Origin of the sequence: Weissella sp. MSCH1 (assembly GCF_045799135.1) — a bacterium.
GTDB lineage: Bacteria > Bacillota > Bacilli > Lactobacillales > Lactobacillaceae > Weissella.
This window is the reverse complement of record NZ_JBJMBA010000040.1, coordinates 57,672-115,342: the sequence shown is the minus strand read 5'-3', so window position 1 is coordinate 115,342 and position 57,671 is coordinate 57,672. Positions and strand designations below refer to the sequence as shown.

Genomic DNA, 57,671 nt, shown 5'->3' with positions numbered 1-57,671 from the left:
TCAAGTAGGTGTGATTGAGCATGGTTTGTTCTTAAATGTTGCTGATGAAGTGATTGTTGGTGGGGATGAAATTCAGGTGCTGAAGTCGCCAGCTTTGATGTATTAGATGGTAGAAAGTCCGTTGAGGTATGCTCGACGGACTTTTTTGTGAATATAGCAAAATGATGCAATAAATCAAAGTTATAAAGCTTGTTGTTAATAAGTTGATCCATTTAAAAAAGTGATCAACAATTAAGATCCAATTTGACGAGAAAGAGGATCACGCGCATGCTTAACCAACCAACCAACCAACCAACCAACCAACTAGGTGAGATCCGTCCATTTATCAAATGGGTCGGTGGAAAAAGGCAGCTTCTGCCAGAATTAGCTAAGTACGTTCCAAAGCAATTTGGGACGTATTTTGAGCCGTTTCTGGGAGGAGGTGCCTTTTTGTTGTCTTTGGAACCGCATGAGGCGGTTGTGAATGACTTTAATCCGGAATTGGCAAACGTTTGGCGCATTGTGCGTGATCGACCAGATGAACTATTAGAAAAATTGGTAGAACACCAGGCTAATAATTCAAAAGAATATTACTTAGATTTGCGATTGACTGATCGTGATGGTCGTCTTGAAGAAATGACAGAGGTTGAACGAGCAGCGCGATTCATTTATATGATTAAAGTTGGCTTTAATGGTTTGTGGCGTGTGAATAGCAAGGGGCAAAATAACGTGCCTTATGGGAAATATAAAAATCCAAAGATTGCAGATGAACCAACAATCCGACGCGTTTCCGAGTATTTGAATAACGCGAATGTAGACGTTATGACTGGTGATTTTGCAAAAGCGGTCGAAAAGGCACAGACAGGGGACTTTGTGTACTTTGATCCGCCATATATTCCAGCTAGCGAGACGGCTAGTTTCACAAGTTACTCAAGTGAATTTGGTTATGACGAACAAGTGCGGTTACGTGACTTGTTTAAAGAGTTAAAAGATCGTGGTGTGTTCGTACTGCTATCAAATAATGACGTGCCACTACTTCATGAACTATATGAGGGGATTGGTGTAATCGAAACAGTAGAAGCGCATCGTTTCGTTGCTGCAAAAGCAAGTAGTCGAGCCAAAGTTTCTGAAGTGCTTGTGCGGAGTTGGGAGTAAGATGAATGGCAAAAGCAAGAACTAGAAAGCAAGATATCGCTTGGCGTTATTTATTTGACCGCTTTGATATACCAAAACAAATTGAGCAAAACGGGGCGTATGAAATAACCAGTAGTGACATTAATAAATACGTACGTGAATATTATGCCGATCGGCCTGATAATGCGCCTGACGCCCGAAACTTATTGAAGTTTGATTTTAGTAGTGACTTGCCAGAAGTTTTTAAAGATGCGGTCGATAAGAATATTTTTGGTAAAAGCGCACAGTTTACGTTAATGCCAAAGGGGCGGGATCGGTATGTTATTTCTGACTTTAAGACGTTTGAGAGTTTGAAGTATGAAGTACTCGAACCAGTTCGAATGACCTTTCCAAAGTGGATTTCAGGTATTCGACCAGAAAGTCCGGAAACAATTAATAGTGAGGCTGTTGCACAATCTGTCGCTGAAATGAGTGGCATGCTGAAATATGTGATGGATGATTTAAATGCTGATGTTGTGGCAACGTTAAGTGGTAAGAAGGGAACAGGACTGATTGATTTTCAAATCAGTCATTACCGTAATGGCCAAACTAATTTTGTGATTGACGGATGGCAGTCTGAAATTGATGGTGTTTATGAGTCGCCAAGTCGTGTCTTGATTGTCGAATCGAAAAAGAAACGACCTGAGGATTTTAATATTCGTCAGTTGTATATACCAACGCGTATTTATCATGATCAGATGAAGTTTCCTAAGGAAATTTATTCAGCGTACTTTACATATACTGATGATGTATTTTCATTTCACGTTTATCAGTTTACGGATATTGATGATTTTAATTCGTTAAAGAAAATTCGTGAGTATGAATTTGTATTTGAAGAAGAATCGCAGCCAGTAACGCGTGAAACTTTGAAAGTTTTATTGGCACAGCAACAAGTTTCGGTAGAGCCAAGACGTTTGGATGGTGAATTAGTACCGTTTATTCAAGCTAATGATCCTGAAAAAATCTTTGAAATACCAGTTGTTCTTAGTGGTAAACCGCTTACGAGTGAACAAGGGGATGTATTTGAGATAGGTACGAAGGAGTTTTTCGCGGAAGCATTCAAGTTTGATGTGAGACAATCAGATTATTATGCAAACGCGGCCGAATACTTTAGCTTAGCTCAGAAAGTAGATGGGAGATTTAAAGTCTCTCAATTAGGACGCGTGTTTATTGATGCAGACTATAGTACGAAGATTGGGCTATTTGCTAAAGAGTTGGTGCAACGGCCAATTTTTAGAGCGATGATTGAAATTTGGGTGGCTACGGGACATTTACCTGATAATAAAACAGTCGGTAAATTGATCAAATTGCATCGGCCGGACATTGGCGGAAGCACAATTCCTCGTCGGGCAAGTTCGGTGAATGCGGTGATGAATTGGTTTGTGATGAGAATTGAATAGGATAAAGATTAAGGCTGTTTTAACAACGACATATTTGTTGTTAAAACAGCTTTTTTTAGATGGAAACCAATCGGATTGAAGGGAAAAACTAATTTAGTTAACGGTGTGATCATTTTCTCGTGAGTTTTCTTGAAAATTGTGATCTAATTAAATATAGACGAATTACATATATAGGAGTAACAGAAGTCAAATGGATTTTTTTAAATCAGCAATAAAGAAGGAAACGGATTCGTGGTTGTTTCCGAGCGGTAAAGGTCTGACACTCAATGGAATTAATGCCGCTGGTATTGATACTTTTTCTGATGTGCCAATTAATTCAATTACGCGAGAAGGAATTCAAAATTCTTTAGATGCCAAAGATTCAACAATCGCTGGACCTGTGTTGGTTGAATTTAGCATACAAGAGGTCCCAACGAAAGTGATTCCGGGAGTTGAGGGCCTGCGAAACGATATTTTGCCGGCCATGAAGGAAAAGTGGGAAGGATCAGAAACGGCGCAGGACTTTCTAGCGACATATGGGGATGTATTGAAAAACGACACTGTACCGGTTCTTCAAATGAGTGACTATAACACAAAGGGATTGGCAGAGAAGAATTGGCAATCGCTTATTTTTGTCGCGGGTGATTCCGTTAAAGATGATGAAGCATCAGCTGGAAGTAAGGGAATTGGAAAGTTCGCACCGTTTGCGGCATCTAATTTACGCATGGTTTTTTACCATACCGTTTCAGCACTTGAAGGCGAGCGAAGTATTGGTGTTTCACAACTAGTCTCATTTGATAAGGCGGGTTCACATGGTGAAGTTACACAAGGGCCTGGGTACTACTCTGCTAAGATGAGTGGTTCTCAGTATCAACCAATGTCTGAATCTCTACCGTTTAATTATCGAAGAAATGCTACGGAAAAAGGAACTGATCTTTTTGTTGTAGGGTTTAAGCATGATCCTAATTGGCAAGATCGAATCAAAATGTCAGTGTTGTCGAATTTTTTGGTCTCTATTTGGGCGGGAGAGTTAGAAGTTCACGTGGATAGCGAAATCATTAATAAAGATTCACTTTCTAACTTGTTCGAACATTTCGAAAAATTAGAAGCTCAAAATAGTGGAAAGCAGGACGTATTCAGGGTAAATGATGAATACAAAGATGCATTTCGTGCATTTAAGGTTCTAAATAATTCCAATATGGTTTCGGTGTCATTGCCTGAAGAAATGGTTGAAAAATACGAGTTTATTGAGTCTGGCGATGATGCTCAGTTGTATTTGGCACTGTTAGATGATACCAACCGGAAAGTATTGCAGACTCGAAAGTCTGGCATGAAGATTAATTATAAGAATCATATTAGTGGTTCAATTAACTTTTTTGGCGTTTTTCAAGCTACGGGTCAAAAATTAAATAAGTTTTTGAAGGATATTGAAAATGCGAATCACGATGACTGGTATGTAGACAGAATCGTTGATAAAAAGAAGAAGAGAGAAGCAACACAATTTCTAAAAGAGCTAAGTAAGTTCTACAAGGAATCCGTTACCCAAAATTTTGCGAACGCAGAATCGGAAAGTATGGATGTTTTTGGATTGAACGGTATTTTAACCGTTCATCAAGATTCGAATAATGAGGAAAATGGTACGTCGTTAGATAAGAAAATATCTGAATTAATTATCAAGAAAGCGAAAAACCCACGGAAGGTAGCGCAACCAAAACCTAAGGCGAAGAAAGATAACGAAATTATCGATGTTGTCTTCGGTGATCCTGATGGGGAGGAAGAAGTTGATGCATCACCAACCAGAGATTCCGATAGACGTGAGCCAAAGGATGATACTCTGACTTCTCCAAAAACGGAACGGCCTACGGCGAGAAGAGGTGCCGAGATTACTGAAGCAAATGTACGTTTGATTGAAATGGACGTCGAAAACGGTGAGTATCAAATTGCTATTAAATCACCACGGGCTAGGGCTAAAATGGAAATTGAATTTAGGATTACTGGCGAGAACGGAACAGATGAGATCGTAAATATTAAGTCTTTTGAAATTCCAAATGCTGAAGAATTTTCAAAGAGTAGCGTTATGGTTTCAAATGTGAAGAAGAATGAAGTTATCCGAGGAATTGTCCACATCGATTTAGGAACGCGAGCTCGTTTGGGAGGTAAGACATATGAGATTAAGTAATAATTCATTTCCTTATCCTGTTTTAAGCTCTGCGAACTCTTTTGATATCGATAGTGAATTTAAGTTTGGTGATAGTTTTTCTGTCAATGTAGATCAAGTCCAAATTGGACAGTCGGATTTTGAATTAGGGGTTACGTATTTTTTGAAAAATGATGACTTACAGATGATGGTTAATGATGGTCGAGCTAAGGCAGTTGCCCATGTGGAAAGTACTTTAACGTCTTATCGAAACGCAATTGAGTTTCCTGAAAATTCAGACACAGTAAGTTTTGCCGTAGATGCTAGCATGATCGCAAAAAACATTGAATTAACTGTTCTTGTTGTCTCTAACGTTATGATCGAAGAATACTCGAACTCTGGTTTTAATTCAGAATTATTTGGTGACAATTACGCTGTTAAAAACATTATGCGAGGTGATATTTTAGCTTTTGAACCTACAATTGATATCGAATTGCAAACCGTTGATTCTGGTCCGGTTGGAGTTCAAACCTTTATTAAGGTAGCGAAGTCAAAAAATAAAAGTATGATGGTTAATCTTGATGGTGAAGCAATTAAGATTGAAATTCCTACTGAAACATATCGCGTATATGCACAGATGCAAAACGCGAAAGAAGTGAAAATGGCGAATTTTTCACTACTAGTGCCAGCTTTGATGTTAGCAGTCGATGATATTAAGGATGAAGGATCTACAAACGGAGATTATTTGTGGTCAATAGAGCTACAAAAGTATATTTACGATGGCTTAAAGTATGACGACAGTAAATTAAAAAATACTTCCTCGTTAGTAGTTGCGCAGCAATTGTTGGATAATCCAATTATTGCTGCTTTTGAGGATCTGATCGAGGTAGATGAATAATGAATATACCAGTTGTGTCGAATGAATTTATGGATGATTTTAATACCAACTTTGATGAAGAATTCGTTGCATACTATAAATTACAAAACGTAGGAAAAATTCAAAGCGTTATGAATGAACCCAGCAATGTTGTGCGTACAGGTAAAGAATATGATTATCAACCACTGCATTTACCTGAAAATAATGAATATGAGTATTCCTATGACAATATCGTGATGCTTCATTCACAACTAAAGAACCTTACTCCAGTTGAAGCTACCGACCCAAGATTGTGGATTGCACTTGAAAACACTGATTTTTTGGATTATCACATGAGAATTTTGAAGATTATGGATTATAAAGAAGGCAAGCAAGAATCCTCAATCAAGAGTCGTTCGACTTTTATTGTAAATGGTCAAAAGCGATCTTTGGCAATTAATAATTTGGCTTCTCTTTGGTGGATCGGACATGTCTTTTATGATGAAACTCATGAAAATCCATATCACTTTGTAAAGTTGTTTACAGAGACCGACTTCAGAGGAAACTTTTTAGCACTTTCATCAAGTAATGTAATTGACAGTGAGCATATTCGTTTAGGTATTTTTGATGCCGTATTTGAACTGATTCAAAATGGAGCGATAAAACAAAATCGAAAAGCATTCTCTGAAGCAAATAAAATAATGAATTTTGTTGGAGGTGTCCGATTGTTGGATTTACTTTCGCGTGAAGAAGTTTATGATTATGTTCCAAATCGGTTGCCAGTACAATTAAACGTTGACTAATTAAATAGAGGATAATTTAAAAGAGTTTAGCTGAAAAGATTGGATGTTTCGTCCAATCTTTTTCTATTGCTGCTAAAATGAATACAGGAATATGACACGAGAGGTAATCGATATGACAAAGCGTATACCAGTTGTTGGAGCGGCAATCATTGAAAACGGAAAGTTACTCGCGGCTAAGCGAACGGAAGGACGTTCATTAGGTGGTTATTGGGAATTCCCAGGCGGAAAGATTGATTCGGGTGAAACGCCAGAAGAAGCTTTAAAGCGCGAAGTTTTTGAAGAGTTCGGCGCTGATGCAACTATTTTCGAAAAGATCGATGAACCATTTGAAAAAGAATATGATTTTGGCGTTGTAGTGCTTGAAATTTTATACGCACGTTTAGACTCAGAAATAACCAAAACAATTGAGCATGAGGAGTTACGCTGGGTTTCAGAACAAGAGGCTTTAGAATTAAGTTGGGCCCCTACTGATGTGCCAGCAATTAAAGAATTAGTTGAACGGGGATTTAACTAATGGCAACTAAAGAAGAGCTTAGAGCTGGAGCGGAATTTGGCTTTATTGACGATGGGGTTGAAGCGCAAGAACGTTATCAACCGATGTTGCTAACAAATCAGGGCGGAGACACGGTTCTTGACCATCTGTACGATGAGTTACAGACAACTCAGGGATTTACTTTTGCAGTGGCGTTCGTTACTGAAGGTGGACTAATCGATATTAAAAGTACATTGAATGATCTGGCTAATCGGGGCATTCGTGGTCGATTAATTACGTCTAACTATCTTGATTTCAATCAGCCAAAAGTTTTTAAAGAGTTGCTAAAGTTATCAAATGTAGATGTGCGAATTATTAATGAGAATGGTTTTCACACCAAGGCATATTCCTTTAATCATGGTGACTACACATCAGTCATTATTGGGAGTGCAAACTTAACTCAAACAGCGTTAAAAAAGAATTTTGAATGGAACTTACGTGTAACATCCACCGATCAGGGAGATATTACAAAGCAAATTCAAGAGAGACTTGATGACTTATGGGATCAATCTGTGCCGCTGACTGAGAAATGGATTGCTGATTATTCTGAGCACTATCAGGAACGCAAACCTGAGTTCAGACTTGATCGTTCTTTTGTGGACAATTCAGCAGAAATTACACCAAATAAAATGCAGGAACCAGCTTTGGAAGCTCTTGCTGACTTGCGGCAGCGCGGTGCAAGAAAAGGATTGGTAGTTTCAGCTACCGGAACGGGTAAAACATATTTAGCAGCTTTTGATGTAAAACAGTTTAATCCAGATCGGATGTTGTTTGTGGTGCATCGTGAGCAAATTTTGAAGAAATCGATTGAAAGCTTTAAAAAAATACTAGGCGGGTCGGATTCAGACTATGGACTGTTATCAGGGACTCAAAAAAATTACGATGCAAAGTATTTGTTCGCAACGGTTAATATGGTTTCACGCCCTGACATAATGGAAAAGTTGGGTTCTGATCGCTTTGATTATATTTTAATTGATGAGGCTCATCGTGTAGGACATAATCAAGATTCAGATCGAGAGACAATGTATCAACGGTTCATGAATTACTTTAAGCCAGAATTTATGTTGGGTATGACCGCCACTCCGGAACGTACGGATGGTGTTAATGTCTATGAATATTTTGACTATAACGTTGCTTATGAAATTTCCTTGTTGGATGCTTTAGATTCAGAACTTTTAGCACCATTTCATTATATTGGTGTCACTGATTTCGAAAAAGACGGTGAAATTATTGATGACACCACCGAACTTCGCCGTTTGGTTTCGGATGAACGTGTTAATTATTTACTTGAGAAAACAAATTACTATGGTTATTCTGGTCCGAAGCTTCATGGTCTGATTTTCGTGAGTCGAATTGACGAAGGTGAAGCTCTAGTTAAAGCTTTGGCTACCCGAGGTATTGCTGCACGCTTTATTAGTGGTAAGAATTCTGTTGAAGAACGAGAACGTGCGGTAGCTGATTTGGAAGATGGTACTTTGGCATATATTGTTACGGTAGATGTTTTTAATGAAGGTGTCGACATTCCGAAGGTTAACCAAATTGTTATGATGCGTCCTACTGTATCCAGCATAATTTTTCTCCAACAACTCGGCCGTGGTTTGAGAAAAATTGACGGTAAAGAGTATGTGACGATTATCGATTTTATTGGAAATTACTCTAACAACTACATGATTCCAATGGCGTTTGATAAGTCGCGTTCTTCTAACAAAGAAAGAATTCGAAAGAATATTATTTCGCCGGCTGTAACCGGCGTATCTACTATTAATTTTGAACAAGTTGCTCGCCAACAAATTTTGCGAGCAGTGGGGGATGCAAAGTTAGATTCAGCAGCTAGATTTAAAGACGCGTACAATACACTAAAACAAAAAATTGGTAATAAAATACCGATGCTTGTAGATTTTGTTCGAATGGGATCGGTTGCAATTGAAGATGTTGTTGATAAGTATAAGAACTTACTGGCTTATCAGTTGAAGTTTGAGATACTTGATGCGGTGCCTAATTTTGATTCTCAAAAAGTTAAACTGTTGAGTTATCTTTCAAAGGAAATTGCCGTTTCAAAGCGTATTTTAGAAATTGATATTTTGGGCAGGCTGATTGAATTTGGTCAAATAAGCGACACAGAAATCAAATCACGTTTTGACGATGCTCAATATTTTTATGATGCTGAAACGTTAGATAGTGTTGAGAGAATTTTAAATATGTCCTATTTCATGAAGGGGACGGCCGAAAAATATGGTGACCTACCACTGATAGAGAGGACTGATGGTGTTTGGCAGTTAACGGATGACTTTAAAAAAGTTCTTTCTGATAATACCTTTAAGACGTATGTGTCGGATGCCATTACAGCTGGACGCTTAAACCTATTACAAAATTTTGATCCATCTGTGCGTTTCCAAATTGGGCAGAAGTATCTGCGTACTGATGTTATTAAAATGTTGGATTGGGATAAGGAACAAACTGGTCAGAACGTGGGTGGCTATATGAAGCGTCCAGATGATAAGTTTTTACCAGCATTTATTACGCTTGATAAAACAGATAATTATGTGAACCTAGTGGCTTATGAGGATGGCTTTATAAATCGTGATACGATGGTTTGGTTTTCTAAGAACCAACGGACATTGAAAAGTCCAACTGAAAAATTGATATCAGAATCAAATGAATTCGGATTTATACAAATGTTTGTGAAAAAATCTGGTGTCGTTGCTGCAGATGGTAAAGACTTTTACTATCTGGGATCAGCTAAGGTTTTGAGCGCTGAGCAAGAAACGAAGCGGGATGCTAAAGATAAAGAAACAACATTGATTAAATTTGAAATTCGATTAGAACATCCGGTTAATCAAAGTTTGTATAGAGCGTTAACTGAATAATGTTAATAAACAGGAGCTATATTTAGCTTCTGTTTTTGTTTTGTTCGTTTTAAAATGATTTAAAGCATGATACTATTTATATAAATGATATAAATACGAACAATATTAATTTAGGGGATGTAAAAATGACTGAAAAAGTGTACTTTAGCCATGACGGGGGCGTTGATGATTTGGCTTCGTTGACGATGTTATTGTCATACGAGCAACAAGGATTAATTGAGCTAGTTGGGGTAGGGGTTGTGCCGGCTGATTCATACCTGGAACCAGCGGTGGCTGCGACACGTAAGATTATCAATCGTTTTTCAAAGCACCACGATTTGTTGGTTAGTGCGTCAGATGCGAAGTCGAGCGATCCGTTTCCAAAAGAGTGGCGGATGGACTCGTTTACCGTTGATGCTTTGCCAATCTTGAATGAGTTTGGTGAAGGGGACACGGAGTTATCGTACAACACGGCAGCAGATGACCTGGCTACAATTTTAACGGCAGCCACTGAACCAATTACGTTGGTGTTCACTGGTCCGGTTAGTGACCTAGGCGCGGTGTTAGAACAGGATCCAAGTTTGGCAGACAAGATTGACCGCTTGGTTGTGATGGCAGGAACTTTTGGCGCTGGTAACATTGCTGAACCGGAACAAGATGGCACGGCTGAGTGGAATGTCTTTTGGGATCCACAAGCATTCAAGGTTGTCTTTGATTCAAATATCAAGATTCAAATGGTTGGGTTAGAGAGTACTCATGAAGTGCCATTGACACCAGCTGACCGTTTGCGTTGGGCGAAGCTGCGTTCACATCCGGTAATGGACTTTATTGGTCAAGCCTATGCAACGGTTCCTGTATTAACCCACTTCGAGACAAATTCAACGTACTTCTTGTGGGATGTCTTGACGACAGCCTTTGCGCAAAATCCTGCACTGGTTGAAACGAAGCAAATGACAGTTGATGTTGTACCAACTGGTCAAAGCCCTGGACGGACATTTGAAACACCAGCAGGACGTGACATTGAGTTTGTTTATCACGTTGATCATGATGCGTTTTTCAAATTCTTTGAAGAGACAATTCTAGCGATTGAAAATTATTAATAAAATTATAGGGTGTCCGCAAAATTTTGTGGATGCCTTTTTTAATGTTAGTGGGAATGATAAACTGGTTCCGGAAGTGGGTTATAACTAAATGTGGGGGTGAAGAGATGATATCATTCATTAAAAAGTATCGGGTAGCAATTCAAAATATATTGTATGTGCTAGCTTTTGTGGTCATCGGCATCAGTAGTAATTTAACGATTGGCTTGATTGCATGGTGGATCTATACACTATCGGTCTTGCTATTTACGATGACGTTTAAGGAAATTGCGTGGCAGGTCGCTTGGTTAGAAGCATATTTAACACTAGCGATTATCATATTGGATTTCGTGTTCTTGGCGACCAATACACTTTCATCAATTGGCTTCTTCCAGTTTTTGGTCATCGCATTGACTGCAATGGGATTTGGAATTGATTTGCTACGTGGACGCCATTTAACGGCAGGTGGCCGTTGGATTATAATGAGCCGCTTGTTGATGGTACCGACAATGGCGTTCCTGCTGGTGCCATTTCACCCGGTTGTGACGTTTGTCGTTGCCCTTATGATTTTTGCCTTTATCAGTAGTGGTATTGAAAAGAAGTATCGAAAATTCGACCGGTTCGAAATGGTTCGTGTTAGCGGACATGCCGGCCATTAATAGGTGAATTAAGTCGCCACACAACATTATTTGTCATAAACTCCGTACAATTTCCTTAAAAGTATTTTTGAAAGGAAAATTGCGATGCGAAAGTTTATTTTCGGGCTGTTAGCTCTGGCAATTGTTGTGTTTGGCGGCGTTTTTTATTTACTCGGGCGGGACTATAACAAAACATTGGTGAAAGATAATCCGAATACTGTGCAATCAAGTTCGTCTGTGGCTACTTCTAGTGAGAGTAGTTCTAGTAGTGAATCGGTGAGTTCAAGCTCAAGTAGTGAGGTGGCTGTGCCAAGTAGCTTAAGACTGTCCGGTGTTGAAACAGATCAATTTGCATCATGGATTGGCAATCAGGCAGCAAAAATGAATCGAGTAGGTTCGGAGTTAGGTTTTGAGGTGTCTAGCACATACGGTGACGTCACGTTGTACTATGACACAGTGAACGGACCACTCTATCTGAACGGTGGTAATGGTGGTGCTGGTTTACAGGCACAGGCAGTCTATGGATTTTATAAATGGGATAATGTGAATTTACATCCAGGTGTGGGACCTGATTCAGATAAGTCAGAGGTGACGAATCAAACGGGGTATGCCCCCAAACAGACGATTATGATCAGTCCAAGTGGTTACTCGGGCCATATTGCATCGACGAATGAGTATTCAGCCGACCTATACATCGTTGCGAATGATGGCAATATTTATGAATTTAAAATTCCACAGAGTCAAAACGGCATGATGTGGCGTCCAAATTCTGATCTGCCACAAACTAGTACAACCGGCGTAGTTGGGCAGATTACACAAGACGCCGCAGCGCGAGCAGAATTGTCAGATTTAGTTGGTTATGACGCTGAAAAGGTTAGCCAACATTTTCAATATGATAATTGATTCATTTGTACGCATTTTCGTTTAAGTGTAAAATAATTTTAGATAGAAATTTATTTTTTTGAAACAATACAATTTAGTATTTAAACATCAAGAGGGGAAGACGTCTCGATATACAAACTTGCTCGGCCACAGCGCAGTGGCTGACTGAATCGGTTATTCTTTGGCGGCATCTAACACCTTGTACCTGGTAAGGACAGTCATGGTAGACTAAAATTAACTTGAACAAAAGTAAGTGCAGGGGGAGAGTGACTAATGCCATATATCAGATTACGACCAAGCGACCTTAAGGCGTTGCCATATGTTGCGTTCATCGCGACAATTCTATTTTTAATGGTCATCGATGACCGAACGGCGCGTATTGTATACGGTACTTTCGGTCTTGTAGTTGGCCTTGTAGGCTTGATCGGGGTGGCAGTGATGAATCACTATCATGTGACGAATCATGATGACAAATAATTGATAAGCGGACTAATCATGGTGGTTAGTCCGCTTATTTTTTACCATTGCGAAAGTTGATACAAAGGACTAGACTGGTTTTATATTAGAAAAAGGTGATAAATGTATGAGTGAAATTACACAAGAAGAGTTAGCTTTTTACAAAGAAGCGGTGTCAGTTAGTCCAAAGTCAGCTGCTATTCGCAATGCCGTCACAACCAATGGTATTCTGCAAGCAGCCCGTGATAACGAACGAGCTGGTGCGTTGACGCCAGTATTTAGTGTTGATTTGGAAAGCTCACCGGTGGCTAACCAATTACAGTCAGGACGTTGCTGGATGTTTGCGGCGTTGAACACGATGCGCCACGATATGAAGGCCGTGTATGGTTTGCCAGGTGATTTTGAATTATCACAAAGCTATACATTCTTCTGGGACAAGTTGGAAAAGGCTAATTATTTCTACGAGAATATTTTGGCGACAGCCGACAAGCCAACGGATGACCGCGAAGTGGCTTTCCTACTACAAATGCCACAACAAGACGGTGGTCAATGGGACATGCTAGTGGCATTGATTGAAAAGTATGGGGTTGTGCCACAGTCAGCTTATCCAGAGTCACAAGCGTCATCACATTCGGCTGAATTCAACCGTTTGTACAATGGTAAGTTGCGCAAGGATGCGATTACGTTGCGCAAGTTAGTCGCAGCCAATGCAGCCCAAGCTGAAATCGATGAAAAGTTGGCGCAATTCGGTCGCGAAAACTACCACATGTTGTCACTGACTTTTGGCGAGCCACCGGTAGCGTTTGATTTTTCATATCGTGATAAGGATAATAATTTCCATCGTGAGCAAGCCATCTCACCATTAGACTTTTTCGCAAAGTACGTTGGTTGGGAGTTGAGCGATTACATCTCAATTATCAATGCGCCAACTGCTGATAAGCCGTTTAATCAAACGTACAACGTTAAGATGTTGGGTAACGTGAGTGGTGGTCGCGAAGTGAAGCACTTGAACCTTGATTTGGCGACGTTTAAAGACTTGGCGGTGAAGCAATTGCTTGCCGGTGAGAACGTTTGGTTCGGGGTCGACATGGGACCTAAGTTGGATCGCAAGGCTGGTTTGATGGATACAAAGTTGTTTAACGAAGACGACTTGTTCGATGTTGATTTCAGCATGACTAAGGCTGAACGGTTGGAATATGGGGATTCATTGATGACCCACGCCATGGTGTTGACGGGTGTTGATCTCGTCGACGGCAAGCCAACGAAGTGGAAGGTCGAAAACTCATGGGGCGATAAGAACGGTAACAAGGGTTACTTCACGATGTCTGATGAGTGGTTTGATGAGTTTACCTACCAAATTGTGATTAAGAAGGAATACTTGCCAGAAGAGTTGCGTGATATTTACGAAACGGCTACGCCAATTATGCTGGCACCTTGGGATCCAATGGGTGCCTTGGCATAATCGGACAAGTAACCTTGCATTTTCTGGGCTAAACCGATTATCAATAAACAGCAGACCGCACGACAGCATAAGATTTCTGTCGGAGCGGTCTTTTTGTCTGACGTTGTGTGAACGTTGACGTGGTGTAATAAAGAAGTTCTAAGAACAATCTACGTTTTATGACAAAAACACGTTACTTAGAATCCGCCGCACGCTGAGCGAGGTGGTAGCGATTTGCTCAAACGAAAGGAGGACGGATGGTCCAACAAGTAGAAGCGACGCTCGAACAATACGAGCTGATGATAAGAGGGGTGCTGCAGGCCGGCCATGTCTATCGCCGTTCACCGGATTTTGATGATTATCGCCAGGAATTACGGTTGATGATTGCGGAACGGTTAATGGCGGGAGAGACGTTGACGGCACAGCACAATAATGAGTTATTTCGGTGGCTGTTATGGCGCCTGCGCGATTTGCAACGGCGATCCAAGCGCCATGAGGATCGTGGTGTACCGCTTGGTGAAGCGCCGGAGCAAGTGATGAGTAACGCAGCCTTTGTGGATGCTGAAGCGACCATTTTACTGGCTGATTTAGCGAAGCAATGTCGGCTATCGCAGCCGTTACAACGATTAGCATATGATTTAATGCAATATCCGGATGACACAGTTGCGCGCCGATGTCACCGCTTACGGGTTCATCGCGCCACCTATAATCGTTGGCTACAACAACTACGCCATCAGTTACAAAGCGTTTGGGTAGCCTAGCCACATAAAGCCAATAAGATAAGATGAAGCAGACGCTCGGATGATACTAACCATCTGGGCGTCTGTTTTTACTTGTGAAAAAGAAGAGAACTCAAAAACAGCAAACTGCTTTTTAAAGGACTAAGATATATAGGACGAATTGGAAGAGGGAGTATGATGAAACGGTTATTTTTGAATTTGACTTTAACGAATCCACGGTTAGAGAAGGAGATTCGGGAAACGATTATTGCGCAGTCTAATCGTAGTCAACGCCGTGAACGACAGGATATTTATCCGTTGTTAGAGAAGTCATGGTTATTGGCGCCGATTGCTGTGCCACAAAGTCAATTACGGGTGTTGTATTCAGGTTACCAAGTGGCGATTGGGCAGACAGCGAACTACCCGTTGTCGTTGCTACTTGAAAAGGATGGCCAAACCTATGTGCAACTTTATAGTAGTACGACAAAGTACGAAGCGAGTGCACAAGATTTGCCAACGGTCTGGGTGCGAGCGTCGGTGATTTTTGATGTGTTGGAACAAACGCCGGAAGTGGCCGGCTTATTGTTGAATGATGGTACGGACGAGTTAATGGTGTCGCGTGATGAGTTGCAACGCCAATTTCCACGCCACGAGTTGGTCCGTTTACGTACGCCGTGGTATGAACGACAGCTGGCGACGGACTTTCCCAAGCGATTGCCAGTGCCGGTTGGAAATGAAGCTTGGCAAACCCGCCAGAAAGAGACGAATCAGATTAGTAATACGTTGGAAGAATTGCGTGCCAAGACTGAGAAAAAAGCCCGTCGCGCGGCTAAAGGATCTAGTCTCCATCAATTAACGGTCGGACTGCTAGTTGTGTCGTTAATCGTGCTAATGCGTTTGGGCCGTCATGCCTTATTGCCGATGGGCGTTTTATTGTTTCTGGCGTTGGCGAGTGCGGTATACGGCTATCGCCATCCCCGCGGTCGCACACTGGGCCGCTGGCTAGTCTATGAGAAACGGGGCGGCTTGGCGAAGATGTTGCAGATGGAGGATGAATTGTATCGTTTGTCCGATGACACGATTTATGTGACGGAACAGCAGCATAAATTAAAGGAAAAACAGCCAGTTCTGAAGCATATATCGAATCAAGATAGCAAAGAAACAGGTGAAGAATTAATTGATTCACACCACATAAGAAAAGATAAAATAACTGCTACCTCAGAAGGCGTATCTAGAGATGAAATGATGGCAATTTTTGATGCTTATGTAAATGCACGACTTGATCAGACTGATATAGAACGACCTTTGAAAGATTTATTGACAGCAGCAAAGTCGTTTCGATTTGTTGTTCCAAAAGATTCAAATGGTCAGTTTATGACATATTATGTTGGCGATAACGCTTATTTTCCACTTTACATAGCACCAACACCTGGAATGTTTCCTTATGGCGACAAATCGATTGAAGGACAACAGGTGCTGCAAATGATGCTTGATAAGCAGTTGAAAGGTGTTCAAATGAGAGGCCATATGCGAAGGGGTGTTTTTAAAACAGAAATACTTAACGATATGTGGGGCATATGATGAGAACGAATTACTACGTTAATCTCCCGATAAGTGACAATGGTCTAGGTGAAAAATTAGCATTTCTTGAAGAAAAAGAAAGTATGACAGACAGGTTTGAGTACATTCAATCCTTAACGGAAGAAATAAAGAATGCTTGGTTTTTATGGCCTATCAGTACAGATAACGAACATCGTTTGGGTTTAACGGAATATGGAGATTTTGTTATTTCTGATGATGGAAACTTACAATTAGTCGGGAGTACCGAAGAAAACGGTGCGTTTTACGTTGGAGTTTATCTGGATATGGATGTTGCAGTTACTGATTGGTCGTACAGTATGGTTCGAAAGATAGATGTTTTTAGCGAATTCCAGAATGGTATTGGAAAATTTGGTGGTATTGATATCCATGTAAGTGATGAATTAACAGTACGGATTTTGGAATATGAATTAGCGCCCTTACAACTAACACCGGCGTTAGCCTTATCCGAGGAAGAGCCTATTATGAAATCAGTTGTATCGGATAAATTAGAGATAGAATTATCAAAACTCCAGTATGTAGCTCAATTGTATCAACTAGATAATAGAAAAAAACAATTGATGGATGACGTTTTGATAGAGACCCGAAAAGAGTTGCAACAGCCATTAAGCGGATCCATCGCGATTATTGTGCTTTTGATTGCCTATCTCTTAGAATCTGTTTATCATTCCTCGATTTTTTCACTAATTGTTGTAGTTGCAATCGTTAAAATATATCAAGCATTTCATGTTTCGAAAAAAGAATTGAATGACAACTACAATAAGAAATTATCGAGACTGCCTTATGTTGCGCAAATTAATGAGATGTCAGCAAAACAAGTTAAATTAGGCGAGCAAGGTGCAAGTATTATCAATCAACTACCGGAATATATGCGAGATTTAGCTACAGTTAATATATTGACGAAGTATTTAAAAACAGGAAAAGCTGCCACTGTACCCGAAGCCATCCAACTATATGAACAAAATTAGCCAAACCTGTAAACGTTTTCAAATCCAAGTGTTCAAAACAAAAATCTTCATAATTGCCCGGTAATCTCTGAAGTATCAAAAGAAATTAGCGAGGTAAGTACTATGGTAGATCGTTTGACGGGGAAGGTTGCAATTGTGACTGGTGGAACCACTGGTTTGGGAAAGGCAATTGCCCAACGTTTTATTGAAGAGGGTGCTAAGGTTGTGATTACGGGACGTCGTGCCAATGTTGGTGAGGCGGCAGCCAAGGAACTCGGCGGGGAAGATGTGATTCGTTTCCAACAACACGATTCATCTGACGAGCAAGGTTGGCAGGACTTAATTGCCTACACAGAAGAGGCATTTGGTCCGTTGAATGTGTTGGTTAATAATGCTGGTATCGGCGCAACTAATGACATTGAGCACGATACCTTTGACGCATATCGTAAGTTGATGAGCATTAATGCTGATGGAATGTACCTCGGTACGCAATATGGCTTCCGTGCAATGAAGGAACATGGTGGTGGGTCAATCATTAACATGTCATCAATCCTTGGTTTGGTTGGTGATACGATGACGGCCTCATACAACGCGTCGAAGGGGGCGGTTCGCATGTTCTCAAAGTCAGCTGCAGTCTACGCAGCGCAAAATGATTTGAACATTCGTGTGAACACGGTGCACCCAGGTTACATTGCGACACCAATGACGGATGGTTCTGGTGAAGGTGACTCAGTCGCACCTTACGTGACGCAACGCTTAAAGACACCAATGGGACGGATGGGTGAACCAGATGATATCGCCTGGATCTGTGTCTACTTGGCTTCTGAAGAATCAAAGTTTGCAACCGGTGCCGAATTCGTGATCGATGGTGGCTACACAGCACAATAGATAAGCAAAGCTCTGACAGCGATGTTAGAGCTTTTTTTGTGGTTGTTTTATTTTGTGAAAACCATAACGTTTACAAAGTGGAAGTAAAGTTGTATTATTATTTGTGTAGTAATGAGCAAGAGATATTTTATTTAGGAATTTGTTATTTGAGAGGTAACTAACATGAGTGATGTAGCATTTATTACTGGCGCAGGACAAGGTATTGGTGAAGCAATCGCAAAGCGTTTAGCAGATGGCGGCTTCAAGGTCGCAGTTGTTGGTCGCACGTTGTCAAAGGTTGAACGCGTTGCAAACGAAATTAACGCAGTTCACCCTGACGCAGCGTTGGCTGTTGCAGCTGATGTTGCGAAGCGTGATGAAGTATTTGCCGGTGTTGAAAAGACTGTTGCACATTTTGGGGATCTGACAGTCATGATCAACAACGCGGGTGTTGCACCTACGACACCAATCATGGAAGTTGACGAAGAGACAATGCGCTGGACGTTTGATACAAACATCAACGGTACAGTGTGGGGAACGCAAGCGGCGGTCGAAGCCTTTAAGAAGGCTGGCCACGGGGGTAAGATTATCAATGCCACATCACAAGCGGGTGTTGAAGGAAATCCTGATTTGACGGTCTACGGGGCAACTAAGTTTGCAATCCGTGGTATCACGCAAACGACGGCGAAGGAATTGGCACCATTGGGCATTACGGTTAATGCATTTGCACCTGGTATCGTTAAGACACCAATGATGTTTGATATCGCCCACGAAGTTGGTCAAAATGCTGGTAAGGATGATGAATGGGGCATGGCCCAATTCTCAGACGGCATTGCACTTGGTCGTTTGTCAGAGCCTGAAGAAGTCGCATCAGCCGTTGCCTTCTTGGCTGGCAAGGATTCAAATTACATCACGGGGCAAACATTGGTCGTTGATGGTGGGATGGTATTCCACTAATTTGGACTTGTTATCAAATTCACATTGATTTTATTCACAGAATAGTTTACAATTATTCTTGTTTGATGATGATTTCACAAATAGTTGTTTGACCATTTATAAACAATACTCAAGCTCTCATATAATCACACTAAGCGTGGGTGCCTGGAGAGGCAGCCTGGTCAAGCGAAAAGTAGATCCGAAAAGCACCGCCGTCGACTGAGATGGCGGTGCTTTTGCTAGCTATGGTATAGTAAATAAGGATTAAATGAGATGAGGATGACGACATGATCGAAGAACAGTTTGAGCAGGCGGTTGCGCAGTTGAACGAGTCACTGAACTTGGCAAAGGTCGACAATATTCTGAAGCCGGTGTTGATGGCGGGGATGAAGCGTGGCTACATTGACGCACATTTGGCAGTGTTTGCGGAAGTTGAGAATATCAATCCCGAGGAACAAACGGCTGAATGGGTCGACCGCGCTGAAAAGTTTGCGACGGATAACTTTGTGACGTTAGAAAAGGTTGCCCAAAAGAACGCTTCTGATTTGTATGCGCAAATTAAGAGTATGTTGTCAGAAGAATATCACGAGATTACGCACCACAACCATGACAAGATTGGCCAGGCGAATGTGGTCATGCCATACTTTAACGGTTGGTTCTTAGGTGCGTACTACGCCTACATTGCGCTGTTCACGCAAATGCAGTCAGCACAAGGTACAGTTGGCCCAACGGAGACGCAAGCAATCGCCAAGGCTGCTTCAGACCGTGCCGAAAAGGAAGTGGAAGTCGAACGTCGTAAGTTCAACAACCGCCCAATTTATCGTCAGTCAATGTTGCAAGAAATGTTGGCAGCGCTATAAACGCATTTAAAAACGCCAAGCGATTTAGTTCGCTTGGCGTTTTGTTGTTTAGTAGGAATCCCCATTAACGATTGAGTTCTTAACGATGACATAGTCGACGTATTTAAGATCCATCAATTGACGACCACCAGCGTATGAAATAGCTGATTGCAAATCTTGTTCCATTTCAAGCAAGGTATCATCGATGTAGCCACGGTAAGGGACTAACAACTTCTTACCTTCGACGTTCTTGTATTCGCCTTTTTGGAATTGCGAAGCAGAACCAAAGTATGTCTTATACTTAGCGCCGTCCATTTCGATGACTTCACCAGGTGTTTCAGCGTGTCCTGCAAACAATGATCCAATCATGACCATCGTGGCACCGAAGCGAATTGACTTGGCGATATCACCGTTATAACGAATCCCACCATCTGCGATGATTGGCTTCTTAGCAGCCTTCGCGCAAAGACGGAGGGCGGCTAGTTGCCAACCGCCAGTACCGAAACCAGTCTTCAACTTTGTGATGCAGGCCTTACCAGGACCAACACCGAGCTTCGTCGCATCCGCACCCGCATTTTCCAAATCACGGACTGCTTCAGGTGTCGCCACGTTACCGGCAATTACAAAGGCATTTGGCAAGTGGGCCTTGATGTATTGAATCATCTTGATAACGGCGTCGGAGTGACCGTGCGCAATATCGATGGTGATGTATTCAGGCGTCAAGTTAGCAGCTTGCAAAGCGTCGATGAATTCGTATTCTTCTGGCTTAATCCCAACGGAAATTGAAGCAAACGTGCCAGCTTCATGGAAACGACGGACAAAGTCCAAACGTGTTTCTGGTTCGAAACGGTGCATGACGTAGAAGTACCCCTCAGTGGCGAGCTTCATCGCCAACTCCTCGTTAATGACCGTTTGCATGTTAGCTGGCACAACGGGAATCTTGAACTTACGATTGCCGAGTGTGACAGACGTGTCCGCTTCAGAGCGAGACTCGATAATACACTTGTTTGGAATGAGTTGAATATCTTCGTAGTCGAATACAGTTGAAAAGTCCATTTAAATTCCCCTAAGTCTGATTAATGTTCGTGTTTTAATGACTATTTTGTTGCGTTCCACCCAACAAATCAATTATAACCGAACTAAAAACAAAAACAAGCACAACTTCTCTATTTATTTGTGAATGTTCTGAGAGATTGTTATAATAATTAAGTACGAAAGCCGTACATTAACGGGGTCGTTACGGAATCGACTGGCATTGTTCGTGCTAGTACTGCGTTTAGGGGTTGTGGCCCTATAATCCACTCAGAAGAATTAACTGCAAACAATTCACAAAACACTTACGCAGTAGCTGCCTAAAAACCAGCCTGCGTTGCCTATGCATAGCTTTGATTGTGGGTTAAGCTAGGTTTTAAAATTAAGCAATCTGCGCATATTTGTCTCCGTCTGGGGCAGGTATGAAGAGGATAATCAGGCTGGTCTAACTGATCGCCGCGCGGAATGGCGTGCACTAGACGAGATTTAAATTATTCAGCTATGAACGTAGAGGTGTTAGTTACGAGATGGTAGGACAGGGGTTCAACTCCCCTCGGCTCCATATATAAGGTTGAAAACGTTGGTATACCGGCGTTTTCCTTGATAAATAAGTGATTGGGTCACAAGAAGGGTCGCAACTATTTTGTACTGAAATGTACTGTTTTGTATTAGTTGCGACCCCAAATGTGACCCTCTTTTTTATGGGGTGAGACAATAAAAAAATACCGTTGCTCGGCCAATGAGTAACGGTATCAATAACATAATTAAATTTAATATTGTGGCTGCCTGCCTTATGTCGTCTTACATGATTGTAAGGCGTTTTTTATTCTATACAAGTGCTCGTGATAATCGTTTACAGTGAGCCGTTAGTCGGGCATACTAGTTTATGCGGTGGATCGGCTTAATTACCCGTTGAAACCGCGGCAAGTTCTGCGATACATGGCGTCACTGTTCTCTCTACAATTTTTCTTGGAACAGGGAGGACATATAAAATGTTTCAAAGATTATCCGGGAGTTTAGAGTGGTTCACTTGGCAGCAAGTGGCATCTTTGCGGTGTTCGTGGTGTTGATTCTGATGTTACCTAAAATCATTCGTGCGATTGTCAGCGGTTACGTTGATGTTAAACGAGTGAATAGCGAGACAAAAGAAAAGACATCCACGTCCGAACACGAAGATGTCTAACCACTAAGAACTCTTGGAACTTGTCAGCCCTGTTAGTGTCCTACCACTAACGGGGCTTTTTCTATACACCTATATTACTAGGAGAAATGGCTAAAAGCAACAAAACAGGAGTAAAAATACAACGACACACAATGCTATGCAATGATAACGCCAACTAGCCGGCAACGTACGTCAGCATGTCGTATGTGTCTTGAAATGCTAAGACAAATGTTACCAGCCATTTTGAGTGCACTTTTGTATTTGGTAGCCTCCGGTAGGCTTTAATACCAAGCTTCAGATGATTTATCTGGTAAAACACCGGTATCTATTTTCACTCGGAGTAAGGAGCGCATCGCATGTGTTAGGTAAATTTTGCGAGGGTCATTTTCGGCGCTCCAAGTTGTTGCGCCACCGGTTTTTTTAAAGACGATACGCCCGATATCTGCCGGGTTTGATTTGTGATTTTCGACGTAATAGTGGTATTCAATAGTCGTCGCAGTTTCCTTGATTTTTGTAGTGGTTACCATATGGTTCGCCTGCACAGTTTTTTATAAAACGCGTGTGTTCCTTCTCTTAGAATTTTATTGGTGCTTCTATAACAAGTGAGTAACATTCACGACAGCCGTTACCAACGCCAGAAATGCAACCAACCAGTATATGCGAATGTTGCTACTGCGACCCATGACAGTGAAAGCTACTGCCAAGATAAGTTGAAAGGCGACCCCATACCAGGACGTGCTGCCGTGAACCACTTCTAGAATTAACAGCACAACCATTACAGGAACCAAGGCCCACTGGAATAGCCGTGCTAATTTAGTCATATCAGTCATTGTAATTCTCCTCTTAATGAATGATGCTTTATCTAATTATCGCGCTACTGGCGGTACGAATTCAATACTGATTTAGTGGGTTGAATGACAATAACACTTTTTTATTTGTCAAAATAAACCAGTGGGTCCAGAATAATCGTCGTTGTAATACAAGCCGAAAAAACGGAGGTATCAAACATGGCAGCACATCCAATCGACTATGAAGTGATTGGTGGCAATTTTTCGACGGACGAAGCGCGCCAAATTTGGTCTGAAGAGGCCAAGTTGGAGAAGCAATTTATTGTGGAACAAGCGCTAGCCAAGGTGGAAGGTGCGCAAGGGTGTAATTCCCGCAAGCGTAGCTGACACAATTGTGAACTTGGCGTTCGGCGATTTAGACATTGATCGAATTGCCCAGATTTCACACGAAAAACAACATTCCTTGTTGGGATTAATTCAAGAAATGCAGCGCATCGCTGGCCCAGAAGCTGGTGAGTATGTGCATTTTGGTGCAACCACCCAAGATATTGTAGATACAGGACTTGTTTTGCAAGTTGCTGATCACTATCAACGGTATGAAGCCCTTCTGACAACGTTACGTAAGCAATTAGCAACGTTAACCAAGACGTATGCCCAAACGCCATACATGGCGCGGTCACATAATGTTCATGCGGTGCCAATTACATTTGGGTTCGTTTTAGCACGCTACCTGGATGAAATTCAGCGACACGTTGACCGGTTAACGCAGATGAAGGCCGACACATTAACCGGCGTCTTCGCTGGTGCGGTTGGATCGCACTCGGCACTTGGTATGGCTGGAATTGCGGTTGAAGAAGCCTTGATGGCTGAATTGCATTTACAAACTGAGACCGTTGCGTGGCACAACGCACCCGATCGTTTGGTGGCATACACTGGCGAATTGGCAATGCTGGGGGCAACGTTAGCCAAAATTGGTCGGCAATTCTATAACGAAGCTAGCACGGAAAATCAGCAATTAGCTGAGCCATTTGTTGGGCAAGTTGGATCGTCAACGATGCCGCACAAGCGCAATCCGGAAAACTTTGAGGCAATTGCTGCGCTAGCTGAGCCAATTTTTGCCGCGCAAACTCAGTTGATGCACGCGTTGTTGAGCGTTAATGAACGTGATGCGATTGCGTGGAAGCAATTGTGGCTAGCCTTGCCTGAAATTCACCAGTATGTTGATCGTCAGTTAACCTCGCTCATTGCGATGCTTGATGGTCTAGTGGTGAATGTCGACAAGATGCAGGAGAACGTGGCGCGTCTAGGTGATTTAGTCTATGCGGAGGACATTATGATGTTCTTGGCGGACCGTCTGGGTAAGCAAACCGCGCACGAAATTCTGTTCGAGGTGGCACAACGAAGCATTGACCAGCAAACGGACTTTTTGACCGATTTGATGGCGAATGCAGCGGTTGCCAAGGTAACGAGTTTGTCAGAATTAAAGACGGTAGCGTCATTTGAAAAGACGACCGTCGCAATCCCAACATTGATTGCACATGTTTTAGAGAAGGAAGTAGGTTAAACAACATGATGAAGAATACAAAGATGATGACGTTGGTTGCAGCAGGTGTCGCAGGACTAGCTTTGGCTAATATGCCAGTGCACGCTGCTGAGAAGACGATTACATTGGGATCAACTGGTGTGTCATATCCAACGTCTTATAAGGAAAATGATAAGTTGGTTGGCTTTGACGTTGAAGTTGCGAACAAGGCGTTTGCGGCTGAAGGCTACAAGGTGAAGTGGGTTAACGGAGACTTTGATAGCTTGTTGCAACAATTGAGCAGCAAGAAGATTCAAGGTGTATCAAACGCGGTTGCTTACAACAAGGACCGCGCTAAGCAATACCGTTTCTCAAAGTTGTACGCAACGTATAACCAACAAGTTGCTGTGCCAAAGGATAGCAAGGCCAAGAAGGTCAGCGATTTGGCTGGTAAGACGGTTGGCGCTGTGCAAGGGTCAACGAGCATCAAGAATTTGAATGCGTACAACAAGAAGGTTGACGTACGTGCCTTTGAGTCACGCGACGATGCAGTGACGGCTGCTAATGGTGGCAAGGTTGATGGTGTGACGAACTCAGGTCCAATTTTGAAGGCGGTGATCAAGGACAAGCAATTGGCTTTGAAGATGTTGCCTGACAAGATTGCAGCTGACCACGACGGTGCGGTCTTCACGAAGGAAGCCAGTGGTAAGAAGGACGCGAAGACTTTTAACGCTGGCTTGAAGAAGTTGTACAAGGATGGCGAATTGCAAAAGTTGTCACACAAGTACTTCGGTGAAGATATTATCAATGGAAAGGCGCTTAAGTAATGTCATTTGATGTGCATTATATGATTGGTGTGATGCCAAAGCTCTTACCATATGTGCCATTGACCTTACTATTGACCATCGGAGCTGTTTGTAATCGCAACGCTGGTCGGCGCCGTCGTGACCTGGTTGCGTCGTAGTCGATATCGCTGGTTACAAGCGATTGCTCGGTTCTATGTGTCAGTCTTCCGTGCTGTACCCGGGGTCGTGCAAATTTTCTTGGCTTACTACGGTTTGCCTGAAATTATTCCTGCGTTGAAGACCTGGTCGCCAGAAGTGATGGTCATTTTAGCTTTGGGCTTCAAGTATGCGGCGTATATGGCCGAAACGTTCCGAGCAGCCGTTGATTCAGTTGATGCCGGGCAATGGGAAGCGGCCACCTCGCTACAGATTAATAAGTGGGCCTTCTTTAAACATGTGATGCTACCACAAGCTGCTGTGAACGCAATTCCAGGGTTTGGCAATTACACGATTGGCATTTTGAAGGAGACTGCATTGGCTTTTGTCATTGGGGTGACGGAACTATTTGGTGAAGGTAAATTAATCGCTGGCGGTTCGTTTAAGTATATGGAAGTCTACGCAGCGGTCGCGATTATTTATTGGTTGTTGGTAGTGGCGTATTCTGCTTTGCAAAATAAGTTAGAACGCTATTATCGTCGGTACATGTAGGAGGGTAACATCATGACAATGGCAGTTAAGCAGTTGGTTGTGACGGTGCCAACGAATAAAAAGCATGTCACCAAGGAAGTGTTGCATGAGGTGTCGTTTGACATCCCCACCGCACAAGTCCTAACCATCCTCGGCCCATCTGGTGCAGGCAAGTCAACATTGATTCGCACGTTGAACGGCCTACAACCAGTTACGACTGGCAGTGTGCCAGATTTAGCTGGTCAAACAGCGATGGTGTTTCAACACTTTAACTTATTTGCGAATTTGACGGCGCTAGATAATGTTGCCTCGCCACTTTACCTGACTGGTCAGCATTCGAAGGCGGATGCCCGCGAACGTGCGATGGCGTTACTGGAAAAGTTTAATTTGGCTGGGGTTGCGACACAATATCCCAGTTCACTATCTGGTGGTCAGAAACAACGTATTGGCATTTTACGAGCCTTGATTACGGAAGCGCCGGTGCTGTTATTGGATGAGCCAACCTCAGCGTTGGATCCGGAATCGATTCGGGAAGTGACGGACATGATCACTGAGGTGGCCAAGTTACCTAATCGGACAATTATCTTAGTGACACACGATATTGCGTTTGCACGTGATATTTCGGATGATGTGCTATTACTGGCAGATGGACGGGTTCAAGCATTTGAACGCGCCGATGACTTCTTCGCACCTGAACAACAAAATACAGCTATCACAGCATTTCTAACGCGTTAGGGTGCTGAAAACTAAGGGCGCAAACCGACTTCGGCTTGCGCCCTTTTTTAAATTTCTTATGAGGAATCCGCTGAAAGCTGGGCAGAGGCCCTAAGCTCCCATATACTATAAATTAGTATGTTTAGGAGCTATTGTGATGAGAAAAGAAAAAGTGTGGGTATACGGCTTAATTATCATCCTTGTGTTGGAATACATTTGGGCGGTGGTTAACCACCTGTTCGGCTTTGGCGTGAATGTATTCTGGGGCTTGCTGTTGATTGGCCTGATTAACATTCTAGCGGATGAACTATTACCTAAGTTGAGAACCGTTTATATCGCAGTAAACGGCGTCTTCTTGGCGTTAGTCGTGATTGGCTCATTAGTGAGTTGGCAAGTGGAGCGCCATGAAAATCGGATTTCATTGGTCACACAAAGTGATTATCGCAACAACTTAAAGCGGACAACGGCAATCGCTGAAAATGAGTTGGACGCCGTTGTTAACGACCGGTCGAGTGGTGATTATTACATTTATATCGGTACAGCGGCATCCCCAGATAGTCGCAAGTTATCGCCAGTGATTAAGCAACTCGCGAAAAATCATGAAGTCTACTATTTCGATACAGGGGCGTACACGCTGAAGAAATCATTCCGAGACAGTCTTGAGGTGACAAACTTGCCATACGTGACGTATGTGCATAATGGTCAACGAACGACAGGTTTGAATGGTAGTAAGACGACGTTGCATGAGCTGCAACAGTTAGCTAAGAACCAGAAGTAAAAACTTGATAAAGACCTGGAACGCACAGTCAATCGACCGTGCGTTCTTTGTTATACTTGAAAACTGTAATTATTTGAGATTAGTAAAATAGCATTTTAAACAGAGGAGAGAAACATGAAGTTGTTTGAACGCTGGTTAGCGCACAGCTTTGATTGGCAATCATTGGGCTTGGCCTTATTGATCGTCATCGTGTCATTTTTGTTGATTCGTGGTGTCGTCCGGGGCATTTTCCACTTTATTGAGAAGCGGATTCCGAAGCGCTTTGAAGCCTGGATTGACGTCTTGATGGCGTTTGAAAATCCAGCGCGCGTCGTCGTGCTGTTTTCAGGGTTACTGTTGGCGTTGCACACGGCCCATTCACCACATTTGCTGATTACATTTGCGACGCAGGTTTATCGCTCGATTCTAATTTTTAGTATCGGTTATGGGCTGTATACGTTGATGGGGTCATTGACAACGTTATTGGCGCACTTGGGCGAACGCGTGCACATGGAGATTGATTCGATTGTGATGCCATTCTTGACCCGCATTCTGCAATTTGTCGTCATGGCCTTAACGGTGACGATGATTTTGTCTGACTGGGGCATTAATGTAAACGGGGTGTTCGCTGGACTGGGGTTGGTTGGATTGGCCGTTTCGATGGCCGCCCAAGATCCAATCAAGAACTTGTTAGGTGGGATTATCATCATTACTGAAAAGCCTTTCCAAATCGGCGACTGGATTGCGTCACCGTCGGTTGAGGGAATCGCCGAAGACATTACATTCCGGTCAACGCTCGTGCGGACATTTGATGGGGCTTTGGTGATTGTGCCGAATGCGACGCTATCGAATGAACCAATTACGAATTGGTCACGGATGGAGACTCGCAAGTTAACGTTGACGTTCTACTTAGACATTGCGACTAAGACGAAGGATATGATGGCAGCGATGGCTGATGTGGAAGCAATGTTGGCCGCTGATGACCGATTTGCGGCTGATACGCAAAAGGCGTACATCAATTCCGTGACGACACGGGGACATGAGTTTATGGCGGTCGCACAGTTCAAGATGTTGCCAGACGCCGACTGGGCTGGGACACGAGCTGATATTAATATGAAAATTATTCGTATTTTGGCAGAACATGATATTCAGTTATCAGCCGGCATTGAAGCGCCAATGGGGAATTAAGCAAAACGGTAAGCCTGCGGGTTTACCGTTTTTTGTTAAACGCTAACCTTTTTTAAGTTATTTGGCTTTTTAGCGTGCGCAGACGTGTGAAGCCCGTTACAATAGATGTAACAATATTGAAATGAAAAGGGGAACTTGAGATGGCATCTGCATTATTAGCGATTGTCGTTGGCTTGGCTGCCGTCGCAAACTACACATTGTTTTCGGTCGTGCCAACCGGACTACCACAAGTCCTAAGTGTGATTGGTCAAGGCGTCTTATCAGTATTCGCCATTATCGTGTTTGTCACTTTCCAAGGACGCAAAACATGGCGTGATTACGATGGCGTAAACGGTTGGACAGTCCCACGTGGGATTACCTGGGTCGCGTTGATTGGTACGCTGGGGTCATTCGTAGTGATGTTACTAGCAGTGCTTGGTATCATTACGGGGCAGATTTAACAAAAATTAGTTAACGTCGCGTTACCGTACTGGTGGCGCGACGTTAAACGTTTTACGAGGTTTTTACTTCCCCTTTAAACGGTTGACGCTGTTAACCAAGGTCGGTATAGTAGACCAAGTTGAAAATTATAAATAGTTCTTTTAACCGTCAGTCAGAGAACTGGCCAAAGAGCGCGTCACCTAGGATAACTGTAGACTATTAGTGGGCCGCTCTGTACATTTTTGTCACGGAGTGGCCCTTTTTGTTTACCTTATACCTGGGTGCAAGGAGGGGAATATGGAAAAGCAGTTTGGTCAAGTTGAAGCGATTTCAACTGACAAGCGCACAATGTCAAACTGGGATATGTTTGCAACTTGGGTTGGTGCTAATGCCAACAACGGGACGTGGTACATCGGTGGTGTGATTGCCGCAGCGGGAATGTACACTGCGTCGACGACCCTGATTATTTCGGGATTGGTGTCATATGCCTTATTAGCACTCGCTTCGTTTATGGGCTTTAAAACGGGGTTGCCAATGATGGCCTTGACGCGTGCATCATTCGGTTTGCGTGGGTCATTCTTACCATCAATTATTAACATCGTGCAATTTATTGGATGGGCTGCCGCAAATACGTTTATCGCTGCCATTTCAATTTCGGTGATCTTCAAGGATTTGTTTGGTTGGCAAGCCTATACTGCAGGCGGCAAAGCTGGTTTGGTCATCGGGATTATCATCATGTCATTGTTGCACTTGGCATCAATTTCATTGGGTGAGCGTTCGGTCCGGATGATTGAACGTATCGGGATTATCTTGGTCGCAATTTTCGTGATTTGGGAATCAATTGTGGTGTTCCAGCACGTGTCACTAGCGGATATTTTCGCCTGGACGCCACCAGCAAAGGTGCGAATCTCATCAGGGGCCGCGATCGATATCTTGGCCGCCTTTAACCTGGCCTGGGTGACGGCATCTTCTGACTTCTCACGTTTCACGAAGCGTAAGTCAGGGGCAACGGGTTGGTCATTCTTGGGTGCTAACATTGGGTTGTTCTGGTTTGCTTTCATTGGCTTGACGGCAACGATCGCAACGGCCTTGATGAACAATGCGTTTGATCCAAATGATTCAGATCCATCAACGATTGCTTCAAAGCTAGGCTTGGGGATTATCGCCTTGTTAGTTATCGTGATTACGTCAACAACGGCTAACGCAGTTAACTTGATGGCGGCTGGGTCAGCGTTGACCAACATGTGGCATAAGTTAAAGTTGACACCTGCATTGTGGATTGTCACGATTGGTGCAACTTTGGTGTCATTCATTCCATTATGGTTTGCCACTTTCTTGGATGCCTTCATTTTGTTCTTGGACTACATCGGCATGTTCTTGGGTCCTGAAATTGCAGTCTTCCTGGTGGATTTCTTCTTTATTCGTAAGGGACAATATGAGTTGTCAGAATTCACGAAGGTTGACGGTAAGTACTGGTACAATGGTGGCTTGAACTGGTTGGCCATCGGTGCTTGGTTGATTGGTATTGCCTTGTACTTCGGTTTGAAGTCAGTTGATATCATCAGTCAAACAATTGGTGTGACGTTCGTGGCGATGGCATTAACGGGTGTCATTTACTACATCGCGGCTAAGCTGCTTAAAAAGTAATAGAAAACATTAAGGCAACCTGCTTACAAATCAGCGGGTTGCCTTTTTTCGTCTATAATAGAGTTTTAGCGAAAATACGGGATGACAATTAAGCGAGGGACTTATGGCGAACTATTTAATTATTACTGAGAAACCATCTGCTGCCCAAAATTTCGTCAAAGCACTTGGCGGGAAGGTCGGCCAGTTTGAAGGCAATAACTTCAACATTACCAACCTCCGTGGCCACGTCATGACGTTGAAAGAACCGGAAGAAATGGTGCCAGCTGAGTTGCAAAAGGCCTACAAGTCGTGGACGCTCAAGTACATGCCTTGGCAGATTAGCGATTTCAAGTGGCAGCGGACGTACATTCGGAATCGCAACTTGCGAACGGGTAAGTCGGAATCCACGAAGAAGATTGTGGATGAAATCAAGGCTGAGTCGAAGAAGGGGTATGACGCCTTGGTTATTGCAACCGACACGGATCCATCTGGTGAAGGTGATTTATTGGCGTGGGAAGCAATCGATGCCATTGGGTGGCGCGGCCAAGTCTTGCGTGCCAATTTTATGGATGAATCACCTAAGAGTATTAAGGCGGCGATGCGGCAATTAACGGATGTGACAGATAAGTGGCAGCACGGTGCTTACTTGAAAGGTGAAAGTCGTAACCGTTGGGACTTTATGTCAATGCAATTAACGCGCATCGCGACGACGTCCGCCAAGAAGGCGGGCTATAAGGTCGTCGCCCGCGAAGGCCGGTTGAAGTCGGTCATCGTTTGGAAAATCTATGAACAACTGGAAGCAATTAAAAACTATGTTCGAACGCCTTTTTATGAGGTGAAGTTCAAGGACCCAGCCGGTCACGTGTTTGGTCGCGTGACAAAAGATGGCGACGTGATACCATGGCGATTTCCGAACAAGGCCGCGGCCGAACAAGATATGGCCCAGTATCACAGCAGTGCGGTGGCACACGAAAAGCACCAAACCCGAACCCAAGCACCAGGGCGTTTGCTAGACTTGGCAGGATTGGCCGCTGTGTTGGCACCGCGCGGGTATGCGTCAAAGGAAGTGTTGGCCACTTATCAAAAAATGTATGAAGCACAAGTGGTGTCATACCCTCGTACTGAAGACAAGACGGTTACCCCGGAGCAATTTAATGAACTGTTACCATTGGTTGACCGGATTGCCAAGTTGGTAGGGGTTGATACGAGTTTGTTGACACACCGGCAACCGCGGTCAACGCACGTGAAGCCACAAGGATCCCACGGGGCGAACCGGCCGGGTGTGAATGTGCCGGCTGATGTGCAAAGTCTGAAAAAGTACGGCGACAGTGCGATGGCGATTTATGAAGTCTTGGCGAAAAACTACTTGGCGATGTTGGCGGAAGATTACGTGTACGACCACGTGACAGCCGATTTGGCTGATTATCCAAGCTTTAAAACGGCTTTCAATGTGCCAATTCAACTGAACTTTAAGTTGGTTTATGATTCATTCGCCGCCACGCGTGTTGATGATGACGATGAGGATGAAAATGCGGGTGTCTTGGGACCGATGGCGGATCCGTACATTCATGAAGGTGCGAACAAGAAGCCACAGCAACCCACGACGAAGTGGATTATGGCGTACTTGGAAAAGCATAATGTTGGTACCGGTGCAACACGTGTGTCGACACTATCCGACATGGGTAAGGGTCAAAAAGCGATGTTGCGTGAGTCTCGCGGTAAGTTGACGCTAACGGAAACCGGTAATGTGTCAGCAGTCATGGTGAAGGGGACTTGGATTGCGTCGCCAAAGATTACCAAGCGTCTGTTTGAAATGATGGACGAAGTGGGCGAATTTAAAATGACAATGGACAAGCTGCTGGAATCAGTGACTCAGGTGGTTGATCACGATATGCCGATTATGGTGGCGAATGCCGAGGCATTGCAAGCAACATTGGGGGCACCAAAACCCAAGCCCGTGCGCAAGGTTAGCGAGAAAACAACGGGCACCTTCAATGGTGAAGAAATCACGTTTGCTAAAGAATGGAGCGGGCATAAATTTACAGATGACGAGCTCGCGAAATTGTTGGCTGGCGAAGAAGTTAGTTTTGCGGCTAAATCAAAACGTGGCAAAGATTACACGGCGGTAGGGAAGTTGGCCAAGCAAACATACAAGGGCAGTACCTTTTATGGCTTTAAATTGAATCCCAAACCTCGGAAATAGTACTTCACTAAAAATGATATTCGTCATATACTTGATGTAAGTAAGAGAGTGTATTTTGTAGGTTAGGAAAAGGTATATATGAATAAAAAGACAAAAGCAGGTGTGATTGCAGCAGTCGCAGGTGCTATGGGTGTGAGTGGGGTCGCACACATGGATGCTATTAAGCACGCCGTTAAGAAGCAAAGTGATATTACCGCTGAGACAAAAATTCCCGTTTTGTCTAGTTTGCTACAAAGCAAGAAGTCAACAGAAGCACGTGGTGTGACTACGACGTCAGATGTGGCTCGAAAGATTGTGAAGCGCGCTGGGGCAGCGATGCCACAACGAACGACGCCAGCTAAGCATGCTGCAGCATCAAAGACAACGACGCCTGCAGCAGAGATGCAAGTGGCCTTTAGTTCTGATGAATCAGCACCAGTAGTGACCGTGGCCGCTTCATCAGAAGCAACGTCAGAATCAGCAACGTCAACTAAGGCTGCTAAGTCGGCAACGACTGAACAAACGGTAGCTGCTAGTTCAGCATCCGATGTTTTGGCATCAGTTGCGGCGTCATCAGCGTCTGAAAAGCGCACTGCAAGTGTATCAGCAGCACCAGTAACGCCTGCCGAATCGGCAGCGTTGGAGCAAATGACATCAACAGCACCTAAGTCAACGGCGACAACGGGTACTTATACGGTGGTCGATGGTGATACGCTTTCAAGCATTGCAGCGGCCAATGGTGTGACCGTGGCTGCTTTGACGGCTGCTAATCCAACGTTGGATTTGGCGATGTTGTCAATTGGCCAAGTGCTAGTTGTGCCAGCAGCTGGGGCGTCAGTAACGCCAGTTGTTGTGGCTAGCTCTGCTGCAACGGAAGAGTCAACAGCTAGTGCTGCCTCATCAGTTGCGACTGCGGCCTCTTCAGCCGACACAAACGATACGACGGTTGATAGTGCCGTAGCTACTGATGACACGACGACTGCTGTGGCTAGTTCAGATGTGACATCAACGGCTGCAACTGAGACGACTTTGGCAAGTGCAACGCCTGTCCAACAAGCAGCCGTTTCAGATGCTGTTGCACAATTGACGAGTGTTAACGCATCAGCAGCAGTCGATACGACACCCGTTGCAACTTCAGATACGACGTCAGCGGATACTGACACTACGGCAGTAGCACCTGTTCAAACAGCAACAGCTGATACAACAGCCGCAACGCAATCAGTTTACGATCAATTTATCGCAGCTGGTGGAACTGATGCGCTTTGGAACAATATCGTTTTGCCTGAATCAGGTGGTAACCCAGATGCGGTTTCACCAAACGGCTACTTAGGTCTTGGACAAACCAAGAATGCTTGGGGTACCGGTTCAGTTGAAACCCAAACGACGGGGATGTTGAACTACATCAACGATCGTTACGGTTCAATCGACAATGCGATTAATTTCCGCGCACAAAATAACTGGTATTAAAAATAAAAGCACTTCGCATTATGTTGCGGAGTGCTTTTTTGCCGTTAGAATTGGACAATATGTGGTGCTGGTTCGTTGAACCCTGCCTGCAAAATTTCAATAACAGCTAGCATTTGGCTGTCAGAAATCAACTTTGGTGCGTCATTTACGATACTGTCGTAGGCGGCGTCGTAAATGCGGCCGTAGTCACCGTGAACGGTGGGGATGACCTTTTCAATGCGATCACCACTTGTGTTGAAGTAGGTTAATTGGCCATAATCTTGGGGCGCATCATCCCCGAAACCTGGCATACCTGGCATGATGCCAACCTTCAAGTCGTATTCTTGCTGATCGATGTTGTACTTAATGTACGTTCCAGTGGTACCATGCAGCACCCACTTAGGGTAAGCAACCGTCGCAAGTTCAGTTGCTTGGACAGTGGCCTTGAAGGCATCTGGGTAGTGGAGATTCACTTCGAATTGGTCATCGATTTTAGCGCCGAGTTCGCGAGTTGCTCGCAAGTCATAGGTTACACTCGTTGGCTTACCAAACAAGGCAATCATTTGGTCAACCAAGTGGACACCGTGACCGTACCAAGCCCCGTCGATGGGACCGCCAGCGGTTGTCGCGCTATTAGGCCGGTAGTGATCCATATGCACTTCCAATTCGACTGGTCGGCCCACATAGCCGGCATCTAAGACGTGTTGCAACGTTAAAAAGTCACTGTCGAAGCGTCGATTTTGGAAAGGCATGAAGAATAAGTTGCGTTCGCGGGCGATATCAACTAGTTCTTGCGCCTGGGTCAAGGTTTCAACCATCGGCTTGTCGACAATCACATTTTTACCGGCCAAAAGCAATTGTCGCGCGGTGATATAGTGTGCCGGAGCGGGTGTTACAACCACGACCAAATCGATGGTGTCGTCAGTAAGGATGTCGTTTAAATCAGTTGAGAAAATAGTACCTGTTGCTTCAAGCGCCATTTGTTCGGTAGGGCGCTTGCCAAGTGTTGGCGTCACAATCCGAGTAATTCGGAACTTGTCTTGCCGTTGCATCAGGTAGGGAATGTGATAACGGTTGGTACTCTTACCAAAACCAACGTAAGCAATATTTAACATAAGATATTTCCCCCTTTACCCCATATTGTGTCCGAACTGCTAGGTGAATGCAAGGAATCATTTGTGAAATGACTGTCGAGGCAGGTGTCCGATATGGTATACTCTACTGAAAGTTAACAACATGAATTAATTGGGGAAGAAAAATGCTCATTAAGCAAGTATTTATTGAAAATGCGGACCAAGCCCAAGATGTCCGCGTGGTTGATGGCAAGTTTGTTGCTATTGCTAATCATTTAGAAGCAGTGGCCGATGAGCAAGTGATTGACGCAGCCGGTAAGTTGATGGTGCCGCCATTTGTGGACCCCCATGTCCACTTGGACTCAACCATGACGGCCGGTGACCCAGAATGGAATGAAACAGGGACCTTGTTCGACGGGATTCGCATCTGGTCAGACCGCAAGGAAACGTTGTCACATGAAGATGTGAAGCAACGGGCCATCCAAGCGTTGCGAATCCAAGCTGCTCATGGTTTGCAATTCGTGCGATCACACGTCGACGTGACGGATCCTAATCTAACTGCCTTAAAGGCGTTGTTGGAAGTTCGTGAAGAAGTAAAGCCATGGATGACATTGCAACTGGTGGCATTTCCACAAGAAGGCATTTTGTCGTTCCCAGGTGGTAAAGAATTGATGATTAAGGCCGCTGAAATGGGGGTTGATGCAATCGGGGCGATTCCGCACTTTGAATTCACCCGTGAATACTCGGTTGAATCATTGCATTTTGCCTTTGAAGTGGCCCAAAAGTATGGCTTGTTGGTTGATGCCCACACGGATGAAATCGACGACCCGGCTTCACGTGGTTTGGAAACGATGGCGACGTTGGCACTTGAAACGGGCCTCAAGGAAAAAGTGACGGCTTCTCACACCACAGCGATGGGGTCATATAATGATGCCTATGTTTATAAGTTGATGCGTTTGTTGAAGATGGCCGATATCAATTTTGTCTCAAATCCACTGATCAACATGTACCTAGGTGGACGTTTTGATACATATCCAAAGCGCCGCGGTTTGACGCGTGTGAAGGAATTGGACGCTGAGGGTATTAACGTGGCCTTTGGCGAAGATGACATTAAGGATCCTTGGTACCCAATGGGTAACGGTAACATGATGGATGTTTTGCACATGGGGCTGCATGCAACGCAGATTATGGGTTACACAGAAATCATGAATTCATACCGCTTTATTACCAAGAATGGTGCGCGTACGATGCAGGTGCAAGACAGTTATGGCATTGAAGTTGGCAAGCCAGCGAACTTCTTGATTTTCAACGCCAAGAACTGGTACGACGCTTTGAACGAACGTGCTGAGCTATTGTATTCCGTTCACAACGGAAATGTCTTGGTCGAAACCAAGCCAGCTGAAGTGACGGTTACATTACCAGAATAAATAGTAGAACGAGGTTTGACCATTTCGGGTTAGACCTCGTTTTTAAGTTGGCGTGAGTGTGTCGTGCTTTCGCACGAGGCATGGTGGTTGGGGCGTGACTTCGCCAAAGATTCGCCTGGGTAAACTCCGCCGGCGCGAGCACCGGCTAGCTCCCAAATAATTGTGCTAAGGGTTTGGCTCCCATTTCCTTATCTAACCGGCGGTCGGCCGAACTTGTGAGTTCACCCAGGCGAATCGCTACGTCACGCCCCAACCAAACTCCATGCCTCGTCGCAACGCGACGACACAACACAATACAACACACATAACTAACTAACTCTAATAAAGACCACCCCACCAAAAACAGTCGTATAATGCTGTAAGAAAGTAAGCGAAGGGAGGCACGTGCAGATGACACGATTTTCAGAGGACGATACAGAAATGTATTTCTGGCGCCATAAATTGCCAGAACAAATTTACCGTAAAACAAGTTTTGCAAAACTCATGGCGTCAACACCGTAATCAGAAATGAAGGCGTTTGCCCGTGAAATCTTCGATAAACTCCCGCCAGAAGCGCAGCAACGGCAAGAATATGATCAATGGCTGTTAGCCTTGGTTGAAATGTTGCAGCAACCACACCCAGTGTCTGATGTCATGACCGCACTGACAGCCGGGATGCTAGCGGATGAGACGTTGACGGCTGGGCAAACCGCTGTTTGGCAGAATATGCAAACGACGCCATCACCAATTCAAATTGTGACAGGGCGGGCTGGTTCTGGTAAGTCATATATGATGGCGCGCCTAATTCGATTGGCCCAACAACAAGATGTGAACACGTTGTTGATAACACCAACCCACGCTGCAGCGACGAATGCCCGTGGTCTTGTCGAGCGTGCTATTGGTGATTTACTTGACGAACATGAACCGGATTACCTACTGAAGCCAGTTGACCACGTCACCATTGCGACGGCGACGAGTTTCACATACCGCAATCACGATGCGATGACGGAAATTGCGCGGACAGGGCATTTTTTTGAAGATGCTGAGAAGGCCAGTCGGTATCCAACGTATGACCTCATGATTGTTGATGAGGCATTTGCTGCAAATGTGCGGGCGTTAATCGACACGATTCTCTACGGCTTAGCAACTGGAGCGCAAATTCTGCTTGTTGGTGATCCACACCAGCTACCATCAGTCGAGAATGACCCAGTGCCGTTTTTGAACGCGTTGGTGCTGGCGAACTTAGCAAACCAGACGCCAACCTTACAACAAATTAAGCGGGCTAATTCGCCAATTATTGCAACGGTTGCGAATGCTGTGTTAGATGGCGATGTGGCCCAGATAGAAGCACCAACTGAATTAATGCCAGCCGAAGTGTTGCCGGATGTTTTCCTGACACGGCCTTATACCTTTGTGCCAATGTCAGAAACGGCACTGTTATTTGTGGTTGAAACAATCAAACGGGCCTTAATTGCTGAACCCGATAAGGAAACGGTGGCGCTCGTACCAACTAACGAACTCCGCAAGCTCATTAATGCGGCTGTGCAGAATGCGTTACTGGATACAGCTGTCTTGCGGACTGAAGTGCCACTATGGGTACGTGATGATTTAACGTTATATCCAGGCGACCGTGTTCAAGTGATGCAGACGGTTTACGTGACGAACCAAGCGAGTGGTGCACACGAGAAGGTCCGGATGCGTGGCGGTGACCGTATCACCGTGGTTGATGTGATGCCGGATTACGATATGGTGTTGGTGCAAACTGTTGATACGCCGGATCCGATTTTAGTTGATTTGAATGAAAGTAGTCAGACCGGCTTTAATCCATTTTCTTATGGTCCTAAGTTGGTGAGTGTCCGCGAGAATTTGGACTTAGGGTACGCGACCACAATTCATAAAATCCAAGGATTTACGTTGGATAATGTGTTGGTTGTCTTGCCGATGATTTCAAAGTTCATTACGACCAATTTAATGTATTCGGCAGTGACCCGGGCGGCGTCGCATTTAGCGATTGTCGCGTTTCCGGCGGAATTAAAGCAAACATTAGCCAACAAAGTGACACATGATCGAGCTGCTATGCGACGGGTGCAAGGGTTGATTGCGTCACAGTAAGGCCATAACATTCATTAGAAATCCGTGTTCGCCATAAAAAACACGGATTTTCCTCTTGTCATACAGAATGTATATCCGGAAAATAGGAGAACCTAAGCGAAAGGGAACTTATTTTTTGTTAATTGCAACAAATCTGTATTTACGTTGTATAATATTCCATATAAGGGAAATGCTATAAATTTGGTGATATTTTCCGCCCGGTGCGTCTGTTGCATTATGAAAGTGTGAACTTTGTTTGAACAGACGCGAGATTTTGTAGACGTTCTGTGAAAAAGGCCCAAATATCAGACATCGTTTGTTATTGTGGTAGATGTACAAATAAAAGAATTTTAAATTCAAGAATTCATTAAAGACGGGGAATAAGAATATGAAACTTTTGATGGTCGAGGATAACACGTCCGTTTCAGAAATGATGGGCATGTTCTTTAAGAAGGAAAACTGGGATGCATCATATGCATACGATGGTAACGATGCCGTTGCCATGTTTAACGAAGAGCCAGATGCCTGGGATATGGTTATCTTGGACTTGAACTTGCCTGGTTTGGATGGTATGCAAGTAGCAGTTAAGATTCGTGAAGTCTCAAAGCATGTGCCTATCATCATGTTGACGGCACGTGACTCAGAATCTGATCAAGTGCTTGGTTTGGAAATGGGTGCGGACGATTATGTCACGAAGCCATTTAGCCCAATCACGTTGATTGCACGTATCAAGGCATTGCACCGTCGTTCAGAAACGGCTGGTCAACCAGCTTCTTCAGAACCACAAGTGCACGAAGATTTCGATGTACAAACACGTACGTTCAAGTTGAACTCAAACACGCGTGAAGCTTACTTGAATGGTAATTTGATTCAAGATTTGACGCCAAAGGAATTTGATTTGTTGCGTGTCTTGGCTAAGAAGCAACGTCAAGTGTTCTCACGTGAACAATTGCTGCAATTGGTTTGGGACTACGAGTACTTTGGTGACGAGCGTACGGTTGATGCGCACGTTAAGAAGTTGCGCCAAAAGATCGAAAAGGTTGGCCCTCAAGTCATCCAAACGGTTTGGGGTGTTGGTTACAAGTTTGACGATTCTAATGTGACGTCAGATGAAGAATCAGAAGCTTCAGCAAAGGCCTAGTAAGTGCGCACTAAGACAGTTATACTAGTGGCAGTGGTGCTTACGAAATAAAAAAGAGAGTCAACGAAAGATAACCACGTCGCTTTTGACGTGGTTTTTTGGTAATAACAAATGAAAATGATGTACCAGCAAATGCTGGCCTTCTTCACCGTTATTATGGCAACTTTGGTAATTGTCGGGATTTTGTTTACACAATTTACGACAAAAATGATTGAAGATAATACTTATCATCAATTGAATCGATACGCTGTAGCGGTCGCCGAAGAAGCGATGCGTTTTAAAGCTGATGATGGATCATTTGCGTACTTCGACACGAAGGGGTTGGAGACCGATGCTTCATTGCTTGAACAACAGAATATTAACTTTACGCTCTATAATGCTGACCGGAAATTGGTGTATCCAGAAACGCAAGTGAAGGAAACCGCCAATGTAACAAACGCTGAGTGGGCCCAACTCAAGCAGCACAAAATTATCCAGAAGCGTGGTGCAAAGCAAGCTAATCCGGCGGATAACTCAGCGGCTAATACAATGGATGTGATGAAACCGTTCTTTGATAATAAGAATAAGTTAATCGCAGTCGTTGTGACCCGAGCGAATGTATCGACCGTGGCGGATAACTTGGACATGTTACGCAAGAACTTGTTGATTGCCTTCTTGGTATCCGTCGTCGTCGCCGTCATGCTGAGTTTCATTTTGTCACAGCTGATTGTTAACCGGTTGCGCTTGATACAGTTGGTCACGCGCCGGGTTGCGGGTGGTGATTACACCGCCCAAGTTGAGATGCATCGCCATGACGAAATTGGCGCGTTGGCTGAAGACGTTAACGTGATGACGGCGTCGCTAGCTGCCCAAGAGCGTGAAATCGAAGAGCAGGAAGAGCGCCGTAAAGAATTCATGGCTAATGCCTCGCACGAAATGCGCACGCCGTTGACCACGATTTCAGGAATCGTCGAAGGATTGCAGTATGGTGTCATTCCGGAAGATGAAAAGATGCACTCGTACGACTTGATTAAGTCTGAAGCAGATCGTTTGACACGTCTGGTTAAGGATAATTTGGACTACGAACGTTTGCGTCAAAATAAGGTTGTCTTGAAGAAGAAGGAATTCGACTCAGTACCAGTGATTTCAAACTTGTTGAACCAATTGTCTGGTAAAGCTGATGTGGCGGGCGATGAGTTTAAGTTGAATGCTGACTCACCAGTGCCAGTCTTCGCTGATCAAGATCGCTTTATTCAAATCATCTTTAATATCGTGAACAACGCCATTCAGTTTACGGAGAATGGTGTGATTACGATTGACGCCTGGCGTGAACCTGGTGAGGCGCACTACAAGATCGCAGACACAGGTATTGGTATGACGACTGAACAGGTTGATAAAATCTGGGAGCGCTATTACAAAGCGGACCCATCACGTACTAAGAAGGGTGAGTCTGGCTTGGGGATGGCGATTATTCGTCAATTGATTGAAGTCCACGATGGCCAAATCTCAGTTACTTCGGAACCAAATGTGGGGACGACCTTCCACGTGGTGATTCCGGATGCACAAAAAAAGACAGATTAAATTATGTAGAAAAAGGACCGATTTTTCGGTCCTTTTTGTTGTATTCAATTTTAATTGACTTACAATTGTTAAGAATTGTTTGTGAAAATAGCACGTGATCTATCAGGCGCGAACCCGTTAAACGCCTACATGATAGCGTTTTCAAGGACTTTGCGAAAACGTTTTAAAAAAGTTAGCGAAAAGTGTTGTGCAAACGCTTTCATCATGTTATGATAAATCTCGTTGATAAGTGAACAAAAAATATTTTGATTGTGAAGGAAATTTAAATATGTCAATTTTAATTGCTCTTATTCCAGCGTTGGCATGGGGTTCTACTGGTCTAGTTACGACTAAGATGGGTGGAACGGCCGCGCAAGGAACGTTGGGAATGACGTTTGGTGCATTCGTATTCGGAATGTTGACGTTGGGACTATTCGTTGTCCCACAAGCTGGTGCTGACTTTGCTTTTAACCCACGTATCTGGATCGTTGGATTCGTGTCAGGATTGTTCTGGGCTGTTGGTACGGCTGGACAATTCGTTGGTTTCAAGAAGTTGGGTGTGTCAGTTGGTAACCCACTTTCAACGGCCGGCCAAATTGTTTCAAACGCTTTGATGGCTGCGGCTGTCTTGGGCGAGTGGACGACTGGTCGCATGTGGACGTTTGGTTTGTTGGCCATCGTTGCTGTTGTGGTTGGTGCCGTCTTCACGGCTTTGCCTGACTCAAAGGCGCCAGCTGAAGTTAACCCTGAGCACGACTTCAAGGGTGGCTTGGTTGCTGTTTTGATTTCAACGATTGGTTACATGATGTACTTCGTGTTCCCTAACTTGTTGAACAAGATTGGTTACATTTCAAACTCAGTTCACAACCGTCATGACGGTTTGGACTGCATGACTGCGATTGTGGGACCACAATCAATTGGTCAAGTGTTGGGTGCCTTCATCATTGTTATCTTCTTCATGAAGGAAGGTAAGACGATGTTCCAAAAGGGTACTTGGATGAACATTGTAACTGGTTTGGTTTGGGCTTTGGGTAACGTCTTCATGTTTATCTCAACGGCTAACCCAAACATCGGTCAAGCAACCGCTTCAACGTTGTCACAAACGGGTATCATCGTTGGTACGTTCGGTGCCATCTACCTATTGGGTGAGAAGAAGTCAAAGCGTCAAATGGTCTTTATTGTTATCGGAGCGATTTTGGTCGTTATCGGTGCCATTATGATTGCTAAGTTGAAGACTTTGTAAAATTAATGCTGATAAACACCTGCAGAGCATCAAGTTCTGCAGGTGTTTTTTCGCATAATTGACGTATTTTTTCGGTACGATTAGCGTGTGAAAGTACAAAAGGGGGAACTTATGGAAGCTAAGGACTATTTGGCAATTGATATTGGGGGCACACGGATTAAGTATGGTCTCTTAGATCGCGCGGGGACGTTAATCGAAAAGGGGGACGTGGCCACACCAAATGAAACGCTATCTGAATTCGTGGCGACGGTCCGTCAAATTGTGCAAACGTACCGTTTTCGAATTCGTGGGGTCGCGTTTAGTGCGCCCGGCAAGGTGGATCATGGGGATGAGACCATCTACGCAGGGGGTGCTTTACCATTTTTAGACCAAGTTAATTTGGCTGATGAACTACAACTCGATATCCCAGTGGCCGTTGAAAATGATGGTAAGGCCGCCGCGCTCGCAGAATTGTGGCTCGGCAATTTGACGGGTATTGATAATGGTGCAGCTGTTGTACTGGGCACTGGTGTAGGTGGTGGCTTAATTTTGAACGGCGCCTTACACACAGGGGCTCATTTTCAAGCCGGTGAATTGAGTTTTATGCATAAGGGTGAGACACGCTTTGATGCAGATTCATATGGAAAAATTGGTTCAGCCGTACAAATGATTGAAACGGTTGCGACGGTTTACGACTTGCCTGATGTAAAAGATGGTCGCGCAGTCTTTGAATTAATCAATTTGCGGGAAGGGCCGGCTTGGGATATTTTCAAACGCTATACCGATGATTTGGTCTTAATGCTATTGAATATGCAGGCAGTCATTGATGTAGAACGGTTTGTAATTGGTGGTGGGATTACGGCGCAACCGATTGTGGTTGAAACAATTCGTCAATCTTACGAAGAGATGGTCGCCCGTCGTCCGCAAGTACGTGATGGCTTTACGACACCGGAGATTTTACCAGCGCGCTTTGGCAACGATGCGAATTTGTATGGCGCTTTGTACCATCTGCTACTGCGTCTAAATCACGAAGTATAATCATTCATAATTTTGACACAGTTGGTATAGGCCGTTGATATAAAATAAATGTAAGCGGAATCAGTCAGTATGGTAAAATGAATATCGAGATAGAGTTTATTTTTTGAGACTGTAAGCCGATCAATGAAGGGGACATAAAAATGACGATTACAGTAAATGAACTAGGCACAATGCCTAATGGTGAAGTCGCAAAGCAAATTGTTATTGAAAACGCCAATGGTCACAAGCTTGGCTTGGTATCATGGGGCGCTTCATGGCAATTCTTCCAAACGAAGTCAGGCGAAGAACTTGTCTTGGCTTATAAGGATGCGCAAGGATATTGGGACCACCCATACTTCTTGGGTAACGCAATTGGCCGTGTTGCCGGTCGTATCGATGGGGCATCATTTGAATTGAATGGCAAGACGTTCAATTTGAAGGCCAATGAAGGTTCAAATGCCTTGCACGGTGGTGCTGACAACTTTGCGAACCGCAATTGGGACTTTACGGTTGACGAGGCTGCTGGTTCAGTGACATTTACGACCACAATGACGGAATCAATTGATAACTTCCCAGGTACGATGCCAACATCATTGACGTACACGTTCAATGATAATGACGAGGTAAGTTTGACGTTCACCGCTGAGTCGGATGAAGATACGTTGTACAACCCAACGTCACACGCATATTTCAACCCAGCCGGTATTGACACAGATGCCCGCGAGTTGCACTTGCAATTGGCATCACCACGTCATTTGGAATTCCGCGCGGATCAAATTCCAACGGGAAAGTTGTTGGAAACGGCTGGTACGCCGTTCGATTTCCAAGCAGGTGCTAAGATTGGTGACCAAATCGCAAAGATGAATGGCGCATATGATGCTAAGTTTGACGATGCCTTTGAGTTGGTTTACGACGCGGGCACACCATCTGCTGTTTTGACAGATGAAAAGTCAGGTCGTGCAATCGAAATGACGACGGATCGTAATGCCGTTATTTTCTTCATTACGAATCCTGCTGTTGCTGATCACGAGGGTGACCGTGAGTGGTTTGATGCGAACCCATACAATGCAGTTGCGTTGGAAGCACAAACATTGTCTGATGCAATCCACCACCCAGAGTTTGGTGATATTGTTTTGCCAGCCGGTGAAAAGCGTTCATACACGACGACATACGCGTTCAAGAACTTGTAAGCTGAAAAAGCGGGCATTGGTTTGACTAGTGCCCGCTTTTTGCTGGGGTGAGAGAGTCGTGCGGATAGGCAGACGGCCTAAAAATTTTTAAAACAAGCGTAAAAATCTAGATAGCGAAATCGCTTTCAAGATTTTTTTGGAAGTGTTATAATTGGTCTATACCAAAAGTAATTAGGGGAAAACGAGGTAAGAATTTATGACGACGTTGACGTTTGACACATCAAAGTTGGCCGATTTTGTTGGTGAACAAGAATTAGGGATGATGCAACCAATGGTGACGGTTGCGGACCAGATGTTGCGCGATGGATCAGGGGCGGGCGCAGCTTATACAGATTGGCTACATTTGCCAACTGAGTACGACAAGGATGAATTTGCGCGTATTCAGGCGGCAGCTAAGAAGATTCAATCTGACTCTAAGGTGTTGGTTGTCATCGGAATCGGGGGATCATACTTGGGTGCACGTGCAGCCATTGATTTCTTGAACGATTACTTCAATAACTACTATGGGGATGATGAACGTGACTTCCCACAAGTTTTGTTCGCTGGAAACTCAATTGCACCAGCTTACTTGAATAGTTTGATTAAGGTCATTGGGGACCGTGACTTCTCAGTTAATGTGATTTCAAAGTCAGGAACAACGACTGAGCCAGCCATTGCCTTCCGTGTCTTTAAGCAAATGTTGGAAGAAAAGTATGGTGTTGAAGGTGCTCGTGAGCGCATTTACGCTACGACTGACGCTAAGCGTGGGGCTTTGAAGACGTTGGCTGATGCAGAAGGTTACGAAGAATTTGTTGTGCCTGATGGTGTTGGTGGTCGCTTCTCAGTTTTGACGGCTGTTGGTTTGTTGCCAATCGCTGCTGCTGGTGGTGATATCGAACAATTGATGGCTGGTGCCGCCGCCGGGGAAGCAGCTTACGCCGATGCTGATTTGACGAAGAACCCAGCATACCAATATGCGGCCTACCGTAACATTTTGTACCGCAAGGGTTATACGACAGAATTGTTGATTAACTATGATCCAACTTTGGTTCAAATTGGTGAATGGTGGAAGCAATTGCAAGGTGAGTCAGAAGGTAAGGATGGCAAGGGCATCTTCCCAGCAACCGGAAACTTCTCAACGGATTTGCACTCATTTGGACAATACATCCAAGATGGTCGTCGCAACTTGTTTGAGACGTTGTTGCGCGTGACTGAACCAGTTTCAGACGTTGTGATTCCAGAAACAGATGCTGATGATGGTTTGGGTTATTTGCAAGGCGAGACCATGAGTTATGTGAATCGCACAGCTTCAGAAGGAACGTTGTTGGCTCACGTTGACGGCGGCGTACCAAACATGATTGTTGAGCTTGATAAGCAAAACGAATTCGCTTTGGGACAAATGATTTACTTCTTTGAAGTTGCGGTAGCCATTTCAGGTTACTTGAACGGCATTAACCCATTTGACCAACCAGGTGTTGAAGCATACAAGCGCAACATGTTTGGTTTGTTGGGCAAGCCTGGCTACGAAGAGTTGACGGCTGAATTGAAGGCCCGTTTGTAAGAAATTTAGAGCAGGGGACTGTAGCAGTCTTCTGCTCTTTTATGATGCGTGTCGTCGCTGGCGCGCCGAGACATGGGCCTGGGGGATTTCTCCGACAAAGATTTTCTACGGCACACGCCCAACCGCGAGCACTGCCCGTGGCTCCCTTGTCGGTCGCATGTACCAAACTGGAAACTTGTGGCTTTGGTACATAGACGGGCAGCGGTCGGGTCGGGCTTCTCTGTCCCGTAGAAAATCGCTCCGAAATCCCCCAGACCCATGTCGGCAATCGAGATGTTCTAGTCTGTTGTGGCATTACATCTAGGAAAAAGTAAATGGGTGCACTATTCATTTCGAAGTGGAGTGGTGGATGAAAATCAAACAGTAATAAAATTGTTTGGCTGCTGTGCTTGGCCCCGCCACGCGTAGAGACACGTGCGGACCTTGACCCGCAGGTGTGGGGTCTTAGCGGGTTACCGCTTAGAGCCACGGGAGGTAAAGGTATACGCGCCAAGGGCGTGGATGCCGCTCCCTGCAGGTCATGGTCTGGACGTGTTAGCGTGCCTAAAGAAGGGGCCAAGCACTCCGACCGTCAGGGCGGACACACGGACCACACTTAATTTCCCGAATAAAAAAGCACGCAATACTAGTTTTTAGACAAAAACTCTGCTAATATAATTCAGAAAGACATAAATCTAGGAGAATTCAATCATGGCAACTATTGGTATGAATGACTTGAAGACTGGTTTGACGATCGAGTACAACCAATCAATCTGGCGTGTGTTGGAGTTCCAACACGTTAAGCCTGGTAAGGGAGCAGCCTTTGTGCGTTCAAAGTTGAAGAACTTGCGTACGGGTGCTGTTAACGAAATCACTTTCCGTCCTGGTGACAAGTTCGAAACGGCTAACATCGAGACGACTGAAATGCAATACTTGTATGCTGAAGGTGACCAACACGTCTTCATGGATAACGAAACTTACGAACAAGTTTCAATCCCTGATGACAAGATCCAAGATGCTTTGAAGTTCTTGTTGGAAAACATGAACGTTAAGATCACGACTTACGAGGGTGAAATCTTGGACGTTGAATTGCCTAAGACTGTTGAGTTGACTGTTAAGGAAACGCAACCAGGTATCAAGGGTGCTACTGCTAACGGTGGTGGTAAGCCTGCAACGATGGAGACTGGATTGGTTATCACTGTTCCTGACTTCATCAACGAAGGTGACAAGTTGGTTGTTAACACTGATAACGGTGGATCATACACGTCACGTGCCTAGTTTTAATTAGTAAAATCGGGTATAATAAACATACTGTTGAAAGCGCCGACCGGCAGCCGGCCGGCGCTTTCATTTTGAAGGAGGATAGTTCCATGGCAGAAGAAACCATTGTATTGGCGCACCCAAGCGACATTTCAGGTGAGACGCGTGTTAACACGCGCGTGCTTGAGATTATCGCCGGCTTGGCAGCGCAAGAAGTTGAAGGTGTTGCCCGCTTGCGTGGTTCATTGTCTGAGCGTGCTCAAGAAGCTTTTGGTCGTCGCATGCACGGTAAGGGCGTTGAATTGAAGCAAGGCGAAGCAGGATTAGAAGTAAATGTTTACGTTTACTTGAACTACGGTGTTAGCGTGCCTAAGGTTGCCCACGCAATCCAAGAGCGTGTCACTTCACAAGTAGCCGCAATGACTGAATTGCAAGTTACCTTGGTAAACGTACACGTACAAGGTGTTGTTTCAACAAAGCCAACGTTGACCGTTGACCCAAACAACTTGTTTGGCGATGACGAGGAGACGGAAGGGACTGAAGCATAATGGCATCATTGAACCGACACCAATTACGACAAGCCGCATTCCAATCTGTTTTCGGATTGGCAATGAATCCAGATGCGCAAGTCGAGGCAGTTGTCCAACAAGTATTAGATGGTGATCCAGAAATTACTTGGGAAGATGAACTACCAACGGATTTGTTAGACATGGTTAACGGTATCGTTGATCACCAAGATGAATTCGATTTGACGATTTCAGAATACTTAGCCGATGGTTGGACGATTGATCGTTTGAACTTGGCCGACATCGTATTAATGCGTGTTGCAATGTACGAAGTAAAGTATGATGAAACGCCAGCTAAGATTGCCGTTAACGAGGCTTTGCAATTGGCCCACGACTTTACAGATGATACATCTCGTAAGTTCATTAACGGAATTTTGAACAAAGCCTTGACTCCTGGTGAGTAAGGCTGTATAGTATATATCTGTTAAGAAATAAAGTAACAGCGGACCTGTTGTTCACCTTGGCGAGTAAACTCGTCGGGTAAATCACTCATTATTGATTGATGATGAATGGCGGGTTATCGTGTGTCGCGATGACCCGCTTTTACTTTATTTCAAGTTTTTTCGGAGGTAAGGACCATAGCAAACGCGCGCCAACCACAACAACAACAAGATTTGATTAATGATCGCATTCGTGCTCGCGAAGTACGTTTGATCACTGATGATGGTGATCAAGGTATTATGTCTAAGGCAGACGCCCAGGCAATCGCAGATGAGCAAGAGTTGGATTTGGTATTGGTTCAGGCTAATGCCAAGCCACCAGTTGCTAAGATTATGGATTACGGAAAGTTCCGTTTCGATAGTCAAAAGAAGCAACGCGAACAACGTAAGAACCAAAAAATCGTCAGCATCAAGGAAGTTCGCTTGAGCCCAACGATTGATGACAATGACTTTAATACTAAGAAGAAGAACGCAGTTAAGTTCTTGGAGAAGGGTAACAAGGTTAAGGTTTCAATCCGTTTCCGCGGACGTGCTATCACGCACAAGGAAATTGGGCGTGAAGTGATGGACCGATTTGCAACTGATCTAGAGGAAATTGCAAAAGTTGAATCTAGAGCAAAGATGGAAGGGCGCAGCATGTTTATGGTGCTTGCACCCAAGGAAACTAAGTAATTAAACCAGTTTGGAGGACATATCAATGCCTAAGTTTAAGACACACCGCGCTTCAGCAAAGCGTTTTAAGAAGACTGCTAACGGTGGTTTGAAGTCAGGTAACGCCTTTACGTCACACCGTTTCCACGGTAAGACTAAGAAGCAACGCCGTCAACTACGTGGAACTTCAATGATGAACAACACGACGTTGAAGACTTACGTTCACATGTTGAGCCGTTAATTTAAAGCTTTTACTTTAAGTTTTAATCGGTTCCGAATTATATTTTAGAAATTACTGGAGGAAATACCCATGCGAGTTAAGGGTGGTACTGTTACGCGCGCACGTCGCAAGAAGATGATCAAGTTGGCCAAGGGTTACCGTGGTCAACGTCACATCAACTACAAGGTTGCTAAGCAACAAGTTTGGAAGTCATGGTTCTATGCATTCCGTGACCGTAAGCAAACGAAGCGCAACTTCCGTAAGTTGTGGATTGCACGTATTAACGCTGCAGCACGTATGAACGGTTTGTCATACTCACGTTTCATGAACGGTTTGTCATTGATGGGTTCAACTTTGAACCGTAAGATGTTGGCCGACTTGGCAGTTTCAGACTTTGAAGCATTCTCAGCTTTGGCTGAAGCTTCAAAGAAGGCTTTGGCAGACAACGGTCAAGTTGTTCGCGAAGCTACTGCAGCTACTTCAGAGAAGGGTGTTAAGATTAACGCCGCTGCTCCTAAGGCTGCTAAGAAGGTTGTTTCATCAGAGAAGCCTTCAGACAAGAACACTGTTGCTGAAATCAAGGCATACTTGTCAGCTAACGGTATTGACTTCCCAGCTTCTGCAAAGAAGGCTGAGTTGTTGGCATTGGTTTAATGCTTAGTAAAACACGCGCTGAACGATAAGTTCACTGCGTGTTTTTTGTTTACACTAATTTTGTTGGTACAAATCCGAATTGGTATAGTTACAACAATTGCATTGATGGCTAAAGACGGTTAAGTCGTATTTGGGGATCTAACGTGTAGTACAGCGTATTTCTCGTTATTTTGGGCGTTGTTAGTTTTACGGAATGGTGTAACGACTGCTGTTGTTATCCACAACATAATTTTACTTATAATAAATGCGGACGTAGCCTGTGGAGAACTTTGAAGTTCTCTATTTTTTTTGCACAAAATTTGGCGACTGAAGTTCTATCGTTCGTTTATTGGAGTGTACTATACCAATTTCTGTGGATAAAACGTGTATAACTAGGAAAAATGTCGCATATTACCGAAAACCTGGTATTATAATATACGTCGTTTAAAACGAAATTAAAAAGCCCTCGGGTGGATAAGGGCACGCAATTTGCGTGTAACCTAATATAAGGAAGTAGGTAGTTTAGAATGGTATCTAAGAAAGTTATGATTGGTGGCGCTGTATTGGTTGTATTGGCAGGAGGTGCCTATGCATTGTCAGCCTCACACACAAGCGCAAGCAGGAATGATTTTTCACTCGCAATGGTTTCAGATGAAGGTGGTAATATTTCAGATCACTCATTCACGGAAATTTCTTGGAAGGGTGTGAAGAGTTGGGGAGAATCACACGATTTGAAGAAGGGTAAGGGTGGCTACGACTACTTCCTTTCAAAGACTCAGGCTGACTTTGATACAAACTTCCAACAAGCACAAGCTGCTAAGTTCTCGATGATTGCTGGTATCGGATTCAACTTGCAAAACTCACTTGAAAAGGCGGCTAAGCAAAATCCAGATACAAAGTACGCCTTGGTGGACGCGCAAGCTAACCCAAAGTTGAAGAACGTCACATCATTGATGTTTAAGTCAGAACAATCATCATATTTGGCTGGTGTTGCTGCCGCGATGCAAGCAAAGGCTGAAGGTACGGATACAATCGGCTTTATTGGTGGCCAATATGGCCCTGTGGTTGGTCGTTTTGAATACGGCTTCCGTCAAGGTGTGGCTTCGGTTGATAAGAACATGAAAGTAAGTTCGATTTATGCCGCTTCATATTCAGATGCAGCGAAGGGAACGTTGATTGCGAACACCATGATGGCTAAGAACATCAAGGTAATCTTCCACGTTGCCGGTGGCGTTGGAAACGGCGCCTTCACGGCTGTTAAGAGCCACAACCAAGCCTTGAAGTCAGACCAACTAGCAAAGGAAAAGGTTTGGATGATTGGTGTTGATATCGACCAGACGCCACAAGGTGCTTACAAGACAGCTGATGGCAAGAAGGATAACTTTACCTTGACGTCATCATTGACTGAAGTTGGAAACGGTTTGAAAAACGCAGCTAACGATGCCATGAAGGATAAGTTCCAAGGTGGCAAGACGGTTTGGTACGGTATTAAGGATGGTGGTGTTGGTGTCATCACATCAAACATGCCAGCCGATGAAAAGAAGGCTGTTACGGCCGACCAAAAGAAGATTGAAGACGGTTCAATCAGCTTGAAGTACACAGGTCAATACGATGCGCCAAAGGCTAATCGTACATCATTAACAAACTAATAGATTATCAAACGTGTGAGGTTGCTTTAGCCTGGCACGTTTTTTATTGTAACTATGTGTTTCCAGTCTACTTCTACAAAAACGTGTGGTACGATATGGGTAAATTGAGATCGGGGGATTATCTCATGGGACAACCAATTAAGTTAGGACAAAATGATTTTGAATCAGTTTATGATTTATATCGATATGCTTTTCATAAAGAGCCACGGGGCGGTAAGGATGCACTACGCTATTTCTTTGGTCAAACAATTGCGTATGGGGAATTTGATGCGCAACAGTTAACGAGTCAGGTAACGCAAATTCCATTCCAAGTCAATTGGGGTGAACAATTGCTAAATGCAAACGGCATTGGTAATGTCAGTAGCTATCCAGAATATCGGGGTGACGGCGCAGCGTCACGTATTATGATGGTGGCACTACAAGAAGCGTATGAACGGGGCGACATCTTAAGCTATTTGGCACCTTTTTCGTATGGCTTTTACGGCCGATTTGGGTACGCACAAGCTTTTGATCGACTACATCTCAGCTGGTCGGCAGAACATTTTCCACAGGGAAAGCGCCGTGGCGGGACAATCACACGGATGGTAATTAATGAGGCACAGGCGTTGATGGATGCCGTTTATGAGCGGGCGCCTCAGATGAAGCGAGGCGGGATTGAACGGGAAAACTGGTGGTGGGACTATTATTTCATGATGAAAACACCACAGACGCAAGTCGCCATCTACCGGGATGACGATCATGAAACACAGGGATATGTGATGTACGAGTTCGTGGGAGAAACCTTTAAAATTCGTGAATGGGTCACTTTGACGACGGACGCATTGCTCAGTACGACCCGTTTTATCGGAAGTCATGCTGGTGCATTTAGTCGATTTGAGTATGAAGCGCCAGTCAGCGACTTAAACGAGCTCCCAGTCTTGCAACTCATGCCTGAACCGCAATATGAGGCGCGGGTTGTACCGTACATGCAGGCGCGAATTGTCAATTTGCCAGCTTTTGTGCAAGCACTTAATATCATGTTACCAACGGAAGTTGTGTTTAACGTCACGGATGAAACTGCACCGTGGAATGGTGGACGTTTTGAATTGCGTGGGGGCGAATTAACGCGGGTAGTACAGTCAGAGGCACCGGCAATCACTGGTTCGATCCAGGCGTTTACACAATGGCTAATGGGCTATCGTTCGTTAGATAATTTGTTGTTAACTGGTGATTTGACGACAGCGGATGCGAAAACGTTTAGCCTGCTACAAGCACAATTACCAAAGCAAAAGCCGGTTTTAGCTGATTATTTTTAACTATTAATGAGAGCCCGTGGTTATTCAGGTAATGAATACCCACGGGCTCTTTTGACTTAATATGAAAAAATAATTATAAAAGTGTTGACATTATTCTAATGTAATTCTAATATATTATTTGTTCCAGCGTTGAAGAGATGAGTACGAACAACAATTATTAGCCAGAGAGTCGGCATTTGGTGAGAGTCGATAATAGCGTTGTTTGGAATAATGGTCTCGGAGTGGTTGTAAAGATGAGCTAGTAAGGTAAGTTTTTGCCGGGTGCGCCCGTTATTGCGCAACGATATATCCAATTTGATTTGGCGTATTGTGAGGTTAGGATAATCTAACAAACTCGGGTGGTACCACGGTGAAAAGTCGTCCCGTAAGTCTGTGCAGTTGCATGGGCTTACGGGATTTTTTGTTTAAAAAGGGGAAATTAAATGACGGTGCAATTACTAAATGGTTTTACAGCTAAAGAATCTGACAAAACAACTTATCGGCAAACCAAGCAACTGTTGGTGCTGAATTTAATGCCGAATCGGGCCGTAACAGAACAACAATTTGCGTCATTGCTTGCCGGAACCGACGTTGACGTCGCCGTGACCTTTGCCATACCGGCATCGCATAAAATTCGCCATCATCCGGCGGCTGTTCAGCAACGGTATACGACGCTTTCTGACATTAAAAATCGCTATTTCGATGGCGTGATTGTCACAGGCGCCCCACTGGACCAAACACCAGAACAGGCGATTGATTTTTGGCCGGAATTCCAGGACTTTATGCGGTGGCAGGCGGATCATATTGACCGGCGTTTGTTTATCTGTTGGGGTGCCTACGCAGCTGGATTGGTGACCAAAGATTTTTTGCCGATCAAGCAGAACGACAAAATATTTGGGGTGACTGAAACGCAAGGGTTTATCATGCCGCAATCACGCTACTTCACCATTCCAGTAGCGAACGTCGCTACAGGTCAAGTAATTGCTGGTGACAGGAAGGCCGGCGCGACAATTATTCAAAACCAGCAAACGCGGACGGTCTATGTGACTGGCCATTACGAATATGGCCCCAATAATTTGGCAATGGAATTTCGTCGGGATCAACGCCGGGGCCTATTGATTGCATCACCGACTGGTTACTTCGGTGATGACGGGCGACCGATGGCCCGCTGGCATGATCAAGGGATACATATTGTTGAGCAATGGTTGAAAGACGAGGAAATTACAAATGGTTAAAGTTGCAACACAGTTAGTACAGGGGACAAATGGATCGGAAGATGACCGGAGTGGTGCGGTGGTCGCGCCAATACATTTTTCAACAGCTTTTCGACACCCTGGGTTAGGTGAATCGACAGGATATGACTACTCACGCATGACAACACCGACGCGCGATTTACTGGAGGCTCAGTTAGCCAAAATTGAACATGGCACACATGCCTTTGCGGTTAGTTCAGGAATGGCGGCGATTACGCTGGTGCTGTCTACTATTCTGAAATCACATGACCACTTTATTACGAGTGACGATTTATATGGTGGTTCATTTCGTTACTTCGACACTTTGCGCGACCAGTATGACATTGCCTATGAAACGTGGAATGGCCAAGACATTGATGAATTAGTTTTGCGAATCCTGCCAAACACAAAAGCAATTTGGATAGAGACGCCGTCAAACCCGACCATGAAGGTGATTGATATTCAAGCGGTGGCCAGTGTCGTGCATGCAATCAGGCCAGACATTTTGGTCATTGTCGACAACACGTTTTTAACGCCCATTTATCAAAACCCACTGACCGAAGGGGCTGACATCGTTGTTCATTCCGCAACTAAGTATTTGGGTGGCCATAACGATATTTTAGCTGGTGCGGTCGTGGTCAAGGATGCGCCTTTGGCAGATGCCTTGCGCACCCAGCTGACGACCACGGGCCAAGTTCTGGATCCGTTTGACAGTTGGTTACTGATTCGATCGCTGAAAACATTGGCTGTGCGCATGCGAGTCCATACTGAAAACGCGCAGTTATTGGCGAAACGTTTAGCGACATTGGCTGGTGTCGAGAAAGTGCTGTATGCGGGTGTGGGTGGCATGATTTCGTTCTACTTAGCGGAGGCATATGATGTCAATCAATTCTTACAAGCGCTAACGGTTGGTTCTTTTGCGGAAAGTTTAGGTGGCGTCGAAACTTTGATTACGGTGCCATTTGTGCAAACGCACCATGATATGCCGGAAAGTCAGCGACTTGGGTTAGGTATTACGCCACAACTCATTCGCTTATCCGTCGGCTTGGAAGATGTAGATGATTTGTGGGCAGATTTAGTCCAGGCGATTCAGAAAGCAGGGCGCGCATGATACGAATTGGCATGTTAGGTTTTGGCACAGTTGGTCGTTCGGTCTATGACCTTTTACAAGCGCACACCGAACGGTTTCCAGATATGCAAATTGTCAGTGTGGCGGTTCGCCAAATTACCGAACAGCGGATGACTTTATATCCGACGGTACAATTTACGACAAACCCAGACACAATTGTGACCGCCTCGGACATTGATGTGGTGATCGAGGTGATGGGTGGGCAGACAGAGACGTATCGATATTTGCGACGGGCGCTCCACTCAGGTAAGCATGTCATCACAGCTAATAAAGATTTAATTGCAACCTATGGGGAAACGTTACAAAAAATTGCGAGTGCGCATCAATTGGCGTTGCTTTATGGTGCGTCGGTGGCTGGCGGAATTCCGATTTTAGATGCACTGACTAATCTACTACCTGGGGACGAGACAATGCAGGTTGGCGGCATCATTAATGGTACGAGTAATTTTATTTTGACGCAGATGAGCGATGCGGCAATGAATTATGATGATGCATTGGCTTTAGCCCAACGGATGGGCATCGCTGAAGCAAATCCAGTTAATGATGTGGCCGGCTTTGATGCACGTTATAAGTTGGCAATTTTGGCCAAAACAGCCTTCGGTGCAAATGTCGTGACGACTCAGATTCCGACCCAAGGTATTCAGGAAATCAATGCAACCGTACTAGATGAAGCAAAACGACTGGGCTATGTTATCAAACCACTCGCGGTTGCTCGGCGGACTGGGCAAGAGTTAGCCATGACGGTGGGACCGCACCTAGTGCCGGCTGCGCATCTGCTTGGCAAAATTGATAATGTGCAAAACGCGGTTCAGGTAAAGACACGTAATATTCAGGATTTAGTTTTTACTGGGCCAGGGGCTGGCGCTAAGCCGACTGCAAGTGCGGTATTGTCAGATCTTGCGATTGTTCATGACATCGTGTGTGGCCGTCAACTGGTGCATGAGAAGCAGGCTTTGCAACAGCCAGTAATTATTGGGACGGCGGCTGGCCGCTATATTCGTGTGACGGCACCAGCTACTTATGAGATTGATGCCATTGCGCAGGCTAATCGAATCGGGATTAAAACCATGTGGGTTCGTAGTCACCGGGCCACGATATTGACCGACGTTGTTTCGTCAGCGTCATTAGCGCGATTTGAAGCAGCTTTGCAACAACAAATCGGTGCAAAAATCGAAATTGTTTTACCGGTTTACCAGGAGTAACAAGTCAGGTGTGGCTGACGACAGGATAACAGCAGATTCGGATTCAAAACGATTGTTTTAGACTAAAAGTTAAAAATCGTCCGCAAATTAGGAGAGTTTTAGAATTTTTGACACTTCTCTCATGACGGGCTAATATTGCTGCTTGTATGAAACGATTTTAGAATTTGAACGAGGAACATGATGTTAATCAAACAACCGCGTTTTTCAGTATGGCTGAGACGCAAACAGTTAACAGAATGGCCAGGGGAAAGGGTTATTCGTTGTCGTCGCCACCTGTATTAATTTATAACAACAACGTTAAGCATAAATACAAGGGGCATAAAATATGAGTATTAAGAAGCAATTGTTAGCAGCATCGGTTTTGACCACAGTCGCATTGACGGTAGGTGGGTCATTAAGTCCAGTGTTCGCGGATAGCAAGTCAGACACATTTACCTACGCAATCAGCAGTGATTTGGAATCAACGAATCCAATCACAACTTCGGATCGTTGGGGCTTAACGTTTGATAATATTCAATACTCACCATTATTCCACGTGGAAGAAAATGGTTCATTGACGCCTGTTTTGGCAACGAAGGATACGGTCTCATCTGATGGCAAGACGATTACAGTCGATTTGCGTCAAGGAGTGAAGTGGAGCGATGGACAACCGTTCACAGCAGATGACGTTGTCTTCACGTATCAAAAGTTGGCTGATAAGGCGAACGGCAATTCCGATAAATTCTATATTAATAACAAGCCAATTCAGATTGAAAAGGTTAATGACCACCAGGTGAAGTTTATTTTGCCTGAAAAGTCAG

56 protein-coding genes, 1 other RNA gene, 1 pseudogene and 1 other annotated feature (2 of these 59 cut by a window edge) are annotated in these 57,671 nt (G+C 44.3%); of the genes and pseudogenes, 54 read left to right on the top strand and 4 right to left on the bottom strand.

The genetic code is table 11. The features are described from left to right. The 19 genes from rpiA to ACJ28U_RS06120 form a co-directional block, all read left to right on the top strand. Nucleotides 1-106: the final stretch of a ribose-5-phosphate isomerase RpiA gene (rpiA, locus tag ACJ28U_RS06210; protein WP_407618704.1), read on the top strand. The gene continues 587 nt to the left of window position 1, outside the view; the window shows 106 of its 693 coding nt (coding positions 588-693); the start codon falls outside the window, past its left edge; its stop codon occupies nucleotides 104-106. Nucleotides 107-267: 161 nt separating this feature from the next. Then, nucleotides 268-1,134, top strand: coding sequence for a DNA adenine methylase (locus ACJ28U_RS06205; RefSeq protein ID WP_407618703.1), 867 nt, complete (start codon nucleotides 268-270; stop codon nucleotides 1,132-1,134). A 5-nt stretch (nucleotides 1,135-1,139) separates the two neighbouring features. Then, nucleotides 1,140-2,552 carry a type II restriction enzyme gene (locus ACJ28U_RS06200; protein WP_407618702.1) on the top strand — a complete coding sequence of 471 codons (1,413 nt, stop codon included), beginning with the start codon at nucleotides 1,140-1,142 and terminating at the stop codon, nucleotides 2,550-2,552. Nucleotides 2,553-2,742: 190 nt separating this feature from the next. Further along, the gene (locus ACJ28U_RS06195) at nucleotides 2,743-4,710 is read left to right on the top strand and encodes a hypothetical protein (RefSeq protein ID WP_407618701.1); all 1,968 of its coding nucleotides are present in this window, start codon (nucleotides 2,743-2,745) and stop codon (nucleotides 4,708-4,710) included. Continuing rightward, nucleotides 4,697-5,566 (top strand): hypothetical protein, encoded by an 870-nt coding sequence (locus ACJ28U_RS06190; RefSeq protein WP_407618700.1) that lies wholly within the window; start codon nucleotides 4,697-4,699, stop codon nucleotides 5,564-5,566. The genes ACJ28U_RS06195 and ACJ28U_RS06190 overlap by 14 nt, the downstream gene beginning before the upstream one ends. Beyond that, the gene (locus ACJ28U_RS06185) at nucleotides 5,566-6,327 is read left to right on the top strand and encodes a DUF6339 family protein (RefSeq protein ID WP_407618699.1); all 762 of its coding nucleotides are present in this window, start codon (nucleotides 5,566-5,568) and stop codon (nucleotides 6,325-6,327) included. Before ACJ28U_RS06190 ends, ACJ28U_RS06185 begins: the two co-directional genes overlap by 1 nt. A gap of 112 nt (nucleotides 6,328-6,439) precedes the next feature. After that, on the top strand, nucleotides 6,440-6,841 hold the full coding sequence (locus ACJ28U_RS06180) for a (deoxy)nucleoside triphosphate pyrophosphohydrolase (protein ID WP_407618698.1): 402 nt from the start codon (nucleotides 6,440-6,442) through the stop codon (nucleotides 6,839-6,841). Further along, the gene (locus ACJ28U_RS06175; RefSeq protein WP_407618697.1) at nucleotides 6,841-9,726 is read left to right on the top strand and encodes a DUF3427 domain-containing protein; all 2,886 of its coding nucleotides are present in this window, start codon (nucleotides 6,841-6,843) and stop codon (nucleotides 9,724-9,726) included. The genes ACJ28U_RS06180 and ACJ28U_RS06175 overlap by 1 nt, the downstream gene beginning before the upstream one ends. A 125-nt stretch (nucleotides 9,727-9,851) precedes the next feature. Continuing rightward, the gene (locus ACJ28U_RS06170; protein ID WP_407618696.1) at nucleotides 9,852-10,805 is read left to right on the top strand and encodes a nucleoside hydrolase; all 954 of its coding nucleotides are present in this window, start codon (nucleotides 9,852-9,854) and stop codon (nucleotides 10,803-10,805) included. A gap of 107 nt (nucleotides 10,806-10,912) precedes the next feature. Next, nucleotides 10,913-11,443: a hypothetical protein gene (locus ACJ28U_RS06165; RefSeq protein WP_407618695.1), complete on the top strand. Its 531-nt coding sequence runs from the start codon at nucleotides 10,913-10,915 to the stop codon at nucleotides 11,441-11,443. An 84-nt stretch (nucleotides 11,444-11,527) separates the two neighbouring features. After that, nucleotides 11,528-12,325: a hypothetical protein gene (locus ACJ28U_RS06160; RefSeq protein ID WP_407618694.1), complete on the top strand. Its 798-nt coding sequence runs from the start codon at nucleotides 11,528-11,530 to the stop codon at nucleotides 12,323-12,325. Nucleotides 12,326-12,577: 252 nt separating this feature from the next. Beyond that, a complete protein-coding gene (locus ACJ28U_RS06155; protein WP_085637735.1) occupies nucleotides 12,578-12,781 on the top strand; it encodes a hypothetical protein in 204 nt (67 codons plus the stop codon). Between the two features lie 106 nt (nucleotides 12,782-12,887). Further along, nucleotides 12,888-14,222, top strand: coding sequence for a C1 family peptidase (locus tag ACJ28U_RS06150; RefSeq protein ID WP_407618693.1), 1,335 nt, complete (start codon nucleotides 12,888-12,890; stop codon nucleotides 14,220-14,222). A 236-nt stretch (nucleotides 14,223-14,458) separates the two neighbouring features. After that, nucleotides 14,459-14,962 (top strand): hypothetical protein, encoded by a 504-nt coding sequence (locus ACJ28U_RS06145; RefSeq protein ID WP_134643677.1) that lies wholly within the window; start codon nucleotides 14,459-14,461, stop codon nucleotides 14,960-14,962. Between the two features lie 153 nt (nucleotides 14,963-15,115). Continuing rightward, nucleotides 15,116-16,501 carry an SseB family protein gene (locus tag ACJ28U_RS06140; RefSeq protein WP_407618692.1) on the top strand — a complete coding sequence of 462 codons (1,386 nt, stop codon included), beginning with the start codon at nucleotides 15,116-15,118 and terminating at the stop codon, nucleotides 16,499-16,501. Further along, nucleotides 16,498-17,487, top strand: a complete 990-nt coding sequence (locus tag ACJ28U_RS06135) for a hypothetical protein (RefSeq protein WP_407618691.1) — start codon at nucleotides 16,498-16,500, stop codon at nucleotides 17,485-17,487. Before ACJ28U_RS06140 ends, ACJ28U_RS06135 begins: the two co-directional genes overlap by 4 nt. Nucleotides 17,488-17,589: 102 nt before the next feature. After that, nucleotides 17,590-18,354, top strand: a complete 765-nt coding sequence (locus ACJ28U_RS06130) for a glucose 1-dehydrogenase (protein ID WP_010370204.1) — start codon at nucleotides 17,590-17,592, stop codon at nucleotides 18,352-18,354. 162 nt (nucleotides 18,355-18,516) lie between these two features. Further along, a complete protein-coding gene (locus tag ACJ28U_RS06125) occupies nucleotides 18,517-19,290 on the top strand; it encodes a (S)-acetoin forming diacetyl reductase (RefSeq protein ID WP_407618690.1) in 774 nt (257 codons plus the stop codon). Nucleotides 19,291-19,556: 266 nt separating this feature from the next. Continuing rightward, on the top strand, nucleotides 19,557-20,129 hold the full coding sequence (locus tag ACJ28U_RS06120) for a hypothetical protein (protein WP_060655506.1): 573 nt from the start codon (nucleotides 19,557-19,559) through the stop codon (nucleotides 20,127-20,129). Nucleotides 20,130-20,177: 48 nt separating this feature from the next. On the opposite strand, the gene ACJ28U_RS06115 is transcribed toward ACJ28U_RS06120, so the two are convergent. Beyond that, entirely contained in the window at nucleotides 20,178-21,164 is a 987-nt protein-coding gene (locus ACJ28U_RS06115; protein WP_407618689.1) for a GMP reductase, read from the bottom strand. Between the two features lie 174 nt (nucleotides 21,165-21,338). Here ACJ28U_RS06115 and ssrA point away from each other — a divergent pair. Beyond that, nucleotides 21,339-21,705: a transfer-messenger RNA gene (ssrA, locus tag ACJ28U_RS06110) on the top strand. Between the two features lie 465 nt (nucleotides 21,706-22,170). Next, entirely contained in the window at nucleotides 22,171-22,323 is a 153-nt protein-coding gene (locus ACJ28U_RS06105) for a hypothetical protein (RefSeq protein WP_407618742.1), read from the top strand. A gap of 260 nt (nucleotides 22,324-22,583) precedes the next feature. On the opposite strand, the gene ACJ28U_RS06100 is transcribed toward ACJ28U_RS06105, so the two are convergent. Both ACJ28U_RS06100 and ACJ28U_RS06095 read right to left on the bottom strand, forming a co-directional pair. Continuing rightward, on the bottom strand, nucleotides 22,584-22,829 hold the full coding sequence (locus ACJ28U_RS06100) for a hypothetical protein (RefSeq protein WP_010370192.1): 246 nt from the start codon (nucleotides 22,827-22,829) through the stop codon (nucleotides 22,584-22,586). A 66-nt stretch (nucleotides 22,830-22,895) separates the two neighbouring features. After that, on the bottom strand, nucleotides 22,896-23,132 hold the full coding sequence (locus ACJ28U_RS06095) for a hypothetical protein (protein ID WP_099088240.1): 237 nt from the start codon (nucleotides 23,130-23,132) through the stop codon (nucleotides 22,896-22,898). Between the two features lie 177 nt (nucleotides 23,133-23,309). Between ACJ28U_RS06095 and ACJ28U_RS06090 the strand changes: the two genes are divergently transcribed. From ACJ28U_RS06090 to ACJ28U_RS06035, 12 genes are all read left to right on the top strand, one after another. Further along, nucleotides 23,310-23,477 (top strand): hypothetical protein, encoded by a 168-nt coding sequence (locus tag ACJ28U_RS06090; RefSeq protein WP_172397608.1) that lies wholly within the window; start codon nucleotides 23,310-23,312, stop codon nucleotides 23,475-23,477. Then, nucleotides 23,443-24,654: a lyase family protein gene (locus ACJ28U_RS06085; RefSeq protein ID WP_407618688.1), complete on the top strand. Its 1,212-nt coding sequence runs from the start codon at nucleotides 23,443-23,445 to the stop codon at nucleotides 24,652-24,654. Before ACJ28U_RS06090 ends, ACJ28U_RS06085 begins: the two co-directional genes overlap by 35 nt. 5 nt (nucleotides 24,655-24,659) lie before the next feature. Next, nucleotides 24,660-25,439 carry a transporter substrate-binding domain-containing protein gene (locus ACJ28U_RS06080; RefSeq protein WP_407618687.1) on the top strand — a complete coding sequence of 260 codons (780 nt, stop codon included), beginning with the start codon at nucleotides 24,660-24,662 and terminating at the stop codon, nucleotides 25,437-25,439. Beyond that, nucleotides 25,439-25,576: a hypothetical protein gene (locus ACJ28U_RS06075; RefSeq protein ID WP_407618686.1), complete on the top strand. Its 138-nt coding sequence runs from the start codon at nucleotides 25,439-25,441 to the stop codon at nucleotides 25,574-25,576. Before ACJ28U_RS06080 ends, ACJ28U_RS06075 begins: the two co-directional genes overlap by 1 nt. Next, complete coding sequence (locus ACJ28U_RS06070; RefSeq protein ID WP_182080021.1) at nucleotides 25,557-26,105, top strand: amino acid ABC transporter permease; 549 nt, start codon at nucleotides 25,557-25,559, stop codon at nucleotides 26,103-26,105. Before ACJ28U_RS06075 ends, ACJ28U_RS06070 begins: the two co-directional genes overlap by 20 nt. A 12-nt stretch (nucleotides 26,106-26,117) precedes the next feature. Then, the gene (locus tag ACJ28U_RS06065) at nucleotides 26,118-26,819 is read left to right on the top strand and encodes an amino acid ABC transporter ATP-binding protein (RefSeq protein ID WP_407618685.1); all 702 of its coding nucleotides are present in this window, start codon (nucleotides 26,118-26,120) and stop codon (nucleotides 26,817-26,819) included. 136 nt (nucleotides 26,820-26,955) lie between these two features. Continuing rightward, nucleotides 26,956-27,576 (top strand): hypothetical protein, encoded by a 621-nt coding sequence (locus ACJ28U_RS06060; protein WP_407618684.1) that lies wholly within the window; start codon nucleotides 26,956-26,958, stop codon nucleotides 27,574-27,576. 114 nt (nucleotides 27,577-27,690) lie between these two features. Then, complete coding sequence (locus ACJ28U_RS06055) at nucleotides 27,691-28,743, top strand: mechanosensitive ion channel family protein (protein ID WP_099088236.1); 1,053 nt, start codon at nucleotides 27,691-27,693, stop codon at nucleotides 28,741-28,743. Between the two features lie 140 nt (nucleotides 28,744-28,883). Further along, nucleotides 28,884-29,183 carry a hypothetical protein gene (locus ACJ28U_RS06050; protein WP_407618683.1) on the top strand — a complete coding sequence of 100 codons (300 nt, stop codon included), beginning with the start codon at nucleotides 28,884-28,886 and terminating at the stop codon, nucleotides 29,181-29,183. Nucleotides 29,184-29,460: 277 nt separating this feature from the next. Next, complete coding sequence (locus ACJ28U_RS06045) at nucleotides 29,461-30,810, top strand: cytosine permease (protein WP_010370162.1); 1,350 nt, start codon at nucleotides 29,461-29,463, stop codon at nucleotides 30,808-30,810. 103 nt (nucleotides 30,811-30,913) lie between these two features. Next, nucleotides 30,914-32,992, top strand: coding sequence for a DNA topoisomerase (locus tag ACJ28U_RS06040; RefSeq protein ID WP_407618682.1), 2,079 nt, complete (start codon nucleotides 30,914-30,916; stop codon nucleotides 32,990-32,992). A 78-nt stretch (nucleotides 32,993-33,070) separates the two neighbouring features. Next, a complete protein-coding gene (locus tag ACJ28U_RS06035; RefSeq protein WP_407618681.1) occupies nucleotides 33,071-34,438 on the top strand; it encodes a LysM peptidoglycan-binding domain-containing protein in 1,368 nt (455 codons plus the stop codon). A gap of 44 nt (nucleotides 34,439-34,482) precedes the next feature. Here the strand turns inward: ACJ28U_RS06035 and ACJ28U_RS06030 are convergent, their stop codons facing one another. After that, nucleotides 34,483-35,532, bottom strand: coding sequence for an oxidoreductase (locus ACJ28U_RS06030; RefSeq protein WP_407618680.1), 1,050 nt, complete (start codon nucleotides 35,530-35,532; stop codon nucleotides 34,483-34,485). A gap of 143 nt (nucleotides 35,533-35,675) precedes the next feature. Here ACJ28U_RS06030 and codA point away from each other — a divergent pair, with 143 nt between their 5' ends. From codA to ACJ28U_RS05925, 21 genes and pseudogenes are all read left to right on the top strand, one after another. Further along, nucleotides 35,676-36,917 (top strand): cytosine deaminase, encoded by a 1,242-nt coding sequence (gene codA / locus ACJ28U_RS06025; RefSeq protein ID WP_063084205.1) that lies wholly within the window; start codon nucleotides 35,676-35,678, stop codon nucleotides 36,915-36,917. Between the two features lie 507 nt (nucleotides 36,918-37,424). Beyond that, entirely contained in the window at nucleotides 37,425-39,008 is a 1,584-nt protein-coding gene (locus ACJ28U_RS06020; RefSeq protein ID WP_407618679.1) for an ATP-dependent RecD-like DNA helicase, read from the top strand. A gap of 367 nt (nucleotides 39,009-39,375) precedes the next feature. After that, nucleotides 39,376-40,128 carry a response regulator transcription factor gene (locus tag ACJ28U_RS06015; protein ID WP_010370148.1) on the top strand — a complete coding sequence of 251 codons (753 nt, stop codon included), beginning with the start codon at nucleotides 39,376-39,378 and terminating at the stop codon, nucleotides 40,126-40,128. Between the two features lie 111 nt (nucleotides 40,129-40,239). Then, the gene (locus tag ACJ28U_RS06010; RefSeq protein ID WP_099088232.1) at nucleotides 40,240-41,688 is read left to right on the top strand and encodes a HAMP domain-containing sensor histidine kinase; all 1,449 of its coding nucleotides are present in this window, start codon (nucleotides 40,240-40,242) and stop codon (nucleotides 41,686-41,688) included. A 268-nt stretch (nucleotides 41,689-41,956) separates the two neighbouring features. Beyond that, nucleotides 41,957-42,910 carry a GRP family sugar transporter gene (locus ACJ28U_RS06005; protein WP_407618678.1) on the top strand — a complete coding sequence of 318 codons (954 nt, stop codon included), beginning with the start codon at nucleotides 41,957-41,959 and terminating at the stop codon, nucleotides 42,908-42,910. A gap of 111 nt (nucleotides 42,911-43,021) precedes the next feature. Continuing rightward, nucleotides 43,022-43,927, top strand: coding sequence for an ROK family protein (locus tag ACJ28U_RS06000; protein ID WP_164239346.1), 906 nt, complete (start codon nucleotides 43,022-43,024; stop codon nucleotides 43,925-43,927). Between the two features lie 140 nt (nucleotides 43,928-44,067). Continuing rightward, the gene (locus ACJ28U_RS05995; RefSeq protein ID WP_407618677.1) at nucleotides 44,068-45,096 is read left to right on the top strand and encodes an aldose epimerase family protein; all 1,029 of its coding nucleotides are present in this window, start codon (nucleotides 44,068-44,070) and stop codon (nucleotides 45,094-45,096) included. 196 nt (nucleotides 45,097-45,292) lie between these two features. Then, complete coding sequence (locus ACJ28U_RS05990) at nucleotides 45,293-46,636, top strand: glucose-6-phosphate isomerase (protein ID WP_407618676.1); 1,344 nt, start codon at nucleotides 45,293-45,295, stop codon at nucleotides 46,634-46,636. Between the two features lie 690 nt (nucleotides 46,637-47,326). Continuing rightward, the gene (gene efp / locus ACJ28U_RS05985) at nucleotides 47,327-47,893 is read left to right on the top strand and encodes an elongation factor P (protein ID WP_003608107.1); all 567 of its coding nucleotides are present in this window, start codon (nucleotides 47,327-47,329) and stop codon (nucleotides 47,891-47,893) included. 92 nt (nucleotides 47,894-47,985) lie between these two features. Further along, the gene (locus ACJ28U_RS05980; RefSeq protein ID WP_099088228.1) at nucleotides 47,986-48,423 is read left to right on the top strand and encodes an Asp23/Gls24 family envelope stress response protein; all 438 of its coding nucleotides are present in this window, start codon (nucleotides 47,986-47,988) and stop codon (nucleotides 48,421-48,423) included. Continuing rightward, a complete protein-coding gene (nusB, locus tag ACJ28U_RS05975) occupies nucleotides 48,423-48,845 on the top strand; it encodes a transcription antitermination factor NusB (RefSeq protein ID WP_407618675.1) in 423 nt (140 codons plus the stop codon). Before ACJ28U_RS05980 ends, nusB begins: the two co-directional genes overlap by 1 nt. Before the next feature lie 210 nt (nucleotides 48,846-49,055). Further along, nucleotides 49,056-49,553 carry a translation initiation factor IF-3 gene (gene infC / locus ACJ28U_RS05970; RefSeq protein ID WP_010370121.1) on the top strand — a complete coding sequence of 166 codons (498 nt, stop codon included), beginning with the start codon at nucleotides 49,056-49,058 and terminating at the stop codon, nucleotides 49,551-49,553. 25 nt (nucleotides 49,554-49,578) lie between these two features. Continuing rightward, on the top strand, nucleotides 49,579-49,773 hold the full coding sequence (gene rpmI, locus ACJ28U_RS05965) for a 50S ribosomal protein L35 (protein ID WP_003608101.1): 195 nt from the start codon (nucleotides 49,579-49,581) through the stop codon (nucleotides 49,771-49,773). A gap of 69 nt (nucleotides 49,774-49,842) precedes the next feature. Beyond that, nucleotides 49,843-50,256 (top strand): annotated as a pseudogene (gene rplT / locus ACJ28U_RS05960) (50S ribosomal protein L20); the annotation flags it as partial. Next, a complete protein-coding gene (locus tag ACJ28U_RS05955; RefSeq protein WP_223824476.1) occupies nucleotides 50,251-50,406 on the top strand; it encodes a HeH/LEM domain-containing protein in 156 nt (51 codons plus the stop codon). The pseudogene rplT and the gene ACJ28U_RS05955, both read left to right, overlap by 6 nt. Before the next feature lie 506 nt (nucleotides 50,407-50,912). Beyond that, a complete protein-coding gene (locus tag ACJ28U_RS05950) occupies nucleotides 50,913-52,034 on the top strand; it encodes a BMP family protein (protein WP_407618674.1) in 1,122 nt (373 codons plus the stop codon). A gap of 125 nt (nucleotides 52,035-52,159) precedes the next feature. Next, nucleotides 52,160-53,329 (top strand): enhanced intracellular survival protein Eis, encoded by a 1,170-nt coding sequence (eis, locus tag ACJ28U_RS05945; RefSeq protein ID WP_407618673.1) that lies wholly within the window; start codon nucleotides 52,160-52,162, stop codon nucleotides 53,327-53,329. A 120-nt stretch (nucleotides 53,330-53,449) separates the two neighbouring features. Then, nucleotides 53,450-53,697: a binding site (T-box leader), on the top strand. Nucleotides 53,698-53,751: 54 nt separating this feature from the next. Next, nucleotides 53,752-54,543, top strand: coding sequence for a homoserine O-succinyltransferase (locus ACJ28U_RS05940; protein WP_407618672.1), 792 nt, complete (start codon nucleotides 53,752-53,754; stop codon nucleotides 54,541-54,543). After that, on the top strand, nucleotides 54,536-55,651 hold the full coding sequence (locus ACJ28U_RS05935) for a trans-sulfuration enzyme family protein (protein WP_407618671.1): 1,116 nt from the start codon (nucleotides 54,536-54,538) through the stop codon (nucleotides 55,649-55,651). Before ACJ28U_RS05940 ends, ACJ28U_RS05935 begins: the two co-directional genes overlap by 8 nt. After that, entirely contained in the window at nucleotides 55,648-56,871 is a 1,224-nt protein-coding gene (locus tag ACJ28U_RS05930) for a homoserine dehydrogenase (protein WP_407618670.1), read from the top strand. The genes ACJ28U_RS05935 and ACJ28U_RS05930 overlap by 4 nt, the downstream gene beginning before the upstream one ends. A 325-nt stretch (nucleotides 56,872-57,196) precedes the next feature. Next, a protein-coding gene (locus ACJ28U_RS05925; RefSeq protein ID WP_407618669.1) for an ABC transporter substrate-binding protein crosses the window boundary here: on the top strand, nucleotides 57,197-57,671 show its beginning. It continues 1,076 nt past the right edge of the window; 475 of the gene's 1,551 nt are visible here — the first part of the coding sequence; the start codon lies at nucleotides 57,197-57,199; its stop codon lies off the right edge, out of view.

What these genes read in the sequence shown, in the direction of transcription:
- ACJ28U_RS06205 (WP_407618703.1), top strand. Translation starts at nt 268, where the DNA reads ATGCTTAACCAACCAACCAACCAACCAACCAACCAACTAGGTGAGATC.
- ACJ28U_RS06200 (WP_407618702.1), top strand. Translation starts at nt 1,140, where the DNA reads ATGGCAAAAGCAAGAACTAGAAAGCAAGATATCGCTTGGCGTTATTTA.
- ACJ28U_RS06195 (WP_407618701.1), top strand. Translation starts at nt 2,743, where the DNA reads ATGGATTTTTTTAAATCAGCAATAAAGAAGGAAACGGATTCGTGGTTG.
- ACJ28U_RS06190 (WP_407618700.1), top strand. Translation starts at nt 4,697, where the DNA reads ATGAGATTAAGTAATAATTCATTTCCTTATCCTGTTTTAAGCTCTGCG.
- ACJ28U_RS06185 (WP_407618699.1), top strand. Translation starts at nt 5,566, where the DNA reads ATGAATATACCAGTTGTGTCGAATGAATTTATGGATGATTTTAATACC.
- ACJ28U_RS06180 (WP_407618698.1), top strand. Translation starts at nt 6,440, where the DNA reads ATGACAAAGCGTATACCAGTTGTTGGAGCGGCAATCATTGAAAACGGA.
- ACJ28U_RS06175 (WP_407618697.1), top strand. Translation starts at nt 6,841, where the DNA reads ATGGCAACTAAAGAAGAGCTTAGAGCTGGAGCGGAATTTGGCTTTATT.
- ACJ28U_RS06170 (WP_407618696.1), top strand. Translation starts at nt 9,852, where the DNA reads ATGACTGAAAAAGTGTACTTTAGCCATGACGGGGGCGTTGATGATTTG.
- ACJ28U_RS06165 (WP_407618695.1), top strand. Translation starts at nt 10,913, where the DNA reads ATGATATCATTCATTAAAAAGTATCGGGTAGCAATTCAAAATATATTG.
- ACJ28U_RS06160 (WP_407618694.1), top strand. Translation starts at nt 11,528, where the DNA reads ATGCGAAAGTTTATTTTCGGGCTGTTAGCTCTGGCAATTGTTGTGTTT.
- ACJ28U_RS06155 (WP_085637735.1), top strand. Translation starts at nt 12,578, where the DNA reads ATGCCATATATCAGATTACGACCAAGCGACCTTAAGGCGTTGCCATAT.
- ACJ28U_RS06150 (WP_407618693.1), top strand. Translation starts at nt 12,888, where the DNA reads ATGAGTGAAATTACACAAGAAGAGTTAGCTTTTTACAAAGAAGCGGTG.
- ACJ28U_RS06145 (WP_134643677.1), top strand. Translation starts at nt 14,459, where the DNA reads ATGGTCCAACAAGTAGAAGCGACGCTCGAACAATACGAGCTGATGATA.
- ACJ28U_RS06140 (WP_407618692.1), top strand. Translation starts at nt 15,116, where the DNA reads ATGATGAAACGGTTATTTTTGAATTTGACTTTAACGAATCCACGGTTA.
- ACJ28U_RS06135 (WP_407618691.1), top strand. Translation starts at nt 16,498, where the DNA reads ATGATGAGAACGAATTACTACGTTAATCTCCCGATAAGTGACAATGGT.
- ACJ28U_RS06130 (WP_010370204.1), top strand. Translation starts at nt 17,590, where the DNA reads ATGGTAGATCGTTTGACGGGGAAGGTTGCAATTGTGACTGGTGGAACC.
- ACJ28U_RS06125 (WP_407618690.1), top strand. Translation starts at nt 18,517, where the DNA reads ATGAGTGATGTAGCATTTATTACTGGCGCAGGACAAGGTATTGGTGAA.
- ACJ28U_RS06120 (WP_060655506.1), top strand. Translation starts at nt 19,557, where the DNA reads ATGATCGAAGAACAGTTTGAGCAGGCGGTTGCGCAGTTGAACGAGTCA.
- ACJ28U_RS06115 (WP_407618689.1), bottom strand. Translation starts at nt 21,164, where the DNA reads ATGGACTTTTCAACTGTATTCGACTACGAAGATATTCAACTCATTCCA.
- ACJ28U_RS06100 (WP_010370192.1), bottom strand. Translation starts at nt 22,829, where the DNA reads ATGGTAACCACTACAAAAATCAAGGAAACTGCGACGACTATTGAATAC.
- ACJ28U_RS06095 (WP_099088240.1), bottom strand. Translation starts at nt 23,132, where the DNA reads ATGACTGATATGACTAAATTAGCACGGCTATTCCAGTGGGCCTTGGTT.
- ACJ28U_RS06090 (WP_172397608.1), top strand. Translation starts at nt 23,310, where the DNA reads ATGGCAGCACATCCAATCGACTATGAAGTGATTGGTGGCAATTTTTCG.
- ACJ28U_RS06080 (WP_407618687.1), top strand. Translation starts at nt 24,660, where the DNA reads ATGATGAAGAATACAAAGATGATGACGTTGGTTGCAGCAGGTGTCGCA.
- ACJ28U_RS06075 (WP_407618686.1), top strand. Translation starts at nt 25,439, where the DNA reads ATGTCATTTGATGTGCATTATATGATTGGTGTGATGCCAAAGCTCTTA.
- ACJ28U_RS06065 (WP_407618685.1), top strand. Translation starts at nt 26,118, where the DNA reads ATGACAATGGCAGTTAAGCAGTTGGTTGTGACGGTGCCAACGAATAAA.
- ACJ28U_RS06060 (WP_407618684.1), top strand. Translation starts at nt 26,956, where the DNA reads ATGAGAAAAGAAAAAGTGTGGGTATACGGCTTAATTATCATCCTTGTG.
- ACJ28U_RS06055 (WP_099088236.1), top strand. Translation starts at nt 27,691, where the DNA reads ATGAAGTTGTTTGAACGCTGGTTAGCGCACAGCTTTGATTGGCAATCA.
- ACJ28U_RS06050 (WP_407618683.1), top strand. Translation starts at nt 28,884, where the DNA reads ATGGCATCTGCATTATTAGCGATTGTCGTTGGCTTGGCTGCCGTCGCA.
- ACJ28U_RS06045 (WP_010370162.1), top strand. Translation starts at nt 29,461, where the DNA reads ATGGAAAAGCAGTTTGGTCAAGTTGAAGCGATTTCAACTGACAAGCGC.
- ACJ28U_RS06040 (WP_407618682.1), top strand. Translation starts at nt 30,914, where the DNA reads ATGGCGAACTATTTAATTATTACTGAGAAACCATCTGCTGCCCAAAAT.
- ACJ28U_RS06035 (WP_407618681.1), top strand. Translation starts at nt 33,071, where the DNA reads ATGAATAAAAAGACAAAAGCAGGTGTGATTGCAGCAGTCGCAGGTGCT.
- ACJ28U_RS06030 (WP_407618680.1), bottom strand. Translation starts at nt 35,532, where the DNA reads ATGTTAAATATTGCTTACGTTGGTTTTGGTAAGAGTACCAACCGTTAT.
- codA (WP_063084205.1), top strand. Translation starts at nt 35,676, where the DNA reads ATGCTCATTAAGCAAGTATTTATTGAAAATGCGGACCAAGCCCAAGAT.
- ACJ28U_RS06020 (WP_407618679.1), top strand. Translation starts at nt 37,425, where the DNA reads ATGAAGGCGTTTGCCCGTGAAATCTTCGATAAACTCCCGCCAGAAGCG.
- ACJ28U_RS06015 (WP_010370148.1), top strand. Translation starts at nt 39,376, where the DNA reads ATGAAACTTTTGATGGTCGAGGATAACACGTCCGTTTCAGAAATGATG.
- ACJ28U_RS06010 (WP_099088232.1), top strand. Translation starts at nt 40,240, where the DNA reads ATGAAAATGATGTACCAGCAAATGCTGGCCTTCTTCACCGTTATTATG.
- ACJ28U_RS06005 (WP_407618678.1), top strand. Translation starts at nt 41,957, where the DNA reads ATGTCAATTTTAATTGCTCTTATTCCAGCGTTGGCATGGGGTTCTACT.
- ACJ28U_RS06000 (WP_164239346.1), top strand. Translation starts at nt 43,022, where the DNA reads ATGGAAGCTAAGGACTATTTGGCAATTGATATTGGGGGCACACGGATT.
- ACJ28U_RS05995 (WP_407618677.1), top strand. Translation starts at nt 44,068, where the DNA reads ATGACGATTACAGTAAATGAACTAGGCACAATGCCTAATGGTGAAGTC.
- ACJ28U_RS05990 (WP_407618676.1), top strand. Translation starts at nt 45,293, where the DNA reads ATGACGACGTTGACGTTTGACACATCAAAGTTGGCCGATTTTGTTGGT.
- efp (WP_003608107.1), top strand. Translation starts at nt 47,327, where the DNA reads ATGGCAACTATTGGTATGAATGACTTGAAGACTGGTTTGACGATCGAG.
- ACJ28U_RS05980 (WP_099088228.1), top strand. Translation starts at nt 47,986, where the DNA reads ATGGCAGAAGAAACCATTGTATTGGCGCACCCAAGCGACATTTCAGGT.
- nusB (WP_407618675.1), top strand. Translation starts at nt 48,423, where the DNA reads ATGGCATCATTGAACCGACACCAATTACGACAAGCCGCATTCCAATCT.
- rpmI (WP_003608101.1), top strand. Translation starts at nt 49,579, where the DNA reads ATGCCTAAGTTTAAGACACACCGCGCTTCAGCAAAGCGTTTTAAGAAG.
- ACJ28U_RS05950 (WP_407618674.1), top strand. Translation starts at nt 50,913, where the DNA reads ATGGTATCTAAGAAAGTTATGATTGGTGGCGCTGTATTGGTTGTATTG.
- eis (WP_407618673.1), top strand. Translation starts at nt 52,160, where the DNA reads ATGGGACAACCAATTAAGTTAGGACAAAATGATTTTGAATCAGTTTAT.
- ACJ28U_RS05940 (WP_407618672.1), top strand. Translation starts at nt 53,752, where the DNA reads ATGACGGTGCAATTACTAAATGGTTTTACAGCTAAAGAATCTGACAAA.
- ACJ28U_RS05935 (WP_407618671.1), top strand. Translation starts at nt 54,536, where the DNA reads ATGGTTAAAGTTGCAACACAGTTAGTACAGGGGACAAATGGATCGGAA.
- ACJ28U_RS05930 (WP_407618670.1), top strand. Translation starts at nt 55,648, where the DNA reads ATGATACGAATTGGCATGTTAGGTTTTGGCACAGTTGGTCGTTCGGTC.